Origin of the sequence: Enterobacter cloacae complex sp. 2022EL-00788 (genome assembly GCF_026627565.1) — a bacterium.
Lineage (GTDB): Bacteria > Pseudomonadota > Gammaproteobacteria > Enterobacterales > Enterobacteriaceae > Enterobacter > Enterobacter pasteurii.
Window position 1 is genome coordinate 114,686 of record NZ_JAPNMC010000006.1, and the last position, 54,795, is coordinate 169,480.

At 54.7% G+C, this 54,795-nt stretch carries 63 protein-coding genes (2 of these 63 only partly in view); 24 read left to right on the forward strand and 39 right to left on the reverse strand.

Features of this window, described 5'->3' with window-relative positions:
• Nucleotides 1-198: the beginning of a DNA helicase Rep gene (gene rep, locus OWK27_RS11215; RefSeq protein ID WP_267590395.1), read on the reverse strand. It extends 1,827 nt beyond the left edge of the window; only the first 198 of its 2,025 coding nucleotides appear in the window; it begins with the start codon at nucleotides 196-198; the stop codon falls past the left edge of the window.
• 85 nt (nucleotides 199-283) lie between these two features.
• Here rep and ppiC point away from each other — a divergent pair, with 85 nt between their 5' ends.
• Complete coding sequence (gene ppiC, locus OWK27_RS11220) at nucleotides 284-565, forward strand: peptidylprolyl isomerase PpiC (RefSeq protein ID WP_006812396.1); 282 nt, start codon at nucleotides 284-286, stop codon at nucleotides 563-565.
• 53 nt (nucleotides 566-618) lie between these two features.
• Here the strand turns inward: ppiC and cysE are convergent, their stop codons facing one another.
• The 5 genes from cysE to OWK27_RS11245 all read right to left on the reverse strand — a co-directional run bounded on the left by cysE (nucleotide 619) and on the right by OWK27_RS11245 (nucleotide 3,729).
• Nucleotides 619-1,440, reverse strand: coding sequence for a serine O-acetyltransferase (cysE, locus tag OWK27_RS11225; protein ID WP_022646641.1), 822 nt, complete (start codon nucleotides 1,438-1,440; stop codon nucleotides 619-621).
• A 75-nt stretch (nucleotides 1,441-1,515) separates the two neighbouring features.
• Nucleotides 1,516-2,535, reverse strand: a complete 1,020-nt coding sequence (gene gpsA / locus OWK27_RS11230; RefSeq protein ID WP_148421653.1) for an NAD(P)H-dependent glycerol-3-phosphate dehydrogenase — start codon at nucleotides 2,533-2,535, stop codon at nucleotides 1,516-1,518.
• Nucleotides 2,535-3,002 carry a protein-export chaperone SecB gene (secB, locus tag OWK27_RS11235; protein ID WP_003860835.1) on the reverse strand — a complete coding sequence of 156 codons (468 nt, stop codon included), beginning with the start codon at nucleotides 3,000-3,002 and terminating at the stop codon, nucleotides 2,535-2,537. The genes gpsA and secB overlap by 1 nt, the downstream gene beginning before the upstream one ends.
• Nucleotides 3,003-3,034: 32 nt before the next feature.
• Nucleotides 3,035-3,286 (reverse strand): glutaredoxin 3, encoded by a 252-nt coding sequence (gene grxC / locus OWK27_RS11240; RefSeq protein ID WP_148421654.1) that lies wholly within the window; start codon nucleotides 3,284-3,286, stop codon nucleotides 3,035-3,037.
• 11 nt (nucleotides 3,287-3,297) lie between these two features.
• Nucleotides 3,298-3,729, reverse strand: a complete 432-nt coding sequence (locus OWK27_RS11245; RefSeq protein WP_003860840.1) for a rhodanese-like domain-containing protein — start codon at nucleotides 3,727-3,729, stop codon at nucleotides 3,298-3,300.
• A 250-nt stretch (nucleotides 3,730-3,979) separates the two neighbouring features.
• Here OWK27_RS11245 and gpmM point away from each other — a divergent pair, with 250 nt between their 5' ends.
• Genes gpmM through OWK27_RS11260 form a run of 3 tightly spaced genes read left to right on the forward strand, consistent with a single transcriptional unit; the run spans nucleotide 3,980 to nucleotide 7,753 of the window.
• Nucleotides 3,980-5,524, forward strand: a complete 1,545-nt coding sequence (gene gpmM, locus OWK27_RS11250) for a 2,3-bisphosphoglycerate-independent phosphoglycerate mutase (protein WP_193355357.1) — start codon at nucleotides 3,980-3,982, stop codon at nucleotides 5,522-5,524.
• A 33-nt stretch (nucleotides 5,525-5,557) separates the two neighbouring features.
• Complete coding sequence (envC, locus tag OWK27_RS11255; RefSeq protein ID WP_252004852.1) at nucleotides 5,558-6,817, forward strand: murein hydrolase activator EnvC; 1,260 nt, start codon at nucleotides 5,558-5,560, stop codon at nucleotides 6,815-6,817.
• A 3-nt stretch (nucleotides 6,818-6,820) separates the two neighbouring features.
• A complete protein-coding gene (locus OWK27_RS11260; protein WP_148421657.1) occupies nucleotides 6,821-7,753 on the forward strand; it encodes a divergent polysaccharide deacetylase family protein in 933 nt (310 codons plus the stop codon).
• Here OWK27_RS11260 and OWK27_RS11265 read toward each other — a convergent pair whose 3' ends face one another.
• On the reverse strand, nucleotides 7,754-8,554 hold the full coding sequence (locus OWK27_RS11265) for a glycosyltransferase family 2 protein (RefSeq protein ID WP_267590396.1): 801 nt from the start codon (nucleotides 8,552-8,554) through the stop codon (nucleotides 7,754-7,756).
• Nucleotides 8,555-8,841: 287 nt separating this feature from the next.
• Here OWK27_RS11265 and OWK27_RS11270 point away from each other — a divergent pair, with 287 nt between their 5' ends.
• Nucleotides 8,842-9,939 (forward strand): glycosyltransferase family 9 protein, encoded by a 1,098-nt coding sequence (locus OWK27_RS11270; RefSeq protein WP_267590397.1) that lies wholly within the window; start codon nucleotides 8,842-8,844, stop codon nucleotides 9,937-9,939.
• Nucleotides 9,940-9,967: 28 nt separating this feature from the next.
• On the opposite strand, the gene tdh is transcribed toward OWK27_RS11270, so the two are convergent.
• Nucleotides 9,968-10,996 (reverse strand): L-threonine 3-dehydrogenase, encoded by a 1,029-nt coding sequence (gene tdh, locus OWK27_RS11275; protein ID WP_148421660.1) that lies wholly within the window; start codon nucleotides 10,994-10,996, stop codon nucleotides 9,968-9,970.
• Between the two features lie 9 nt (nucleotides 10,997-11,005).
• Nucleotides 11,006-12,202, reverse strand: coding sequence for a glycine C-acetyltransferase (kbl, locus tag OWK27_RS11280; RefSeq protein ID WP_242174418.1), 1,197 nt, complete (start codon nucleotides 12,200-12,202; stop codon nucleotides 11,006-11,008).
• Nucleotides 12,203-12,417: 215 nt separating this feature from the next.
• Between kbl and rfaD the strand changes: the two genes are divergently transcribed.
• The 6 genes from rfaD to OWK27_RS11310 are packed head-to-tail and all read left to right on the forward strand — an operon-like array spanning nucleotide 12,418 to nucleotide 18,539.
• Entirely contained in the window at nucleotides 12,418-13,350 is a 933-nt protein-coding gene (rfaD, locus tag OWK27_RS11285) for an ADP-glyceromanno-heptose 6-epimerase (protein WP_148421661.1), read from the forward strand.
• Between the two features lie 2 nt (nucleotides 13,351-13,352).
• Nucleotides 13,353-14,399: an ADP-heptose--LPS heptosyltransferase RfaF gene (rfaF, locus tag OWK27_RS11290; protein WP_252004824.1), complete on the forward strand. Its 1,047-nt coding sequence runs from the start codon at nucleotides 13,353-13,355 to the stop codon at nucleotides 14,397-14,399.
• A gap of 3 nt (nucleotides 14,400-14,402) precedes the next feature.
• A complete protein-coding gene (gene rfaC, locus OWK27_RS11295) occupies nucleotides 14,403-15,383 on the forward strand; it encodes a lipopolysaccharide heptosyltransferase RfaC (protein ID WP_267590398.1) in 981 nt (326 codons plus the stop codon).
• A gap of 3 nt (nucleotides 15,384-15,386) precedes the next feature.
• Nucleotides 15,387-16,475, forward strand: a complete 1,089-nt coding sequence (locus tag OWK27_RS11300) for a glycosyltransferase family 9 protein (protein WP_193355364.1) — start codon at nucleotides 15,387-15,389, stop codon at nucleotides 16,473-16,475.
• A gap of 8 nt (nucleotides 16,476-16,483) precedes the next feature.
• The gene (locus tag OWK27_RS11305; RefSeq protein WP_267590399.1) at nucleotides 16,484-17,389 is read left to right on the forward strand and encodes a sugar glycosyltransferase; all 906 of its coding nucleotides are present in this window, start codon (nucleotides 16,484-16,486) and stop codon (nucleotides 17,387-17,389) included.
• Complete coding sequence (locus OWK27_RS11310) at nucleotides 17,376-18,539, forward strand: O-antigen ligase family protein (RefSeq protein ID WP_242174415.1); 1,164 nt, start codon at nucleotides 17,376-17,378, stop codon at nucleotides 18,537-18,539. The genes OWK27_RS11305 and OWK27_RS11310 overlap by 14 nt, the downstream gene beginning before the upstream one ends.
• A gap of 2 nt (nucleotides 18,540-18,541) precedes the next feature.
• Here the strand turns inward: OWK27_RS11310 and OWK27_RS11315 are convergent, their stop codons facing one another.
• On the reverse strand, nucleotides 18,542-19,516 hold the full coding sequence (locus tag OWK27_RS11315) for a polysaccharide deacetylase family protein (protein ID WP_148421667.1): 975 nt from the start codon (nucleotides 19,514-19,516) through the stop codon (nucleotides 18,542-18,544).
• A gap of 150 nt (nucleotides 19,517-19,666) precedes the next feature.
• On the opposite strand from OWK27_RS11315, the gene rfaQ reads away from it, so the two are divergent.
• The 7 genes from rfaQ to coaD all read left to right on the forward strand — a co-directional run bounded on the left by rfaQ (nucleotide 19,667) and on the right by coaD (nucleotide 26,559).
• Nucleotides 19,667-20,734, forward strand: coding sequence for a putative lipopolysaccharide heptosyltransferase III (rfaQ, locus tag OWK27_RS11320; protein ID WP_242174414.1), 1,068 nt, complete (start codon nucleotides 19,667-19,669; stop codon nucleotides 20,732-20,734).
• On the forward strand, nucleotides 20,734-21,861 hold the full coding sequence (locus OWK27_RS11325; protein WP_267590482.1) for a glycosyltransferase family 4 protein: 1,128 nt from the start codon (nucleotides 20,734-20,736) through the stop codon (nucleotides 21,859-21,861). The genes rfaQ and OWK27_RS11325 overlap by 1 nt, the downstream gene beginning before the upstream one ends.
• Before the next feature lie 2 nt (nucleotides 21,862-21,863).
• Nucleotides 21,864-22,964: a glycosyltransferase gene (locus tag OWK27_RS11330; RefSeq protein ID WP_267590400.1), complete on the forward strand. Its 1,101-nt coding sequence runs from the start codon at nucleotides 21,864-21,866 to the stop codon at nucleotides 22,962-22,964.
• An 11-nt stretch (nucleotides 22,965-22,975) separates the two neighbouring features.
• Complete coding sequence (locus tag OWK27_RS11335; RefSeq protein WP_148421670.1) at nucleotides 22,976-23,965, forward strand: glycosyltransferase; 990 nt, start codon at nucleotides 22,976-22,978, stop codon at nucleotides 23,963-23,965.
• A 66-nt stretch (nucleotides 23,966-24,031) separates the two neighbouring features.
• Nucleotides 24,032-25,306 (forward strand): lipid IV(A) 3-deoxy-D-manno-octulosonic acid transferase, encoded by a 1,275-nt coding sequence (gene waaA, locus OWK27_RS11340; RefSeq protein WP_148421671.1) that lies wholly within the window; start codon nucleotides 24,032-24,034, stop codon nucleotides 25,304-25,306.
• Nucleotides 25,306-26,076 (forward strand): glycosyltransferase family 2 protein, encoded by a 771-nt coding sequence (locus tag OWK27_RS11345; protein WP_267590401.1) that lies wholly within the window; start codon nucleotides 25,306-25,308, stop codon nucleotides 26,074-26,076. Before waaA ends, OWK27_RS11345 begins: the two co-directional genes overlap by 1 nt.
• A 3-nt stretch (nucleotides 26,077-26,079) precedes the next feature.
• Complete coding sequence (gene coaD / locus OWK27_RS11350; RefSeq protein WP_148421673.1) at nucleotides 26,080-26,559, forward strand: pantetheine-phosphate adenylyltransferase; 480 nt, start codon at nucleotides 26,080-26,082, stop codon at nucleotides 26,557-26,559.
• Between the two features lie 2 nt (nucleotides 26,560-26,561).
• On the opposite strand, the gene mutM is transcribed toward coaD, so the two are convergent.
• The 4 genes from mutM to radC form a co-directional block, all read right to left on the reverse strand.
• On the reverse strand, nucleotides 26,562-27,371 hold the full coding sequence (gene mutM, locus OWK27_RS11355) for a bifunctional DNA-formamidopyrimidine glycosylase/DNA-(apurinic or apyrimidinic site) lyase (protein WP_267590402.1): 810 nt from the start codon (nucleotides 27,369-27,371) through the stop codon (nucleotides 26,562-26,564).
• 72 nt (nucleotides 27,372-27,443) lie between these two features.
• Nucleotides 27,444-27,611, reverse strand: coding sequence for a 50S ribosomal protein L33 (gene rpmG, locus OWK27_RS11360; RefSeq protein ID WP_003024094.1), 168 nt, complete (start codon nucleotides 27,609-27,611; stop codon nucleotides 27,444-27,446).
• Between the two features lie 22 nt (nucleotides 27,612-27,633).
• Nucleotides 27,634-27,870 carry a 50S ribosomal protein L28 gene (gene rpmB / locus OWK27_RS11365; protein WP_002436699.1) on the reverse strand — a complete coding sequence of 79 codons (237 nt, stop codon included), beginning with the start codon at nucleotides 27,868-27,870 and terminating at the stop codon, nucleotides 27,634-27,636.
• A gap of 217 nt (nucleotides 27,871-28,087) precedes the next feature.
• Nucleotides 28,088-28,753 carry a RadC family protein gene (gene radC / locus OWK27_RS11370; RefSeq protein WP_148421675.1) on the reverse strand — a complete coding sequence of 222 codons (666 nt, stop codon included), beginning with the start codon at nucleotides 28,751-28,753 and terminating at the stop codon, nucleotides 28,088-28,090.
• A gap of 173 nt (nucleotides 28,754-28,926) precedes the next feature.
• Between radC and coaBC the strand changes: the two genes are divergently transcribed.
• The 3 genes from coaBC (at nucleotide 28,927) to slmA (ending at nucleotide 31,291) form a co-directional block, all read left to right on the forward strand.
• Nucleotides 28,927-30,138 (forward strand): bifunctional phosphopantothenoylcysteine decarboxylase/phosphopantothenate--cysteine ligase CoaBC, encoded by a 1,212-nt coding sequence (gene coaBC / locus OWK27_RS11375; protein ID WP_267590483.1) that lies wholly within the window; start codon nucleotides 28,927-28,929, stop codon nucleotides 30,136-30,138.
• On the forward strand, nucleotides 30,116-30,574 hold the full coding sequence (dut, locus tag OWK27_RS11380; RefSeq protein WP_015570042.1) for a dUTP diphosphatase: 459 nt from the start codon (nucleotides 30,116-30,118) through the stop codon (nucleotides 30,572-30,574). The genes coaBC and dut overlap by 23 nt, the downstream gene beginning before the upstream one ends.
• A 120-nt stretch (nucleotides 30,575-30,694) precedes the next feature.
• Nucleotides 30,695-31,291, forward strand: coding sequence for a nucleoid occlusion factor SlmA (gene slmA, locus OWK27_RS11385; protein ID WP_063868771.1), 597 nt, complete (start codon nucleotides 30,695-30,697; stop codon nucleotides 31,289-31,291).
• Nucleotides 31,292-31,359: 68 nt separating this feature from the next.
• Here the strand turns inward: slmA and pyrE are convergent, their stop codons facing one another.
• On the reverse strand, nucleotides 31,360-32,001 hold the full coding sequence (pyrE, locus tag OWK27_RS11390; protein WP_148421676.1) for an orotate phosphoribosyltransferase: 642 nt from the start codon (nucleotides 31,999-32,001) through the stop codon (nucleotides 31,360-31,362).
• A 66-nt stretch (nucleotides 32,002-32,067) separates the two neighbouring features.
• Nucleotides 32,068-32,784, reverse strand: a complete 717-nt coding sequence (rph, locus tag OWK27_RS11395; RefSeq protein ID WP_148421677.1) for a ribonuclease PH — start codon at nucleotides 32,782-32,784, stop codon at nucleotides 32,068-32,070.
• A gap of 125 nt (nucleotides 32,785-32,909) precedes the next feature.
• On the opposite strand from rph, the gene OWK27_RS11400 reads away from it, so the two are divergent.
• Nucleotides 32,910-33,773, forward strand: coding sequence for a YicC/YloC family endoribonuclease (locus OWK27_RS11400; RefSeq protein ID WP_267590403.1), 864 nt, complete (start codon nucleotides 32,910-32,912; stop codon nucleotides 33,771-33,773).
• Between the two features lie 83 nt (nucleotides 33,774-33,856).
• Here the strand turns inward: OWK27_RS11400 and OWK27_RS11405 are convergent, their stop codons facing one another.
• The 12 genes from OWK27_RS11405 to OWK27_RS11460 form a co-directional block, all read right to left on the reverse strand.
• Entirely contained in the window at nucleotides 33,857-34,495 is a 639-nt protein-coding gene (locus OWK27_RS11405) for a hypothetical protein (protein WP_148420475.1), read from the reverse strand.
• On the reverse strand, nucleotides 34,488-35,537 hold the full coding sequence (gene parM, locus OWK27_RS11410) for a plasmid segregation protein ParM domain-containing protein (protein WP_267590404.1): 1,050 nt from the start codon (nucleotides 35,535-35,537) through the stop codon (nucleotides 34,488-34,490). The genes OWK27_RS11405 and parM overlap by 8 nt, the downstream gene beginning before the upstream one ends.
• A gap of 41 nt (nucleotides 35,538-35,578) precedes the next feature.
• A complete protein-coding gene (locus OWK27_RS11415) occupies nucleotides 35,579-36,274 on the reverse strand; it encodes a C40 family peptidase (protein ID WP_267590405.1) in 696 nt (231 codons plus the stop codon).
• 108 nt (nucleotides 36,275-36,382) lie between these two features.
• Nucleotides 36,383-37,312, reverse strand: a complete 930-nt coding sequence (lafU, locus tag OWK27_RS11420) for a putative lateral flagellar export/assembly protein LafU (RefSeq protein ID WP_267590406.1) — start codon at nucleotides 37,310-37,312, stop codon at nucleotides 36,383-36,385.
• Nucleotides 37,312-38,175: a flagellar motor stator protein MotA gene (gene motA / locus OWK27_RS11425; protein ID WP_148420472.1), complete on the reverse strand. Its 864-nt coding sequence runs from the start codon at nucleotides 38,173-38,175 to the stop codon at nucleotides 37,312-37,314. The genes lafU and motA overlap by 1 nt, the downstream gene beginning before the upstream one ends.
• Before the next feature lie 7 nt (nucleotides 38,176-38,182).
• Nucleotides 38,183-38,884, reverse strand: coding sequence for a FliA/WhiG family RNA polymerase sigma factor (locus OWK27_RS11430; RefSeq protein WP_148420471.1), 702 nt, complete (start codon nucleotides 38,882-38,884; stop codon nucleotides 38,183-38,185).
• 13 nt (nucleotides 38,885-38,897) lie between these two features.
• Nucleotides 38,898-39,368 carry a flagellar basal body-associated FliL family protein gene (locus OWK27_RS11435; RefSeq protein ID WP_176609042.1) on the reverse strand — a complete coding sequence of 157 codons (471 nt, stop codon included), beginning with the start codon at nucleotides 39,366-39,368 and terminating at the stop codon, nucleotides 38,898-38,900.
• 11 nt (nucleotides 39,369-39,379) lie between these two features.
• Entirely contained in the window at nucleotides 39,380-40,456 is a 1,077-nt protein-coding gene (locus tag OWK27_RS11440; RefSeq protein ID WP_267590407.1) for a flagellar hook-length control protein FliK, read from the reverse strand.
• Complete coding sequence (locus OWK27_RS11445) at nucleotides 40,456-40,755, reverse strand: hypothetical protein (RefSeq protein ID WP_227009605.1); 300 nt, start codon at nucleotides 40,753-40,755, stop codon at nucleotides 40,456-40,458. The genes OWK27_RS11440 and OWK27_RS11445 overlap by 1 nt, the downstream gene beginning before the upstream one ends.
• A 2-nt stretch (nucleotides 40,756-40,757) precedes the next feature.
• Nucleotides 40,758-41,150 carry a flagellar export chaperone FliS gene (gene fliS, locus OWK27_RS11450; RefSeq protein WP_176609044.1) on the reverse strand — a complete coding sequence of 131 codons (393 nt, stop codon included), beginning with the start codon at nucleotides 41,148-41,150 and terminating at the stop codon, nucleotides 40,758-40,760.
• Between the two features lie 21 nt (nucleotides 41,151-41,171).
• Entirely contained in the window at nucleotides 41,172-42,506 is a 1,335-nt protein-coding gene (gene fliD, locus OWK27_RS11455; protein ID WP_267590408.1) for a flagellar filament capping protein FliD, read from the reverse strand.
• 203 nt (nucleotides 42,507-42,709) lie between these two features.
• Nucleotides 42,710-43,603: a flagellin gene (locus tag OWK27_RS11460; protein ID WP_267590409.1), complete on the reverse strand. Its 894-nt coding sequence runs from the start codon at nucleotides 43,601-43,603 to the stop codon at nucleotides 42,710-42,712.
• A gap of 775 nt (nucleotides 43,604-44,378) precedes the next feature.
• On the opposite strand from OWK27_RS11460, the gene OWK27_RS11465 reads away from it, so the two are divergent.
• Entirely contained in the window at nucleotides 44,379-45,311 is a 933-nt protein-coding gene (locus OWK27_RS11465) for a winged helix-turn-helix domain-containing protein (protein ID WP_267590410.1), read from the forward strand.
• Nucleotides 45,283-45,750 (forward strand): hypothetical protein, encoded by a 468-nt coding sequence (locus tag OWK27_RS11470; protein ID WP_176609048.1) that lies wholly within the window; start codon nucleotides 45,283-45,285, stop codon nucleotides 45,748-45,750. The genes OWK27_RS11465 and OWK27_RS11470 overlap by 29 nt, the downstream gene beginning before the upstream one ends.
• Nucleotides 45,751-45,775: 25 nt before the next feature.
• Here the strand turns inward: OWK27_RS11470 and OWK27_RS11475 are convergent, their stop codons facing one another.
• The 11 genes in view from OWK27_RS11475 to flgC are tightly spaced (at most 34 nt apart) and all read right to left on the reverse strand, a layout consistent with a single transcriptional unit that may run on beyond the window.
• Nucleotides 45,776-46,786, reverse strand: coding sequence for a hypothetical protein (locus tag OWK27_RS11475; protein WP_267590411.1), 1,011 nt, complete (start codon nucleotides 46,784-46,786; stop codon nucleotides 45,776-45,778).
• Between the two features lie 6 nt (nucleotides 46,787-46,792).
• On the reverse strand, nucleotides 46,793-47,707 hold the full coding sequence (gene flgL / locus OWK27_RS11480) for a flagellar hook-associated protein FlgL (protein ID WP_242174392.1): 915 nt from the start codon (nucleotides 47,705-47,707) through the stop codon (nucleotides 46,793-46,795).
• Between the two features lie 22 nt (nucleotides 47,708-47,729).
• Complete coding sequence (gene flgK / locus OWK27_RS11485; RefSeq protein ID WP_267590412.1) at nucleotides 47,730-49,097, reverse strand: flagellar hook-associated protein FlgK; 1,368 nt, start codon at nucleotides 49,095-49,097, stop codon at nucleotides 47,730-47,732.
• Between the two features lie 3 nt (nucleotides 49,098-49,100).
• Nucleotides 49,101-49,490 (reverse strand): rod-binding protein, encoded by a 390-nt coding sequence (locus tag OWK27_RS11490; RefSeq protein WP_176609052.1) that lies wholly within the window; start codon nucleotides 49,488-49,490, stop codon nucleotides 49,101-49,103.
• Nucleotides 49,490-50,581 (reverse strand): flagellar basal body P-ring protein FlgI, encoded by a 1,092-nt coding sequence (locus OWK27_RS11495; RefSeq protein ID WP_176609053.1) that lies wholly within the window; start codon nucleotides 50,579-50,581, stop codon nucleotides 49,490-49,492. Before OWK27_RS11495 ends, OWK27_RS11490 begins: the two co-directional genes overlap by 1 nt.
• A gap of 11 nt (nucleotides 50,582-50,592) precedes the next feature.
• Complete coding sequence (gene flgH, locus OWK27_RS11500; RefSeq protein WP_267590413.1) at nucleotides 50,593-51,258, reverse strand: flagellar basal body L-ring protein FlgH; 666 nt, start codon at nucleotides 51,256-51,258, stop codon at nucleotides 50,593-50,595.
• 24 nt (nucleotides 51,259-51,282) lie between these two features.
• Nucleotides 51,283-52,068: a flagellar basal-body rod protein FlgG gene (gene flgG / locus OWK27_RS11505; RefSeq protein ID WP_148420467.1), complete on the reverse strand. Its 786-nt coding sequence runs from the start codon at nucleotides 52,066-52,068 to the stop codon at nucleotides 51,283-51,285.
• Nucleotides 52,069-52,089: 21 nt separating this feature from the next.
• Nucleotides 52,090-52,821 (reverse strand): flagellar basal body rod protein FlgF, encoded by a 732-nt coding sequence (locus tag OWK27_RS11510; RefSeq protein ID WP_267590414.1) that lies wholly within the window; start codon nucleotides 52,819-52,821, stop codon nucleotides 52,090-52,092.
• Nucleotides 52,822-52,824: 3 nt separating this feature from the next.
• Nucleotides 52,825-54,027, reverse strand: coding sequence for a flagellar hook protein FlgE (gene flgE, locus OWK27_RS11515; RefSeq protein ID WP_193355382.1), 1,203 nt, complete (start codon nucleotides 54,025-54,027; stop codon nucleotides 52,825-52,827).
• 34 nt (nucleotides 54,028-54,061) lie between these two features.
• Nucleotides 54,062-54,736 carry a flagellar hook assembly protein FlgD gene (gene flgD, locus OWK27_RS11520; RefSeq protein ID WP_148420487.1) on the reverse strand — a complete coding sequence of 225 codons (675 nt, stop codon included), beginning with the start codon at nucleotides 54,734-54,736 and terminating at the stop codon, nucleotides 54,062-54,064.
• 8 nt (nucleotides 54,737-54,744) lie between these two features.
• Nucleotides 54,745-54,795, reverse strand: partial view of a flagellar basal body rod protein FlgC gene (gene flgC, locus OWK27_RS11525; protein ID WP_059310347.1) — the final stretch only. Its footprint extends 375 nt past the window's final position; the window shows 51 of its 426 coding nt (coding positions 376-426); its start codon lies off the right edge, out of view; its stop codon occupies nucleotides 54,745-54,747.

Consider the following 54,795-nt stretch of genomic DNA (forward strand, 5'->3'; position numbering starts at 1 on the left):
GCGCTCTTTCATTTCGCGCGCCGCTTTGTTGGTAAAGGTGACCGCCGCGATATGGCGCGCCTGGTATCCGCAGCCGCGAATCAGGTGGGCGATTTTGTTGGTGATCACGCGTGTTTTACCGGATCCCGCCCCCGCCAGCACCAGGCATGGTCCGGTGACGAATTCGACAGCTTGTTGTTGTCCGGGGTTTAAACGCATAAACGATCGCTCAATGAAAGTAGGGAGAGGAGGAAAAACGCGTGGTAGTATACCGATCGTAAACTAGTCGACTCAAGGCACGATCATGGCAAAAACAGCAGCAGCACTGCATATCCTTGTTAAAGAAGAGAAACTGGCACAGGATCTTCTGGAGCAGATCAAAAACGGCGCCGACTTCGGCAAGCTGGCGAAGAAGCACTCCATTTGCCCGTCAGGCAAACGCGGTGGTGATTTAGGCGAGTTTCGCCAGGGCCAGATGGTTCCGGCGTTTGATAAAGTGGTCTTCTCCTGCCCGGTGCTGGAGCCAACCGGCCCGCTGCACACGCAGTTCGGATATCACATTATCAAAGTGTTATACCGCAACTAATCCAAAGCCCGGTGCATTCACTCACCGGGCTTTTTTTTCGGGCTTGCCGACGCTTAAATGCCGTCGCCGTATTCGAAGGTGTGGTGGATCCCGTTGAAGTGCTGATCCATATCCATCGACGGTTTATCGCTGTCTGGCTTACCGACGATGCGCGCCGGGACGCCCGCGGCAGTGGTATGCGGCGGTACCGGCTGTAGCACAACCGACCCCGCGCCAATCTTCGCTCCGCGTCCGACTTCGATATTGCCCAGGATTTTAGCGCCTGCGCCAATCATCACCCCTTCACGAATTTTCGGATGGCGATCGCCGCTGGTTTTACCGGTACCGCCCAGCGTAACGGATTGCAGGATCGACACGTCATCCTCAATCACCGCCGTTTCCCCGACGACAATGCCGGTGGCGTGATCGAGCATGATCCCGCGGCCAATCTTAGCCGCCGGGTGGATATCCACCTGGAAGGTCACCGAGACCTGGTTTTGCAGGAAGATAGCCAGCGCGCGGCGGCCCTCATTCCATAACCAGTGACCGATGCGGTACGCCTGTAAGGCGTGAAAGCCTTTGAGATACAGCAGCGGCGTGGAATATTTATCGACGGCCGGGTCACGCGTGCGCACGGCCTGGATATCACAGGCGGCAGAGGCGATCATCTCAGGATCTGCGGCGTAGGCCTCTTCCACCACTTCGCGGATAGCGATAGCAGGCATGATAGGGGAAGCCAGCTTATTGGCGAGCATATAGCTCAGGGCGCTGCCGAGATTTTCGTGCTTGAGTAGCGTCGCGTGATAGAAACTGGCCAGCATAGGCTCACAGTCTGCCAAAGCTCGCGCTTCGGCTTTAATATTGTTCCAGACGATATCCAGTTCTTCACACGGCATTGCTTGCTCCAGACGATAGTTAATGACCAGCCAGTTCTGCGCTGGCTGGGTCATTCAGGTGACGATATTTCCCGGCTAATTGCTGCTGCGCTCGTCCTTGCGCGCACGACCTAATAAGGTCAATGCTGCCTCGCGCGCATTTTTTCCGCAATACAATACCTGATAAATTTCCTCGGTTATTGGCATTTCGACACCAAAACGGTGCGCCAATTCGCGAACTTCTTTGGTATTGCGATAGCCTTCAACCACCTGACCAATCTTCTCCTGCGCGCTTTTAACATCGCTGCCCTGTCCGAGCATCATGCCAAAGCGGCGGTTACGCGACTGGTTGTCGGTGCAGGTCAGCACCAGGTCGCCCAGGCCCGCCATCCCCATAAAGGTGGCCGGATCGGCACCCAGCGCTTCGCCAAGGCGGGACATTTCGGTCAGCCCGCGGGTAATCAGCGCCGTACGCGCATTCGCGCCGAAACCGATGCCGTCGGACATCCCGGCGCCAATAGCAATGACGTTCTTCACCGCACCGCCCAGCTGCACGCCGATAAAATCGGGGTTACTGTACACGCGGAAACTCTTGCCGCAGTGCAGCAGTTGCTGGAGATCGTCGGAGAAGGCCTGGTCGGTGGATGCCAGCGAAATCGCTGTCGGCAGGCCAGCAGCCAGCTCTTTGGCAAAGGTCGGCCCGGAGATCACCGCCAGGGGGATCTCCGTACCCAGCGCTTCGCGGGCAACGTCCTGCAACAGACGTCCGGTTTCGGCTTCCAGCCCCTTCGTCGCCCACACAACGCGCGCATCCGCACGCATCAGCGGCTTAATCTGACGCAGCACTTCGCCAAACACATGGCTCGGCACCACAATCAGAATATTGCGGCTGGCGGCCAGCGCGGTCGCAAGGTCGCTTTCCAGATGCAGGGAATCAGGGAACGGAACGTCCGGGAGAAACGCCACGTTGCAGCGGTCGTGTTGCAACGTCGCGATATGTTTTGGATCGTGGCCCCACAGGACCACGTCGTGACCATTTCTTGCCAGCGTGATGGCAAGAGCGGTGCCGTAAGAGCCGGCACCGATCACAGTCATTGACGCATTAACAGTGCTCATCAGGCATCCTGATGTTGTTCGGCACCTTCGCCAGCCTGCTGTTGCAGGTAGTTCATGAACAGCGCATCAAAGTTCACTGGCGCAAGGTTCAGCTGTGGGAACGTACCGCGAGAAACCAGGCTGGTGATGCATTCACGTGCATACGGGAACAGGATGTTCGGGCAGTATGCACCCAGGCAATGCGCCATCTGGTTGCCTTCAATACCGCCGATGGAGAAGATGCCGCCCTGCTGTACTTCGCACAGGAATGCAGTTTCTTCGCCCAGAGAAGCGGTTACGGTTACACGCAGTACGACTTCATACACGTCATCCGCCAGCTGGGTGGATGCGGTATCCAGATCAAGTTTAACCTCTGGCTGCCAGTCTTTCTGGAAAACGTGCGGCGCATTTGGCGCTTCGAAAGAGACATCCTTGGTGTAGATGCGCTGGATCTGGAAAGTCATTTCGGTGTTGTTTTGTTCTGACATGGAAAAACCCTTTTTAATTGTCCTAAAGTCTCTTAGCGCAGCAGCGGATCGAGTCCACCACGCGCGTCGAGCGCATACAAGTCATCACAGCCGCCAATGTGCTGCGCATCAATAAAAATCTGTGGAACCGTCGTGCGGCCACTGCGTTGGATCATCTCTTCGCGTTTAATCGCGTCACCATCGATCGGCAGTTCCTTGAACGTTACGCCTTTGCTGGTCAGCAGCGCTTTCGCTCGGTGGCAGAACGGGCACGTTGCTTTGGTGTAGATCTCAATATTGGCCATCACTTAACTCCTTATTTGCCGCGCACTAAAGGAAGATTCTCCCCGCTCCAGCCGGAAATGCCTTCTTTCAGTACCGTTACGTTTTCAAAACCTGCTTTATGCAGTGCGTTGGCAGATTCCTGCGCCTGCATGCCGGTGCCGTCAACAACGATAATCGGCTGGGCTTTATGCTTCTCCAGCTCACCAATGTTGTTTGCTTTGATTTCCGCAGGCAGCAGGTTGATAGCACCTGCAATGTGGCCCTTACGGAAATCGTCGCGCTGACGCAGATCAACCACAACGGCGTCCTCTTTGTTGATCAGACGAGTCGCTTCACCGCGGGTGATCACCTTAATTTTAGACGTCAGTCCCTTAAATGTGGTGAACAGTACAGCGACCAGCAGGCCAATCCACGCGATGCTCAGGACCGGGTGGCGGCTAACGAATTGCATAATTTCTTGCATGGGGGGTAACTACTCCCGACGTAGTGATTAAAAAAAACCAGGACAGGAGTATACCTGTGCGTTGTGGCAAATACAGCCAGCGACATAAAGCTAATCTATTTTCTGCGGCATGCCACGTAAAAAAAAGCCTCAAAATGTCCTGAGAACAGCATTGCCTCCACGCTTTCTTTGATCTTCTGCGGCTATTTTATCGATTCAGCTGTAGTAAAATTACGCAAATTTTTTGTCTCTTGAGCATGAGGTTGTCGCAATGTCGGTGTCTAAAAAACCTATGGTACTGGTGATTCTGGATGGCTATGGCTACCGTGAAGATCAACAGGATAATGCCATTTTCAACGCCAAAACCCCGGTTATGGATGCGCTATGGGCAAAACGTCCCCACACGCTGATTGATGCGTCTGGCCTGGAAGTGGGTCTGCCAGATCGCCAGATGGGTAACTCTGAAGTGGGTCACGTTAACCTGGGCGCGGGCCGTATCGTTTATCAGGACCTGACGCGTCTGGACGTTGAAATCAAAGAACGTACCTTCTTTGCCAACCCAACGCTCACCGGGGCGGTTGATAAAGCCGTTGCCGCAGGTAAAGCCGTTCACATTATGGGCCTGCTCTCTGCGGGCGGCGTTCACAGCCACGAAGATCACATCATGGCGATGGTAGAGCTGGCCGCCGAGCGCGGTGCAGAAAAAATCTATCTGCACGCGTTCCTGGATGGCCGTGATACGCCTCCGCGCAGCGCTAAAGGTTCTCTGGAAGCGTTTGAAAACAAATTCGCCGCGCTGGGCAAAGGCCGCGTGGCGTCCATCATTGGTCGTTACTATGCCATGGACCGCGACAACCGCTGGGATCGCGTAGAGCAGGCCTATGACCTGCTGACCCTGGCAAAAGGCGAGTTCCAGTACGCGACCGCCGTTGAAGGCCTGGAAGCCGCTTACGCGCGCGATGAAAACGACGAGTTCGTGAAGGCGACCGTTATCCGCGCTGAAGGGCAGGCCGATGCCGCCATGGAAGATGGCGATGCGCTGATCTTCATGAACTTCCGTGCTGACCGCGCGCGTGAAATCACCCGTGCCTTCGTCAACGCCGATTTCGACGGTTTCGCCCGTAAGAAGGTGGTGAAGATCGATTTCATCCAGCTGACCGAGTACGCAGCGGATATCAAAGCCCCTTGCGCTTATCCGCCCGCGTCGCTGGAAAATACCTTCGGTGAGTGGATGGCGAAAAACGATAAAACCCAGCTGCGTATTTCTGAAACTGAAAAGTATGCACACGTGACCTTCTTCTTTAACGGTGGCGTGGAAGAGCCGTTCAAAGGCGAAGACCGCATTCTGATTAACTCGCCAAAAGTTGCGACGTACGATCTGCAGCCGGAGATGAGCTCCGCGGAGCTGACCGAAAAACTGGTGGCCGCGATCGAAAGCGGTAAATACGACACCATCATTTGTAACTACCCGAATGGCGATATGGTAGGCCACACCGGCGTGATGGAAGCCGCGGTGAAAGCGGTTGAAGCGCTGGATCGCTGCGTTGAGCAGGTTGCGAAAGCTGTCGAGTCCGTAGGTGGCCAGCTGCTGATCACCGCCGACCACGGCAACGCGGAACAGATGCGCGATCCGGCAACGGGACAGGCGCACACCGCACATACCAACCTGCCTGTTCCGCTGATTTATGTAGGTGATAAATCAGTTAAAGCAGTGGAAGGCGGCAAGCTTTCCGACATCGCGCCAACCATGTTGTCGCTGATGGGTATGGAAATCCCTAAAGAGATGACTGGCAAGCCGCTGTTCATCGTGGAATAATCGCTCCCCATGAGGGGAAAGGCGATTTTTTCAATCACATGGGTCGTGAAGCCGCTTAGGTTATCAGTCAGACCTCTGCTTTACGCCAGCGCACTCAGCGCTGGCGTATTGCTGTGCGCCGCATCCGCCCACGCGGATGACCGTGACCAGCTTAAATCCATTCAGGCTGATATCGCCGCTAAAGAGCGCGCCGTACGCCAGCAGCAGCAGCAGCGTTCAGCCCTGCTTGCCCAGCTTAAAAAGCAGGAAGAGGCCATCTCCGCCGCCGCGCGTAAGCTGCGTGAAACGCAAAACACCCTTGCTCAGCTCAATAAGCAAATCGATGAAATGAACGCGTCGATTGCGAAACTGGAGCGTCAGCGTGACGCACAGGAGCGCAACCTTGCTGCACAGCTTGATGCCGCCTTCCGCCAGGGTGAGCACACCGGCCTACAGCTGATCCTCAGCGGTGAAGAGAGCCAGCGCGGGCAGCGCCTGCAAGCCTACTTTGGCTACCTGAATCAGGCGCGTCAGGAGACTATCGCGCAGCTCAAACAGACGCGCGAAGAAGTCACCACGCAAAAAGCCGAGCTGGAAGAGAAGCAGAGCCAGCAGCAGACGCTGCTCTACGAACAGCAGGCCCAGCAGGCGAAGCTTGAGCAGGCGCGGAATGAACGTAAAAAGACGCTCGCCGGACTGGAGTCCTCTATTCAGGCAGGACAAAGCCAGCTGAGCGAAATGCGCGCCAACGAATCGAAGCTGCGTAACAGCATCGCCCGTGCGGAAGCCGCGGCCAAAGCGCGCGCTGAAAAAGAGGCGCGTGAAGCACAGGCCGTGCGTAATAAGCAGCAGGAAGCCTCCCGTAAAGGCACCACCTATAAGCCTACTGAAAATGAACGTTCCCTGATGTCGCGTACCGGCGGCCTCGGCTCACCTCGTGGCCAGGCCTACTGGCCCGTTCGCGGTACGATTCTGCATCGCTATGGCGAACAGTTGCAGGGTGAGCTACGTTGGAAGGGGATCGTTATCGGTGCGTCTGAAGGTAGCGAAGTGAAAGCCATCGCCGATGGTCGCGTTATTCTGGCCGACTGGCTGCAGGGTTACGGACTTGTGGTGGTGGTTGAACACGGTAAAGGCGACATGAGCCTTTACGGCTACAACCAGAGCGCGCTGGTCAGCGTCGGCACCCAGGTGCGCGCCGGCCAACCCATTGCCCTTGTGGGCAGCAGTGGCGGTCAGGGCCGCCCGTCACTCTATTTCGAAATTCGTCGCCAGGGTCAGGCGGTCAATCCACAGCCGTGGTTGGGAAGATAAGTTTTGCTTCAATTTCGTCGAATTATTCTCTCCGTCGTCAGCGCGCTGGCGCTGGCTGCACCGGTTTATGCAGGCAAACTCGCGATAGTGATCGATGACTTCGGTTATCGCCCGCACTACGAAAATCAGGTGCTGGCGATGCCGTCAGCCATCTCCGTCGCCGTTCTTCCTAACGCGCCACATGCCCGTGAAATGGCGACGAAAGCCCATAATAGCGGCCATCAGGTCCTCATCCATCTGCCGATGGCGCCCCTCAGCAAGCAGCCGCTGGAAAAAGATACTCTGCGCCCGGATATGAGCAGCGACGAGATCGATCGCATCATCCGCGACGCCTACAACAAAGTGCCGTATGCCGTGGGCCTGAATAACCATATGGGCAGCGCGATGACCTCCAGCCTGTACGGCATGCTGAAAGTGATGCAGGCGCTGGAGCGTTACAATCTCTATTTCCTCGACAGCATGACCATCGGCAACAGCCAGGCAATGCGTGCCGCTCAGGGGACGGGCGTGAAGGTCATCAAGCGCAAGGTCTTCCTGGACGACTCCCAGAACGAGGCGGATATCCGCGTGCAGTTCAACCGTGCGGTACAGCTGGCGCGCCGTAACGGGTCGGCGATTGCCATCGGCCATCCGCATCCGTCTACCGTACGCGTGTTGCAGCAAATGCTGCCGACCTTACCTGCCGATATTACGCTGGTGCGTCCGGGCGATCTGCTCAATGAACCTCAGGTGGATACGTCTCGTCCGGGTAGCGCGCAGCCACCAGCAACACAACCGCGTAATCCGTTCCGCGGCGTGAAGCACTGCACGCTGAAACAGCCGCCTGAACCGGTGCATGCAACCCGCTTCTTCACGGTGATCAGCGAAAGCGTGAGCCAGAGTACGCTGGTGCAGTATTTCCAGCATCAGTGGCAGGGCTGGGGGAAAAAGTCGTAACTATCTAATAAGATGTGAATCCGTATGCTTTCGGGCTGCGGATTCCCCTTCATCCTGATGGCGATACCAGGCTTTGAAATATTTTAAAAAACTGGACAAGGTTGCATAGAGTCCCGTAACCACCCCAACTTTTCCCTGTCTCCATGCACCGCTAAATAAATACCATTTAAAGAAGGCACCAATAGCACTGACGATACCGCGTACGATTGAAGGTCTGGGTGCCTGATACTTTACCACTCGCGATGTATACGTATTTAACTTATCAAACACTTCATGCAGGGAATAAAAGGTATCGTGTCGGACATGACCCGGTATTCGCATCACCTGCCCTGCACCAACGGCTTTATCATCTACTGGTCGATTGTTAAATGTGACATAACGACGATTGAATAACCTCAAGGGATAGTCTGGGGAAGAAACCGGGTAGATTGTTCGGGTGCGCTCGCCTAACACATACCAGTAACGAGACAGACTCCACCCCCAGTCTGCTGGAGGTTCCTCTCTGGATTTTAGCGCGATGATATATTCCAGGGTATCTTCATCCAGTATTTCATCACTGTCCATGCATAAAACCCAATCGTTACTTGACCGAGAAATGGCTATATTCATCTGTTCACCATGCATGGCATAGGGATGATAAATTGGTGAGATTCCATATTCTTCGAGAACAGATAACGTTTCATCATGGCTCCCGGAATCAACCACAACAATCTCATCCGCAATACGTATCAAAGGGGGTACAACCTGATGTAACAAACGAGCAGAGTTGTACGTCAAAAGGCATACGGTTAGCTTGAACATATTGTCCCCTGATCTTAATCAATTAGATCATGAGAGAATAGCTTCAGCCATTACCACTGTCATATCCGGGTCTGAACCATAATTTTTATTTACAAAACGGTGCTGGCATTAGCGAGTAGGGGTGACGCACGTCAGAAACGGGATAAACCAGAGAGCATATAATTTAAATACTTGTTAAATAACAATAAAATGATGCAAGCCACTCTCTGGCATTGCAATCATTCCTTTTGGCAGACGTTAAGATTATACTATCGTCAATATACTGCTTAAGTTGGTTTGGCGCGAACATGAAGAAAATTATTAGTTACCTGAAGGAAATTAACAGGCAACGAAACCATAAAACGAAAGAATTAAAAAGACGGTTAAAGCTACTTTCAGTAGCGCGCCAGCTCCATGATAAGCGGCAGGAAAAAATTGATGTTTCCCGTGTGAAGCGCATCCTTTTCCCTTTTGTAGACCTTGGAATTGGTGATGCTGTTTGCCACACCGGAACCTGGCATAGTTTAAAAGAGGCAGGGTATACGCTGCAGGTCATCGTCGAAGAACGAAATCGCGATTTATTCGAAAAAATGACGGATATTGATGAAGTTTATATTGTTGATATCAATAACATCGATGCAATGAACACCATCGAGACAGATTTAGTCATTAGCCATTACGCATGGATGAAAAGAAAAGAATTGTTCAATACGCTTCTCCTGCGTAAAGTGCATTATAAATATGCCGTTGGATTTGGCGGCTGGCTGGATAAGCCTTATAACTTAATGTTGCCAATTGATTCCGAGTTCCACATTACCCATCCTCAAAAAGAAATACTTAACATATTGAATGTTAAGCCTGAATTCCTTCGTTATTCGTTACCCGTTTTGCCGGAGCACGATGACTTTATTGACAGTTATCTGCAATCGCATTCTGGTAAAACGTGCGTTGTCCTCAATCCATTCGCAAGCGTTGCAGAGCGCAGCCTCTCGCCTTCACAGTTAGAAAAATTGGCGAATGAGATTACACAAAACCCAGATGTTCATGTGTTTATCATTGGTGAAGGTAAGAAACTTGCTAACCTCCACATTGAAAATAGCCAGGTCACCATTTGTCGTTTCAACTCGCTCTGGGATGCCATAACACTTATCAAAAAAGCCGATTTGATTGTCTCTGTAGATACAGCCATCGTACATATCGCCTGCGCCTTTGATAAAAAACTTATTGCTATCTATTTTTCCATGCTGCTGGATCATAATAAAAAATTCGAAGGCAATACTATTTTCGCGCCTGTTGGTAATAACTCAGAGCAGCTAATATTCGATAAACACCACAACAAACTTGATATCCAGTCTATTGCTGCAAAAGTACTCATCAAGCTTGGTTGCGAAAGAACTGCTGCATAAGTAAAAGGGGCCCTCGGCCCCTTTCTCATTATTTACCCCAGCTCAGAATCACTTTCCCGGACTGGCCAGAACGCATAGCGTCAAAGCCCTGCTGGAACTCATCGACAGAGAATCGATGGGTAATAATCGGGGACAGATCCAGGCCAGACTGAATTAATGCCGCCATCTTGTACCAGGTTTCGAACATTTCACGGCCATAGATGCCTTTAATGAACAGCCCCTTGAAGATCACTTTATTCCAGTCGATAGACATATCTGACGGCGGAATACCCAGCATCGCGATACGCCCGCCGTGGTTCATGGTGTCAAGCATGGTGCGGAACGCCGGTGGCGCACCGGACATCTCCAGACCCACGTCGAAGCCTTCAGTCATGCCCAGTTCTTCCATCACGTCGGTCAGGCTCTCCTTAGAGACGTCCACCGCGCGGGTAACGCCCATTTTACGTGCCAGCGACAGACGGTATTCGTTGACGTCGGTGATCACGACGTTACGCGCACCCACGTGCTTCGCCACCGCTGCCGCCATAATACCGATTGGGCCCGCACCGGAGACCAGCACGTCTTCACCCACCAGGTCGAAGGAGAGCGCGGTATGCACCGCGTTGCCGAACGGGTCAAAGATGGAGGCCAAATCGTCAGAGATATTGTCCGGAATTTTGAACGCGTTGAACGCCGGGATCACCAGATATTCAGCGAAGCAGCCCGGACGGTTTACGCCCACGCCGACGGTGTTGCGGCACAGGTGCGTACGACCACCGCGGCAGTTACGGCAGTGACCGCAGGTAATATGGCCTTCACCGGAGACGCGATCGCCGATGTTGAACCCTTTTACTTCCTGGCCGATGCCAACTACTTCACCCACATATTCATGGCCGACCACCATCGGGACAGGAATGGTTTTCTGTGACCACTGGTCCCAGTTGTAGATGTGAACGTCAGTACCGCAGATGGCGGTTTTACGAATTTTGATCAGCAGATCGTTATGACCGACTTCCGGCTCCGGCACGTCGGTCATCCAAATCCCTTCTTCCGCTTTCAGTTTGGATAACGCTTTCATCACACGTCCTCAGGCAATTACGCCCAGCTGTTTGCCGATGCGGGTAAAGGCTTCCACCGCACGTTCAATTTGTTCAGGCGAGTGCGCCGCAGACATCTGGGTGCGGATACGCGCCTGACCTTTTGGTACCACCGGGAAGAAGAACCCGGTCACGTAAATCCCTTCTTTCTGCAGCTCGCGAGCAAATTTCTGCGCGACGACCGCATCGCCCAGCATCACCGGAATGATCGCGTGGTCAGCACCGGCCAGGGTAAACCCTGCGGCGCTCATTTTTTCACGGAACAGACGGGCGTTGGACCACAGGCGGTCGCGCAGCTCAGCACCGGATTCCACCATCTCCAGCACTTTAATGGAGGCGGCCACGATCGCTGGCGCCAGGGAGTTGGAGAACAGATACGGGCGGGAGCGCTGACGCAGCCACTCAACCACCTCTTTACGCGCGGCGGTATAGCCGCCGGAAGCACCGCCAAGCGCTTTGCCCAGCGTACCGGTGATGATGTCCACGCGGCCCATCACGTCACAGTATTCGTGGGAGCCACGGCCATTTTCGCCCACAAAACCAACCGCGTGCGAGTCGTCTACCATCACCAGCGCGTCGTATTTGTCGGCCAGATCGCACACGCCCTTCAGGTTAGCGATCACGCCGTCCATAGAGAACACGCCATCGGTGGCGATGAGCACATGACGCGCGCCGGCTTCGCGGGCCTCTTTCAGGCGGGCTTCCAGCTCAACCATGTCGTTGTTGGCGTAGCGGAAACGCTTCGCTTTACACAGGCGGACGCCGTCGATAATAGAGGCGTGGTTCAGGGCGTCGGAGATAATTGCGTCTTCTGCGCCCAGCAGCGTCTCAAACAGACCGCCGTTGGCGTCGAAGCAGGAGGAGTAGAGGATCGCGTCTTCCATTCCAAGGAAGTTCGCCAGCTTTTGTTCAAGCTGCTTGTGGCTGTCCTGGGTGCCGCAGATAAAGCGCACGGAGGCCATGCCGAAGCCGTGGGTATCCATGCCGTTTTTCGCTGCGGCAATCAGCTCAGGGTGATTCGCAAGACCCAGGTAGTTGTTCGCACAAAAGTTGATCACATGGCTGCCGTCGGCAACGGTGATGTCCGCCTGCTGAGCAGACGTGATAATACGCTCTTCCTTGAACAACCCTTCCGCACGGGCGGTATCAAGGTCGCTGTTTAACTGTTTGTAAAAATCACCACGCATTGCAATTCTCCAGACTCGGCAAATTTCGGCACATATTACCCAAACCTATAGTTCATGACGAGATGACGCAGTATCTCTTCTCGTTTTTGCAGCATAAATCACGTGTACCCCTGCTGCATATCGGTGAATGGCTGAAGACCGGGCATTGTGATGATATGATAAAGACATTAGCGTCCGGGATTGTCCCCGGACTCAACACTTCAAAGGTTACAGTTATGATCATCGTTACCGGCGGCGCGGGCTTTATCGGCAGCAATATTGTTAAAGCTCTCAATGACAAAGGCATCACCGACATTCTGGTGGTGGATAACCTGAAAGACGGCACCAAGTTCGTCAACCTGGTGGATCTGAACATCGCTGATTATATGGATAAAGAGGACTTCCTTATCCAGATTATGGCAGGCGAAGAGTTCGGCGAGATCGAAGCCATCTTCCACGAAGGTGCATGCTCATCCACCACCGAGTGGGACGGCAAGTACATGATGGACAACAACTATCAGTACTCCAAAGAGATCCTGCACTACTGTCTGGAGCGTGAAATTCCGTTCCTGTACGCCTCCTCTGCGGCAACCTACGGCGGCCGCACCTCTGATTTCATCGAGTCCCGCGAATATGAGCAGCCGCTGAACGTTTACGGCTATTCCAAGTTCCTGTTTGATGAGTACGTGCGCCAGATCCTGCCTGAAGCGAACTCCCAGATTGTTGGCTTCCGCTACTTCAACGTTTACGGTCCGCGCGAAGGCCACAAAGGCAGCATGGCGAGCGTGGCGTTCCACCTGAACACCCAGCTGAATAATGGCGAAAGCCCGAAACTGTTTGAAGGCAGCGACGGCTTCAAGCGTGACTTCGTCTACGTAGGCGACGTGGCGGCCGTCAACCTGTGGTTCCTGGAAAATGGCGTATCCGGTATTTTCAACCTTGGCACAGGCCGCGCGGAATCCTTCCAGGCCGTGGCTGACGCAACGCTGGCATACCATAAAAAAGGCAGCATTGAGTATATTCCTTTCCCGGATAAGCTGAAGGGCCGCTACCAGGCGTTCACGCAGGCTGACCTGACCAACCTGCGTGCCGCAGGCTACGACAAGCCGTTCAAGACCGTTGCCGAAGGCGTAACGGAATACATGGCCTGGCTGAACCGCGACGCATAAGTATGAAAATTCTGGTGATCGGCCCGTCATGGGTGGGCGACATGATGATGTCGCAAAGTCTCTATCGCACGCTCAAGGCGCGTTATCCCCAGGCGATAATCGACGTGATGGCACCCGCGTGGTGCCGTCCGCTGTTATCGCGTATGCCAGAAGTGAACGAGGCGATCCCAATGCCGCTCGGCCACGGGGCGCTGGAAATTGGCGAGCGTCGCAGACTCGGCCATAGCCTGCGCGAAAAACGCTATGACCGTGCCTATGTGCTGCCTAACTCCTTCAAATCTGCCCTTGTGCCCTTCTTTGCTGGCGTGCCGCACCGTACCGGCTGGCGAGGCGAAATGCGCTACGGTTTGCTGAACGACGCCCGGGTGCTGGATAAAGAGGCGTGGCCGCTGATGGTTGAGCGCTATGTGGCGCTGGCCTATGACAAAGGCGTAATGCGCAGCGCGAAAGACCTGCCGCAGCCGCTGCTGTGGCCGCAGCTTCAGGTCAACGATGGGGAGAAATCCCATACCTGCAACGCGTTTGGCATTTCGTCCGAGCGTCCGATGATTGGTTTTTGCCCTGGTGCGGAATTTGGTCCGGCAAAACGCTGGCCGCACTATCACTACGCCGAACTGGCGAAACAGCTGATCGACGAAGGCTATCAGATTGTGCTGTTTGGCTCAGCGAAAGACCACGAGGCGGGCAATGAAATTCTCGCCGCGCTGAGCATCGATCAGCAGGCCTGGTGCCGGAACCTTGCGGGAGAAACGCAGCTTGAGCAGGCCGTAATTTTGATTGCCGCCTGTAAAGCCGTGGTCACTAACGATTCCGGTCTAATGCACGTCGCCGCCGCGCTGGACCGCCCGCTGGTCGCGCTGTATGGCCCCAGCAGCCCGGACTTCACGCCGCCTCTGTCACACAAAGCGCGCGTTATCCGGCTAATCACCGGCTACCATAAGGTTCGCAAAGGCGATGCCGCAGAGGGCTATCATCAGAGTCTGATCGACATCACGCCGCAGCGCGTTCTCGAAGAACTCAACGAACTGCTGTTGAGCGAAGAAGGATAACGGATGCGGGTATTGATCGTTAAAACCTCCTCGATGGGTGATGTTCTGCATACGCTGCCGTCGCTGACGGACGCCATGCGGGCCATTCCCGGCATCCGTTTTGACTGGGTGGTGGAAGAAGGCTTCGCGCAAATCCCCACCTGGCATGAGGCGGTCGATCGCGCGATCCCGGTGGCGATTCGCCGCTGGCGCAAAGCGTGGTTCTCCGCACCGATTAAAGCCGAACGTAAAGCCTTCCGCGAAGCGGTGCAGGCGCAGCGTTACGACGCGATCGTCGACGCCCAGGGGCTGGTCAAAAGCGCGGCGCTGGTGACGCGTCTGGCACACGGCCTAAAGCACGGTATGGGCTGGCAAACCGCACGCGAACCGCTGGCGAGCCTTTTCTATAACCGTCGCCACCATATTGCGAAGCAGCAGCACGCCGTGGAGCGCACCCGCGAGCTGTTCGCGAAAAGCCTGGGCTATGCAAAACCTGAAGCCCAGGGTGACTACGCTATTGCACAGCATTTTTTGCGCGAGACGGAGCATGCCGAGCCGTATCTGGTGTTCCTGCATGCCACAACGCGCGACGATAAGCACTGGCCGGAAACGCACTGGCGAAGGCTGATTGAACTAATGCAACCTTGCGGTATCCATATTAAACTCCCGTGGGGCGCTGAACATGAGCGTCAGCGTGCGGAGCGTCTGGCCGCAGGCTTTACCCACGTCGAGGTTTTACCCAAACTTACGCTGGCGCAGGTTGCCGCGCAGCTGGCGGGCGCGAATGCCGTCGTTTCCGTGGATACGGGGCTAAGCCATCTAACCGCCGCACTGGATCGTCCTAATATCACGATTTTCGGCCCGACAGACCCCGGGCTGATCGGGGGTTACGGTAAAAACCAGCATCAGATGGTCAGCCCGACGCAACAAACGAAGGATATCAGCGCAGATGCTATTTTTTCATTTTTACAGGGCAGCCAGCTGCTTTCCAACAGGGATATTTAACCCATGAGTTACGTATTTCTGCTGATTTTACTCTTTCCGGTGAAGCTCTTCCGGAAGCTGTTTCGAAAAGACACGGGCAGGAACCTTGTCATTCAGACGGCCAAAATCGGTGACTTTATCAATGCGACGCCCCTCCTGGCACATCTGCAAAAAAGCGATGTGTTGATCAGCCGCAGCGTCGGCGCGCTGGCGAAGCATGACGAGAACATCGAGCAGATCTACTTCATCGAACAGCATAAGCGCAACCTGTGGCGTAAGCTCTGCTTCGCCTGCAGGATCATGAACCGTTACGATAATGTCTATCTGCTACAGCCGAATAGCGTGAATCTCTTTTTTGCCGCCGTCTGTAATGCAAAAAACAAACAATTTTTAAGCATTTACACCCGCAGATGGTATCACGGGATATTTTATCTCACCGCCGACGGTATCGTTGAGCACGGCAAAAAAACGCTATCAGTAACCAACTACCTGAAGCTGGCCGACCGTTCACTCACGTGGCAGGACTCTCCCAAACATGCCACAAAGCCGCTGTTTAAACCGGCGACCTATCCGGCCATTCTCGACAAACCTGACGTTATCCGCATCGGTATCAGTATTGCGGCAGGCAATAAAGCTAAAACGGTGCCGCCGGTTATCTGGAAGCGAATTGTCGATCGCCTAGCCGGCTTACCCTGCGAGTTTTATGTTTTCGGCGCCCCAAATGAACAGTCGTGGATGGACGATATCACCCGCCTTTACGGTGAGATCCCGAATTTTATCAATCTCATTGGTAAAATTTCGCTCGAAGAGCTTCCCTGGGCCATTTCGAAGATGGACTGCTATATCGCGTCTGATTCGGGGAATATTTACATTGCAGATGCTGTGGGCGTGCCGGTAATCATGTTATTTGGCCCATGCTGTCATTACGAGCAGCGTCCTCTCGGCGAGGTTCTGTTGATTGGTAACGATGAAAATATTAACTCTTACGTTTTTGAAACGCGTTACTACTTCAGCCAACCGAAAGAAGAGTTGTTTGCAGTAAGCGACGCGGATTTGGATAACATTGTGAGTTTATTAACGACCGTGAATAAAAATAAAAAAATAATTTCCTGAGGCGTAAAATGAACTCGTTGACCAAGCAACTGTATCGGTATACGCATAAGCGCAATATGCGACATAATGAAAATTTATGGCCCTTCGTTAAAATATCGCGTGCTGAAACCGGTGAAATATCAGAATTAAAGTATAAGGGACGCAGTATCGATCTGATCCCGCTCTCCTCACTTCACCATCGGTTCGATGGCGATATACTTATTGCGGCGACTGGCCCTTCAATCAAAGCTATCGATTTCAAGACTCTACCATCGACGGTAATCACGGCGGGCGTGAACGGTGCCTGGCACCTTCACCACGCGCTAAGTTTTTCTCTCTATTTCGTCGTTGATATGACGTTTATCGATCGTCAGACTGCATTATTGAAGCGTATTGTAAGCTGTAAAGATGTCATTCTCTTTACTACGGTTATGGGCATCGTTAAACTTATAGAGCGTTTTTCATACGACAAAATCCAGTGTGAATTATGCATCATTGAAGATATTTGTTATGAAACCTATAAACCCTCTATTAAGCAAGCTGATTTACGCGAGGTTCTAGCGGGCACGCCAGGTATCATATTTTCAGAGACACATCCTAATACAGCCTTTAGTTGTGATGTTCGTCACGGGGTCGTAGATGCCGGAACCGTGATGTATTGGGCTCTCCAGGTACTCTATTTTCTGGGCTTTAAAAAAATATATATTGCGGGGCTCGATATGAATAATTTCAATCAACCTCGCTTTTATGAAACCAATAGTACAATGTTACCAACTTTCCTTGATAAAAAGGTGAATAATATTGTCATTCCGGCGTTGATGCTGGCAAGTACTGTTTTCAAAAAAAATGAGATCACTGTCATCAATCTGTCTCCTCAAAGCGCAATACCTGACTCTGTTTTCCCCAGAAAGGATTTTACTGATGTCTTCAACTAATATTCAACGTTTTATATTCTATCCTTTTATGCTCTTTATCTTTTTGAGCATGATTTTTTGTGGCGTTTCAAAAGTAAATATTTTCTTTCACATTGCCCTTGCACTGTTTATCATCGCTATGATGATAAATCATGAGGTAAGAACGCGTTTTATTAGCGATCGTGACTTTCTACCCGCACTGGGCTTTACTGGTGCATTTTTATTATATTTCTCATTAACTAATTTTTGGGCTGATTCGTCCCACCTCAGGTCTGCGCTAACCCATTCATTTTATTTGTTTATTTTTATCTGCCTGTATCGTCAATGTGAACTACAGGACAGAAAAAAATATATCATAGGTGCAGCATATTTCGGCATTGTGGCTTTAACGATATTAACGCTAATTTATGTCAATAAAGAGCACATATTTCAAAACAGGCTATCGCGAGCTTTTCCTTTCTCTCCGGATAACGTAATTGATCTTGGAGGATACATGGCGCTGGGTATTTTATTGAGCGCCATACTGGTTCGTGAAACGCGTAACTTCTGGTTTTATATTCCAGTTCCTCTGCTTTTGGTCTGCTTGATTCTGACCCAAAGTCGAGGGCCACTCCTTTCACTTGTTGTCGCCGCGGTTGTCGCTTTCCTCTGTAAACCGAAATGGGATATTAAGCTGCTGACAGGTTCACTTATTCTACTGGCGATCATCGGTGCAAGCCTCTATTTTAGTGGCTCGCTCGATATGTTCTTCAAACGCGTAGAAGATTCTTCACGAGCAGGATCCGTCCGTTTCGGTATTTGGCAGCATGCTTTTGAAGTGGCAAAACAGAAAGCACTCTTCGGATGGGGTTTCAATAAAGAACTTCAGTTCATTAATGGTTTTGGTCAGCATGTTACCACGACGCATAGCCTCTATTTAGCAACCTTTCTAAAGGGAGGTGCGGTAGGACTGCTGCTGCTTTTAGGCATGATTTTATTTGCCGCCAGACAAAGCCTTCGCCACCTTGCAGCTAATCATAAAGCTGAAATCGCGGTTATCGTATTTGCGCTGATGTTCTACGTGACGCAGGGCATGTTTGTTATCAGCAACCCACGAGAATATTGGGTGTTGTTCTGGCTTCCTTTTGCCATTATTTTTAGTGCGCCGATAAAAACGGCGCTGCAAAAATAACGTTAAGGCGCCGATGTTTCGGCGCCTTTTTTATAAGAATAAAACTCCGCCAGCGTCATTCCCACCGTCTTATCTGATAACCAGCTAAACAGCTGCTCAAGATCCTGATACAGCCCTTCAATCGCGGCGTCATCTTTAAACGCAGGGCTTCCGCCAGGCATAAATTCCGACGAATGAAGCATAAACTCCACATAATCATTTCCCTGAGACAGGCATTGCTGCGCTACCTTAATCATCTCCTGGGCGTTACCGCCGGACGGGCGTAACCAGTTAACTGAAGGAGAGCGGTATTTACCGCGAAGACGATCGTAACCCTGCTTAAGCGAATTCAGCCATGCCGGATGTTTGTACTGGATGCTCATCGGCACTTCGAGTAAAGGGCTGTTTCCCGGACGGGAAATATCATCTGCATCTAAGAAGTAAGCGCGATCGGGGAAATGCTGGTAATTCGTTCCGCCACTTCCCTGAGGGGCGCCTTTCGCGTTACGCCAGTTCACGCGCGGCGTGACGGAGCAGTCGACCTGATAACCCAGTTCAATCAGCAGCCTGGCGTAACGGCTATCAAACGCCCAGCGCCCGGCGCGATGACTAAGCATTTTAGTCTGGAAGGTCTCTTCCAGTAAGCGGGTCATAAATACCACTTTCTCACGCATGACCTCGTCTGGAAACTCAATCAGATAAGGCTGCCAGCGCCAGTCATCACCGGTCAGATCGTGCTCAGGAGGGCTGTTCCAGGCATGGAGATGCATTCCCACCTCGCCCTGGCCCCGGGCGATTACATCTTTAGCGAACTCAATGAACACCGGCTCAACCGCCATCTCGTAGTTGGTCAGCCAGACGGGCTTGAAGCCGAAACGCTCACAAAGCGTCTGGAACCGTGCCAGATAGCGCGCATTTTTCGTTTTGATCACCCGGTGGTTTTGCCAGAGATTATCCCCTTCGGTATCGATCGTGATGATAAACGCCGGTTTTTTCATAATGAGCCCGCAAGACAAAATAGTTAGCGCTATGTTACGCACTCCCGAAAGCAGGAGTAAACCCTTCCAGGGAAATTCCTGACATTATGGAGAAAGAGTGCAAGTCGCTACCAGGTCTATTAGAATTGCCATTAGTACAACGCCGATAAGATGATGATGAATAACTTACCCGACACGCCTGATTTGCGCATTTTACTGATCAAACTTCGCCATCATGGCGACATGTTACTCACCACTCCCGTCATCAATTCGCTACGCCAAAAATGGCCAGAAGCCCAAATCGACGTGCTCCTGTATGAAGAGACGCGAGACATGCTCGCCGCGCATCCGGCAATCAATACGATTTATGGCATCGACCGTAAGTGGAAGCAACTGGGCACGCTGAAGCACCTGCAAAAAGAGTGGCAGTTGCTGCGTACGCTGCGCGCGCAGCATTACCATCTGGTGATTAATCTTGCCGATCAGTGGCGCAGCGCGATTGTCACCCGCCTCACGGGTGCCCCCGTTCGGCTCGGGTTTGCCTTTAACAAGCGCAACAATGCGTTCTGGCGTTTTTGTCATAGCGAACTGGTTTCTGTCGCCAGCCATCAGTCACTGCACACCGTTGAACAAAACCTTTCGATACTGGCACCGTTACCGGTTGTCGCCAAATCCGACGTCACCATGGCTTACCGCGCGGATGACTGGCACCATGCACAGCAAAAGCTAACGCAACAGGGTGTGGGAGAGCGCTACATCGTTATCCAGCCCACCTCACGCTGGTTCTTTAAGTGCTGGGATGAAGGGAAAATGGCGCAAACTATCGCCGCGCTGCAGCAGGACGGCCACACTGTCGTCCTGACGGCGGGACCGGATAAGAAAGAGCTGGCGATGGTAGACCGCATCCTTGCCGCCTCCCCGAAAACGGGTGTTGTTTCGCTGGCAGGACAGTTAACCCTGCGCCAGCTGGCCTCGCTCATCGACCACGCCAGCCTGTTCATTGGCGTTGACTCTGTTCCTATGCACATGGCCGCCGCCCTGCAGACGCCCTGCGTGGCGCTATTTGGCCCATCAAAATTGACGTTCTGGTCGCCATGGCAGGTAAACGGCGAGGTTATCTGGGCCGGGAATTACGGCCCGCTTCCCAACCCTGACGCCATTGATACGAAAACCACCGAACGCTATCTCGACGCCATTCCCGTTGATGCTGTCGTCTCTGCCGCAAGGAGATACCTGTGATGAAGCCTCATCGCCTGGCCATTGTGCGTCAAAAATATCGCCCGGATGGCGGAGCAGAACGTTTTGTCTCCAGGGCACTCGCTGCGCTGAGCAATCAGAACCTTGAGCTGAACGTCATCACCCGCGAGTGGCAAGGCGAAAAACAGGACGACTGGCATATTCATATCTGCGATCCCCGGAAATGGGGTCGCATCAGCCGCGAGCGCGGCTTTGCGCAAGCCGCGCGAGCCCTGTGGCAACAGCAGCAGTTTGATATTGTACAGAGCCACGAGCGTATCCCGGGCTGCGATATTTACCGTGCCGGCGACGGAGTGCATCGCCGCTGGCTGCTACAGCGTACGCGTATACTTCCCGCCTGGCGCGCGAAGCTGCTTATGCACGATCGCTATCACCGCTACGTGATGAACGCGGAACGTGAAATGTACCAGGCTCCCGAGCTAAAGGCGGTTATCTGTAATGCGGAGATGATCAAGCGCGAAATCGTCGAAGACTTTGATATTGACGCAAAAAAGATACATGTGATTTATAATTCAATAGATTCCAGCCGCTTCGTTCCGGCAGAAGAGAGACAGCGCGCCGTACTGCGTCAGCAATTTGGGCTACCCGCCGATGCCGTCATTTTCTGCTTCGTGGGGTCAGGGTTTGAACGCAAGGGGCTGGCGAGCGCTATCCAGGCTATTGCAGGGACATCGGCATGGCTGATTGTGGTCGGTCAGGATAAAGCGGAAAGCCGCTATCGCGACCTCGCCCGTTCATTAGGCTGTGAGGGGCAAATCCGTTTCCTGGGGATGCAAAAAGAGACGCTGCCGTTTTATCAGCTTTCCGATGGTTTACTGCTGCCGACGCTGTATGATCCTTTCCCTAACGTCATACTTGAAGCAATGGCCTGTGGATTACCCGTCATTACGTCAGAGAGCTGCGGTGGGTCAGAATTTATTGAGCAAGGCCAGAACGGGTTTTACTGTGATGCACTTGATATTCGCACCCTGAAGGAGGCCGTCGTGTCCATTCCTTCTCTGGAAAAGAATAACAATATGGGGCTTGCGGCGCGCGAACGCGTCAGAGAAGCAACGCCAGAAAAACTGTCAAGTCAGCTTATTTCGCTTTATCAAAAATTACTGGATTAATAATGCGCATCCTAATGATTATTGATGGTTTACCCGGTGGAGGAGCCGAAAAAACGGTTCTCACCCTCTCCAGCGGACTGACGGAACTGGGACATCAGGTTACCCTTTTCTCCCTGCGGAAGGTGTGCGACTACGCCATTCCGGAAGGCATCAATTTTCAGGTTGTGCAGGATACGTGTAAAAAACCCTGGCGCAAGCTGACAGAGATCCCGCGGCGCGCCCGCTTACTGGATCGCGCTATTGAGCGGGCTGAGCGCAGCGGTAAATTTGACGTGGTCTTCTCGCACCTCCATAAAACCGATCGTATCGTGGCGCACAGCCGGGTGCTGGATCGGGACAAGGTGTGGTTCTGCGTACACGGGATGTTCTCGTTCTCCTATTTACGCCATCGCAGCGGCCTTTCCCGCTGGTTTAAACATTCTAAAATTCGACATACCTACGAAAACCGCAACGTTGTCGCGGTATCCGGAGCCGTACTGCACGATCTCTCAGAGACGCTCGCTATCCCCCTGCGACGCAAAGCGGTGATCCATAACCCCTTTGATATTCCTGAAATTCAGCGTCTGGCAGAAGCGCCTTTTGAGATGCAGGGGCAGAATTACATTATCCACGTTGGCCGTTTTCATGAGCACAAACGTCACGACCGCCTGCTGCGGGCGTTCGCGCTAAGCAAGATCGACACAACCCTGGTGATGATGGGCAACGGCTCCGCAACGAAAATAGACCAGCTCAGGCAGCTTGCCGCCGGGCTTGGCATTGAAAACAAGATCATTTTCCGCCCGTTCGAAGCCAATCCCTACCCGTGGATCAAAGGAGCACGCCTTTTAGTGTTAAGTTCCGACTGCGAAGGTTTTGGTAATGTACTCGTGGAGTCAATTATCTGTCAGACTCCACCGGTCAGTACAAACTGCCCTGGCGGCCCTGCTGAGATCCTCACCGGCCCCCTGGCCCGCGGTCTGACGGCGTTAACAGACGAATCACTGGCGAAAACGCTGGCAGAACTGTATGCCTCTCCGCCGGTGGTTGATCGCGACACGATTGCCTCGTTCGGTATCAACGCCATTTGCCGGCAATACATTGCTTTGGTCGACACCCAAAAATAATCAGGTTTCATATGCAAAATTCAGCGCCATTATTAAGCGTGGTGGTTGCCGTTTATAACGGTGAAGCTTTTCTTGATCAGTTCTTTACCTGCCTTGTAAATCAAAACATCGACAGTATGGAAGTCATCATCGTCAATGACGGCTCCACCGACCGTTCGATGCAGATCGTCGATAACTGGCGCGAAAAGCTGCCGGATATGCAGGTCATTGAACAGCCTAATCAGGGCGTTTCCATCGCGCGTAATACCGGCCTGGCCGTTGCGACCGGCCGCTATCTCTCCTTCCCGGATATTGATGATGTTTTCAGACCCGGCATGTATCAGCGCCTGCTGGATATGGCCGTCACGCAGAATCTGGACGTCGCCACCTGCAACGGCAACTACGTCTGGGAAAATAACAAGAAACCGTCTCGCCCCATCTTCCCGGAAGACAAGCTCGCCTCAACGGGCGTTATGAATGGCGCGGCATGGCTAAAAAAGGCGCTGGACTCGCGTAAGTTCCTGCACGTTACCTGGCTGAATATCTATCGCCACGATTTCATTCGCCAGAACGGCTTCCGCTTCGAGCCCGGCCTGCGCCATCAGGATATTCCGTGGACTACCGAGGTGCTGCTTGCTGCGGAACGCGTTCAGTACACCAGCGAACGCTTTTATGACTACTACATTCACTCCGCTTCGGTATCGCACACTCCGGATAACGACGACACGCTTATCCGCTCAGCGCGCCATTACATGAAGATCCTGAAGATGCTCGATGCCATTAACCAGCGCTATCCGGATAAAGTGAAAAATATCCCTGCCTGCCACTGGCAAATCGCTAAAGAGGGGCTGGGGATTATTCATACCTTCGATAACATGAAGGATGAGGCGAAGAAAGCAATGATAATCAAAGAGTTCTTCGACACCGGGATCTGGAAGCTTATCTGGAAAAGTGCCAAAAGCCCGCGTTTGCGCTGGCGCCTGGGCCGACGCTACTTCCGTTTAAAACGGTATCTGGCATAAGAGATAGCTTTAGCACGCTTAAATGCTTAGAATTTCCCGGCCGAAACTAAAAAAACGGATAATCGCTTGGAATTGTTGTATACCGCCCTGCTCTACATCATTCAGCCACTGGTGTGGCTGCGACTGTTGCTTCGTAGCCGTAAAGCGCCTGCGTACCGTAAACGCTGGGCCGAACGCTATGGCTTCTGCCGCAATAAAGTCGCGCCGGACGGTATTCTGCTGCATTCCGTATCCGTCGGGGAAACGCTGGCGGCCATTCCGCTGGTGCGCGCCCTGCGCCACCGTTATCCGTCACTGCCGATCACCGTCACCACCATGACGCCGACGGGCTCAGAACGTGTGATGTCCGCATTCGGTAAAGATGTCCATCACGTCTACCTCCCGTACGATCTCCCCTGCGCCATGAACCGTTTCCTGAACACCGTTCGCCCCAAACTGGTGATCGTGATGGAAACCGAGCTGTGGCCGAACATGATTTCCGCCCTGCATGCCCGTAAAATTCCTTTAGTTATCGCGAACGCGCGTCTGTCAGAGCGTTCGGCGAAAGGCTACGGCAAGCTGGGTAAATTTATGCGTCGCCTGCTCAGCAAAATCACGCTGATCGCCGCGCAAAATGAAGAAGATGCCGCGCGCTTTATCGCCCTGGGCCTGAAACGCAACCAGCTTGCGGTAACGGGTAGCCTGAAATTCGATATTTCCGTCACGCCTGAACTCGCCGCCCGTGCGGTGACGCTTCGTCGACAGTGGGCGCCGCGCCGTCAGGTCTGGATTGCCACCAGCACCCACGACGGTGAAGAAGAGATTATTTTGCAGGCTCACCGCAAGCTGCTGGAAACCTTCCCGGACCTGCTCCTGATTCTGGTTCCTCGCCATCCGGAGCGTTTTAAAGATGCCCGCGAAATGGTGCAAAAAGGCGGTTTCAGCTTTACCCTGCGCAGCAGCGGCGAAATCCCCTCTGGCAGCACGCAGGTCGTCATTGGCGATACGATGGGTGAACTGATGCTGCTGTACGGCATTGCGGATCTCGCCTTTGTCGGCGGCAGCCTGGTAGAGCGCGGCGGCCATAACCCGCTCGAGCCGGCCGCGCACGCCATTCCGGTGCTGATGGGGCCACACACGTTTAACTTCAAGGACATCTGCGCGAAATTACAGCAGGCCGATGGCTTAATCACCGTCACCGACGCAGATTCGGTGGTCAAAGAGGTCTCCACCCTCCTGACCGACGAAGATTACCGCCTGTGGTACGGTCGTCATGCCGTTGAGGTTCTGCACCAGAACCAGGGCGCGCTGACCCGTCTGCTGCAGCTTCTGCAACCCTATCTGCCTCAGCGGAGCCACTAATGTCAACGCGTCTGTCGGTGGTGATGATCGCCAAAAACGCCGCCGACCTGCTTCCGGATTGCCTGGCGTCTGTAGACTGGGCTGACGAGATAATCCTTCTTGACTCCGGCAGTACGGACAACACGCCAGACGTGGCCCGTGCAGCGGGGGTAAACGTCTATACCGACACCGACTGGCAGGGTTACGGCATTCAGCGTCAGCGCGCGCAGGGTTACGCCACGGGCGATTACGTGCTGATGATCGACACCGACGAGCGCGTTACCCCGGAACTCCGACAGGCCATTCAGACGGTACTTGCCGCTCCCCAGCCTGGCGCGGTCTACAGCATCGCGCGTCGTAACTATTTTCTTGGGCGCTTTATGCGCCACAGCGGCTGGTATCCAGACCGCGTGATGCGTCTCTACGAGCGCGAACGCTACCAGTACAACGACAGCCTGGTTCATGAGTCTCTGGCCTGTGACAACGCCAGGGTCATTCCCCTGACGGGCGATCTGCTTCACCTGACCTGCCGGGATTTCGCCAGCTTCCAGCGTAAACAGCTGAACTATGCCACCGCCTGGGCACAGGAGCGGCATGCGCGCGGCAAGAAAGCCTCGCTTACCGGGATCCTCACCCACACGCTGGGCGCGTTTCTGAAAACGCTGCTGCTGCGCGGCGGCGTGCTGGACGGCAAGCAGGGCTGGCTACTGGCGGTGGTGAATGCCCAGTATACTTTCAACAAATACACCGAGCTGTGGGCGCTGAACCGCGGCTACTCAGAGAAAACGTGAGCCATGAGCACAAAAGCGATTTATCCGGGTACCTTCGATCCGATCACCAACGGTCATCTTGATATCATCACCCGTGCGGCGTGTATGTTCGACAAGGTCATTCTGGCTATTGCCGCCAGCCCGAGCAAAAAGCCAATGTTCGATCTGAACGAACGCGTGGCGCTGGCATCCGGGGCGATTGCGCACCTGCCGAACGTTGAGGTCGTCGGGTTCAGCGATTTGATGGCAAATTTTGCCCGCACCCAGCAGGCCAATATACTCATCCGCGGCTTACGTGCCGTGGCGGACTTCGAATATGAGATGCAGCTGGCGCACATGAACCGCCACCTGATGCCGGAGCTGGAGAGCGTGTTCCTGATGCCCTCCAAGGAGTGGTCTTTTATCTCTTCTTCACTGGTGAAAGAGGTCGCGCGCCATCACGGGGACGTTACCCACTTCCTGCCGGATAACGTCCACCAGGCGCTGATGGAAAAATTAAAGTAACGTTACTTCTGGCACTGACGGCAGTAAAACGTGGCGCGCTGGGCGTGCTTCGTGGCAATTATCGGCGTTCCGCAGGCTCTGCACGGTTCACCTTTACGGCCGTAGACCTGCAGCTCCTGCGCAAAATAGCCCGGCTTCCCGTCGCTTTGCAGGAAATCCTTCAGCGTCGTCCCGCCCTGCTCAATCGACCGCAGCAGCACCGCTTTAATGACGCTAACCAGCAGTTCGCACTCCTGCGCCGACAGCGAAGAGGCCAGCCGATCGGGATGGATCCCGGCGGCAAACAGCGATTCGCTGGCGTAAATATTCCCTACGCCCACCACCAGCCTGTTATCCATAAGCCAGGGTTTAATCGGGGTTTTCTTCCTGGCGCATTTCTCTTTGAGGTATTCCGCGTTAAACGCCTCTGAGAGCGGCTCTGGCCCGAGATGCGCCAGCACGTTGTGCCCTTCAAGCTCTTTGGCCCACAGCCATGCGCCAAAACGCCGTGGATCGGTATAACGCAGCACTTTGCCGTTGCTCATCACCAGATCGACGTGGTCGTGTTTTTTCGCAGGCAGGTCCTCTGTGAGGATACGCAGGCTTCCCGACATGCCCAGATGGATGATGATCCAGCCGTCAGGCAGTTCCAGCAACAGGTATTTAGCGCGGCGCTGGACGCTCAGGACGGGTTTGTCGCTTAACGCATGGATCTCATCGGAAACCGGCCAGCGCAGACGCCCGTTGCGAACGACAGCATGCAGAATAGTCGCGCCGACCAGATGCGGCTCAATACCGCGGCGGCTGGTCTCTACCTCAGGTAATTCAGGCATGGTTCCTCCGTTGAGATGCAGAATGCAAAAAACCCCGCAGATGCGGGGTTTTTCAATACAAGGAGACTAAAATTATTTGATTTTAGCTTCTTTGTACAGTACGTGCTGGCGTACAACTGGATCGAATTTTTTCAGTTCCAGTTTTTCCGGCTTAGTACGTTTGTTCTTCGTGGTGGTGTAGAAGTGACCTGTACCAGCAGAAGAAACCAGCTTGATTTTCTCGCGAATACCTTTAGCCATGATTTATTTCCTCTTTAAGTACTTAGTACTTTTCGCCACGGGCACGCAGTTCGGACAGAACTGTATCGATGCCTTTCTTATCGATTACACGCATACCTTTAGCAGATACGCGCAGGGTGACAAAACGCTTCTCGCTCTCAACCCAGAAACGGTGAGAGTGCAGGTTCGGCAGGAAACGGCGTTTAGTCGCGTTCAGTGCGTGGGAACGGTTGTTACCGGTCACCGGACGCTTGCCAGTAACTTGGCAGACTCGGGACATGTCTATTCTCCAAAAATCAAATTAGCTCGAGCTTCGTATGGGGTATCGGCGCCTCGTCAGGCTTTACAGCCCGGTCATCGCATAGTTCTATTGAACTCTCGATTGCCAGGCCCAAATGCCAAACCCGAGATTCTCAAAGGTGGCGTAGTATACGCTGACTCGGCGGTGTGCTCAAGTCCCGAACAGACAAAGATCCCGATGGATCGCGAGAAAAGGCCTAAATCCAGCCGCGTTCGGCAAAAGATATGTACTCTCCGCGGCCAATTATCAGATGGTCCAGCACACGAATGTCCATGAATTGACAGCATTTGATAATACGTTCGGTAATAGCTTTGTCAGCTCTGCTTGGTTCTGCACAGCCAGAGGGGTGATTATGCGCGAGGATCACGCCGGCTGCATTCACTTTTATCGCTTCCCGCACAATTTCACGCGGATGCACCTCAACGTGGCTTAACGTCCCCGAAAAAAGGCGGGTATGTTTAATCACCCGATTTTTGTTGTCGAGAAAGATCACCATAAAGATCTCCCGCTCCAGATCGGACAGCTGGCTTTGCAGAAATTCGCGGGTCATGTCAGGAGTAAGAATGGGGTCTTCCTCCTCCATACGCACGTTATAAAATCGTCGGGCAAGTTCTGCAATTCCCCGCAGCTGGGCATATTTCGCCACGCCGATGCCCTCTACGTGCGTAAATTCCGCCAGGTCCGCGGTCAGCAAACCATACAGTGAACCAAAATGGTCTATTAAATCCTTCGCCAGGGTAAAAACCGTTTTTCCCGGCGTGCCCGTGCGTAAAAAGAGCGCCAGCAGCTCGTCGTCTTTTAATAACGTGACGCCATGGCGCAGCATTTTTTCGCGCGGTAGCAGCAGTTCAGTCTCTTCCATGCCCGCCCTCCTTCTGTTTGCCACTATGCTGCCACAGGCACCTCCCGGGCTCGACGCTCGCGTTTCGTTCTTGCGTAACGCCTCGCAAAGTGAATAACGGACTTCATCACCCCGTTTTTGGGATTGTGATAAAATGCCCGCTCTCTGGTGAAACCCAACAGGAAAGAATCATGATGAGCCTGGCCGGTAAAAAAATCGTTCTTGGCGTAAGCGGCGGTATTGCTGCCTATAAAACGCCGGACCTGGTGCGCCGTTTGCGCGAGCGCGGGGCCGATGTGCGGGTCGCGATCACCGAAGGCGGCAAAGCCTTTATCACTCCGCTGAGCCTGCAGGCCGTATCGGGATACCCGGTATCCGACAGCCTTCTTGATCCGGCGACCGAAGCCGCAATGGGCCACATTGAGCTGGGTAAATGGGCCGATCTGGTTATTCTTGCCCCCGCCACGGCGGATTTAATTGCCCGCGTGGCGGCAGGTATGGCGAACGATCTGGTTTCAACCATTTGCCTCGCCACCCCGGCGCCCGTCGCGGTCGTGCCCGCCATGAACCAGCAGATGTACCGCAACGCCGCTACCCGGCATAATCTGGAAACGCTGGCCTCGCGCGGCCTGCTGATCTGGGGCCCCGACAGCGGCAGCCAGGCCTGCGGCGACGTGGGTCCGGGCCGAATGCTCGACCCGCTAACGATTGTTGATATGGCCGCGGCCCATTTCTCGCCTGTCAACGATCTGCAACATCTCAACATCATGATTACCGCGGGTCCAACGCGCGAGCCGCTGGATCCGGTGCGTTACATTACTAACCATAGCTCCGGCAAAATGGGCTATGCAATTGCTGCCGCGGCGGCCAGGCGCGGTGCGAACGTCACGCTGGTGAGCGGCCCGGTGTCGCTTACCGCGCCTGCGTCGGTGCAGCGTATTGATGTCACCACCGCACTGGAAATGGAAGCCGCCGTACAGGCGCATGCACAACAGCAGCATATTTTTATTGGCTGTGCTGCCGTGGCGGATTACCGGGCAGAAACCATTGCTGACGCCAAAATTAAAAAGCAAGGCGATGAATTAACGATAAAAATGGTCAAAAACCCGGATATCGTTGCCGGTGTGGCCGCGCTAAAAACGCATCGTCCTTACGTTGTTGGGTTTGCCGCCGAAACGAATAATGTGGAAGAATATGCCCGGCAAAAACGTACCCGCAAAAACCTCGATTTGATTTGCGCGAACGACGTATCGCTGTCCACGCAAGGATTTAACAGCGACAGCAACGCATTGCACCTTTTCTGGCAGGATGGAGATAAAGTCTTACCGCTTGAGCGCAAAGAACTCCTGGGCCAACAATTACTGGACGAGATCGTTACCCGTTATGATGAAAAAAATCGACGTTAAGATTCTGGACCCGCGCGTTGGCGAGCAATTTCCGCTGCCAACGTATGCCACCTCCGGCTCTGCCGGTCTTGACCTGCGCGCCTGTCTCGATGACGCCGTAGAACTGGCCCCGGGTGCAACTACCCTGATCCCGACCGGACTGGCGATCCACATTGCTGACCCGTCGCTGGCGGCGGTGATCCTGCCGCGCTCTGGCCTGGGCCATAAGCATGGCGTCGTGCTGGGTAACCTGGTTGGCCTGATTGACTCTGACTATCAGGGTCAGCTGATGGTATCCGTCTGGAACCGTGGCCAGGACAGCTTCACCATTGAACCGGGCGAGCGTATCGCGCAGATGGTATTTGTCCCGGTGGTGCAGGCAGAATTTAACCTGGTGGCAGACTTTGATGCTACCGACCGTGGCGAAGGCGGCTTCGGCCATTCCGGGCGCAAATAACCGCCCGACAGACACGCATTTCACAGCGCCATAATGCAATAACAAACCGCAAACGCCAGTTTGCGGTCGCTGTGTGGATGACGGCCTGACAAGTGCTTATTTTCAGGGGTATTTTGTAACATGGCAGAAAAACAAACCGCGAAAAGGAATCGTCGCGAAGAAATACTTCAATCTCTGGCTCTGATGCTTGAATCCAGCGACGGCAGTCAACGCATCACCACCGCAAAACTGGCGGCCTCTGTAGGCGTGTCAGAAGCGGCGCTGTATCGACATTTTCCGAGCAAAACCCGGATGTTCGACAGCCTGATCGAGTTTATCGAAGATAGCCTGATTACGCGCATCAACCTGATTCTGAAGGACGAAAAAGACACCAGCGCGCGTCTGCGTCTGATTGTGCTGCTGATTCTGGGCTTTGGTGAACGTAATCCGGGTTTGACCCGTATTCTGACCGGCCACGCGCTGATGTTCGAACAGGATCGCCTGCAGGGCCGTATAAACCAGCTTTTTGAGCGTATTGAAGCCCAGCTGCGCCAGGTACTGCGCGAGAAGAAAATGCGTGAAGGCGAAGGTTACACCACGGATGAGACATTGCTGGCAAGCCAGATCCTGGCGTTTTGCGAAGGGATGCTCTCTCGTTTTGTGCGCAGCGAGTTTAAATACCGCCCAACGGACGATTTTGACGCCCGCTGGCCGTTAGTGGCTGCTCAGTTGCAGTAACCCCGCTGCCGGTTATCCGGTCTACAGAGTGCATTGCCCGATAAGCCTGACGCCATCGGGCAATGCAGTTACACCCCGTACGCTTCCCGGTATGCCCGTACCGCCGCCAGATGATCCGCCATCTCAGGCTTCTCTTCCAGATACGCAATCAGGTCCTTCAGGGTGATAATCGACGTTACCCTGCAGCCGTAATCGCGTTCCACTTCCTGAATAGCGGAGATTTCGCCGCGCCCGCGCTCCTGACGATCGAGCGAAATCAGCACGCCCGCAAGCGTTGCGCCATTTGCCTGGATAATTTCCATTGATTCACGAATCGCGGTGCCCGCGGTGATCACGTCATCCACCAGCATCACGCGGCCCTGCAGCGCGCTGCCGACCAGATTGCCGCCCTCGCCGTGAGTTTTGGCCTCTTTACGGTTAAAGCAGTACGGCACGTCGCGGTCATGGTGCTCCGCCAGCGCCACTGCGGTGGTCGTCGCAATCGGAATGCCTTTGTACGCAGGGCCAAACAGCAGGTCGAAATCAATCCCGGCATCCACCAGCGCTTCGGCATAGAAGCGGCCTAACAGTGCCAGATCGCGCCCGGTATTAAACAGCCCGGCGTTGAAGAAATAGGGGCTTTTACGCCCGGATTTCAGCGTAAACTCGCCAAACTTGAGTACCTGTTTGTTAAGCGCAAACTCAATAAACTGGCGCTGATACGATTTCATGGATTTGCTCCTTTGTCTTTTCTGTCTTACGGGCAAAAAAAAGGCGACTCATCGGTCGCCTTAAAATCAATTTTCTAACGCCGCTTTCTGCGTCGCTACAATAGATTCGATTCCCCCTCGGGCCAGCGCCAGCAGGGTAAGAAGCTCTTCATGGGTGAATGGCTCGCCTTCTGCAGTGCCCTGCACCTCAATGATGCGGCCATCTTCGGTCATCACCACGTTCATGTCGGTTTCTGCGGCAGAATCTTCAACGTACTCCAGATCGCAAAGCGCTTCGCCGTTAACGATACCGACGGAAACCGCGGCAACCATCCCTTTCATCGGGTTGGTTTTCAGCTTACCGGCGGCCACCAGCTTGTTCAGCGCGTCTGCCAGCGCCACGCAGGCTCCGGTAATGGAGGCTGTACGCGTGCCGCCATCGGCCTGGATCACGTCGCAGTCCAGCGTGATGGTGAACTCACCCAGCGTTTTCAGATCAACCGCGGCGCGGAGCGCACGCGCGATCAGGCGCTGGATCTCCATAGTGCGACCGCCCTGCTTACCCTTCGCCGCTTCACGGGCATTACGGGTATGGGTTGCGCGCGGCAACATGCCGTATTCGGCGGTGATCCAACCCTGGCCCTGACCTTTCAGGAAGCGAGGCACGCCCTCTTCGATAGACGCGGTGCAAAGCACTTTGGTGTCACCAAACTCAACCAGCACGGAGCCTTCAGCGTGTTTTGTATAGTTACGGGTCAGGATGACGGGACGCACCTGATTGGCGCTACGACCTGATGGACGCATGATGGATTCTCCGGCTTGAAACGAATGTGGCTGCGCATTATACGGATAAAGGACGCTTATTCCTATCCTGAGAAGCCCCCGAAAGCTATAATCCCCCCATCTCTCCTTTAAAAACGGGAATGTCTATGATCCGCAGTATGACCGCCTACGCCCGGCGTGAAATCAAGGGTAGCTGGGGTAGCGCTACCTGGGAAATGCGCTCGGTAAACCAGCGCTATCTGGAAACATATTTCCGTATGCCGGAACAGTTCCGCAGCCTTGAGCCTGTGGTGCGTGAGCGTATCCGTACGCGTCTGACCCGCGGAAAGGTGGAATGTAACCTGCGCTTTGAGCCCGATGCCAGCGCGCAGGGCGAGCTGATCCTCAACGAAAAGCTGGCGAAACAGCTCGTGAATGCGGCGAACTGGGTCAAAACGCAAAGCGATGAAGGCGAGATCAACCCGGTTGATATTCTGCGCTGGCCTGGCGTAATGGCCGCAGGAGAGCAGGATCTGGACGCGATCGCCGCTGAAATCCTGGCGGCGCTCGACGGCACGCTGGATGACTTTATCGTGGCCCGCGAAACCGAAGGCCAGGCGCTGAAGGCGATGATTGAGCAGCGCCTTGAAGGCGTGAGCGCCGAAGTGGCGAAAGTTCGCGCCCATATGCCAGAAGTGCTGCAGTGGCAGCGCGAGCGCCTTGTCGCTAAGCTTGAAGAGGCCGAAGTCCAGCTCGAAAACAACCGGCTGGAGCAGGAGCTGGTGCTGATGGCACAGCGCGTGGACGTGGCTGAAGAGCTGGATCGCCTGGAAGCGCACGTTAAAGAGACCTACAACATTCTGAAGAAGAAAGAAGCCGTAGGCCGCCGCCTCGACTTTATGATGCAGGAGTTCAACCGCGAGTCGAACACGCTGGCGTCTAAGTCTATCAATGCCGAGGTGACCAATTCAGCGATTGAGCTGAAGGTCCTGATTGAGCAGATGCGCGAGCAGATCCAGAATATCGAGTAACGTTCCGCGTATACTCGTTTATAAAAAAGACCATTGTAATTTATGGTCTTTTTTTTAGCGCATCGTCCGTCGCTCCCCCGCCCCTAAAAAATGCCCTTCTTGCGGATTTGCTTCATTTTTTCCGTTGGCGCATTCAGGGCATTCACGTCCAGCGTTTCCGTTAACCCTTTTTTAGCCGTTTCGGCCTCGGCGGCACGACCGGACATCCGTAGCTGTTGTAGCAGCACGTTTTGCTGGTCGAGCAGGGCCTTAAGCTGCGCCACTTCGCTATGTAACTGCTCCAGCGCCTGGCGTGAGGCTTCATCCGGCGCGCTCTGTCGCTGTAGTGCGTCCGACATCAGCGCGCGCATCTGTCGCAACTGTTGCTTGCTAAACTCACCGCTCGACGCGGGCGTTTCTGGCGCGGACGCCGTAGCGGCTGGCAGGAGTTCGCCGCTTGCCAGCTCGCTGCACAGCGCCTCCAGAGTTAACGCTTCGCGCCCCAGCGACTCGGCAATATGGCTGCACAGCGGCGGGCTCAGCAGCTGTAGCTGTAGACCGGCAAGGTAAACGTTGCGATGGAAACGACGCATTTCCATGCTGATATCACCCGGGTTACTGCCCGCCTGGCTAAGCGCCTGATGCCACTTTTTCAGCTGTAGCATCGCGCGCAGGTCCGCGCGCGATTGCTCTGGCGACAAATGCAGCGATAGATCAACGCGGCGAATGCGCCTGTTACTCATCTTCGCCCACCTCGGCCATGCGCGGCGCGGCTATCGTCTCCACGCCGCTCTCGGCGTGATAGAGGCATATCTCGCGGGAAAGCGCGCTCTGCGGGTTATCAATCGCAATCACCCGGTCGCCGAGCGTCGCATAGGCCTCGCGAACGGCGGATTCCACCAGGTGCGCACCGCCCCCGACCAGATAAACCCGGTTAGGGTTTTTGGCGAATTTCTTCGCTTCATAAGCCACCTGGTCACCCAGCTCCTGGATCTTAATTTCCACCCGCTCCAGGATCTCTTCAATACGCGACTCATCGTTGATGACGCTTTTGACAAAATCCATATCGTGGCGGCGTTTAATCAGCTCATTCGCCACCAGATAGCTGGAGTCGCTGTCGGCCGCCGCCAGCAGCTTGCGGGTAGCATCGGTCACCATCGCTACGCCAATCTCGTTGTTCCCGTAAATCGCGGAGACATCGTCGAACTCGCCGACAATAACCCCCATATCCAGCGTGGTGCCGCCGCAGTCAATGACCAGCGAGCGGGTGAATTCGGTAACGCTGGAGTTCAGAAGATGCGAAAGCGCGGCGGGCAGGCTTTCCGGCATCACCTGAACATCAACGATACGGAACAGCTCACCTTTATTAAGAGAGATATCCCGCATGAGGTTACGGCGCTTAGCCTCGATGCGGCTTTCGTTGCGCTGGCAGTCATCCGGGTTGTAGAACTGGGTAATCGGCAACGTGACGATCACCTCCACGTCACACGGCGCGATGCCGGTCAGCAGCAGCGCATGGTGTACCGCCAGCAGGTTAAGATCGTCATATTGATAGTCAATATGGGTGGTGGATAACGCCTTATCGGAGGTTGCATCATAGGTATATTTGGTGGTGCCGATGGTGTAGTTGTAGACCGACTGACCGCGCAGCAGTGCCGCACTTTTCCAGTCCTTGCGGAAGGAGTTCGGTGATACCACCGTCTTCAGCGTGCCGTTCTCAATCCAGCTAATTTTTACGTTTGTAGATCCATCATCAATGGCGAATTTCATACGGGTTACGGTCATGATTTTCTCAGTCCAAAAGGGAGTTTAGAGGTCAGGCCAGGCTACAGTACGCGCCGGGCACCCAAATAACGGGATTGCCAGAAATTGTCAGAAAGCTGGCTGATACGGATCTTCAGTCCGGTACGTGGCGCTTCAATAAAACGGCCATCACCGAGATACACACCAACGTGATCCGCGCCGGGTCGCTGGTTAATGTTGAAAAAGACGAGATCGCCACGCCGCAGCTTTTGCTGCTTGACGGGCTTCAGGGCGTTGTCCTGAAACATGCCGTTGGCGGTGCGCGGCAGCTTGCGATCCAGTACATGATTAAAGGCGTAGAAGACCAGCCCGCTACAGTCGAAGCCGTCGCTCGGGCTGTCGCCGCCCCACAGATAGGGTTTACCAAGCTGGCTCTCCAGGCGATGTATCACCGTTCGCAGCTTGATGAGCGTCTTTTGCGGGGAGCGCGTCGTCACTGCGCCATCCTGCACCTCATCCCAGAGCGCCTCGGAGCCGCCCAGGTTGCCAGGAGCCCAGCGGGCGTGCATCGCCAGCATCTCCCGATTTCGGGCGCGCTCGGCCTGCTGCCGCGCAATCTCAAGACGCTTCTGCTCTGGCGTCGGCGGCACCACGGCGACACGCTTTTTCGCTTTTGCCATCAGCCGCAGACGATTTTGCTTGCGCTTTTGCGCGTCACTGTGAGCGCTGGACTCCGGAATTTTTGCCTGTAAAGGGGTTGCGCTGGCGTGCCCCGTCAACAACAGCAGCAGCAAAAAAAAGTAAAAAAAACGTACCTGGTGGGAGGCAGTCCGCCCAGGTACAAATGCAGTGGTAAGGAGGAAAAGGTTCACAGCACAACAATCGGGTTAATGGTCTTGAGCGAGTTTTTCGGTCAGTGGCTTAATGACTTTTTCACCGTGCTGACCGAAAAATTGATACAGCGAATCACTGGCCGAGTGTGTCAACACCATGATTTCAATACGCCGGTTAGCCGAACTCAGCGGATGCTCGGGATCGAGCAGCATCTGGTCAGCCATGCCGCTGACCTGCAAAACCTTATTGGGATCCAGCCCGCTGCGGGTCAGCACCGAGCGCGCCTGCATGGCGCGCTCGCCGGAGAGATTCCAGTTGTTATAAAGCACCTGATCGCGAAAGCGCGTGGCATCGGTATGTCCCGTGATGATGATTTTGTTATTAATTTTGTTCAGTTCGGGCGCAAACTCGGTGAGCAAGCGCTTAAAGAATGGCGTCAGGATGGCGCTGCTGCGCTGGAACATCTCGCGTTTGCGATCGTCGGTGATGAGGATGCGCAGCCCCTGCGGCACAATCTCCATCTTCAGGTTGGCCTGTGCATCATAGGCTGAGGTGATCTTCATAATGATGCGCGCCAGATCCTCAATCTCGCTTTTAGACCGCGCGTTAACCTCTTCCAGGCTCTCCGTCTTCTCACTCTGAACCGCTGGCGTGACTTCTTTCTTCGCCTGCGTTTCAGGCCGATCTTTTTTTCTGGCGTGACGCGTGTCAAACAGCGAAATTTCGCCGCCGTTCCCCTCTTTTTGGGTGACAGGAGTTAACGTATTACCTTCAAAAATAGACTCGCCGTTCAGAAGCGAGACAATCTCTTTACGTTCCTCTTCCGTCACCGCGCCCATAATCCAAAGCACCATAAACAGCGCCATCATCGCCAGCGTAAAATCGGCGAAGGCAACCTTCCACGCGCCGCCGTGAAAAGCGTCATGGCTTTTGCGCGAGGAGCGTTTGATGATGGTGGTATGTCCTTTTTTGCTGTTACGCATCAGGATCCACCCGTCATCTGTTCCACCCAACCGTCAAGGGTGGCAAACGTAGGCTTGGAATCCATTGGCAGCATTTTGCGGCCCGCATCCACCGCCAGTAGCGTCGGCTTACCGGCCACGTGATTAACCAGCACCGTACGCACGCACTCCAGTACCGCGAGCTGTTTTTTTGTGCGCTGCTCCATCGCGTTCGCAACAGGATCCATTAAGCAATAGCAGAAGAAGACGCCGAGAAACGTCCCCACCAGCGCAGCGGCCACTTTCACCCCAATCACCGCAATGGAACCGTCGATGGACTGCATGGTAATGATGATGCCCAACACCGCGGCGCAGATACCGAAGCCCGGCATCGCTTCAGCGGTACGCTGCAGGGAACGGGACGGCTGGAGAAGGTTCTCTTCCATGGCAACCAGCTCCTGCTCAAGAATGCCTTCCAGCTCGTGTTCGTTAATCTTGCCCATTGCCATCAGGCGGAAGTTATCCGAGATAAACGTCACCAGTGCCTTATCGTGCAGCATGAGCGGGTATCGCTGGAACAGCTCGCTGTTTTCTGGCGCCTCGATGTGCTCATCCAGCACCTTCAGGCCGCCGTCCTGCACCAGCTCCAGCAGCTCATATAACAGCATCAGCAGCTGGCGCTGATATTCACTGGTGTATTCGTTTTTGCGCATAATGCCGCGAAACTGGCGGTACATTTCCGACAGAACGGCGCGAGGGTTGGCAAGCACCATGGCGCCTAAGCCCGCGCCAAGAATGATGATAATTTCACCGGGCTGCCAGAAAGAGGCGAGATGGCCGCCGGACATGAGAAAGCCGCCAACCACGCAGCCCAGGATAATTACGATACCGAAGAATTTCTGCATACACCTTTCACTTCTGGAAAAAAGACTGAATTTTTTGGGCGATTTTTTTATTGAGCTGACACACTCTGGCTTCCGTTAAATCAAGAACCAGAGCGATTTCTTTCAGGCTCATCTCATGCTGGTAATAGAGCGTCATGATCAGCTGTTCACGCTCGTCCAGCGCTGCCAGCGCGCTGCGCAGCGTCCGGCTGGTGACGATTTCGTCTTCCAGCTTCCGGCTATCCAGCGCACCCGTCAGGGCGTCATTGCCTAACAGTTCATCCAGGCTCTCTATCGTTTTGGCGCAGTCCAGCAATAAATATTCCTGATACTCCTCCGCGGAGATGGACAGATGGCGGCTAATATCTTCAAACGTGGGCGTCCGCCCAAGCTGGCGCGCAATATCGCGGATACTGTCGTTTAGCTTGTGCGTTTTTTGCCGCAGACGACGGGGGCGCCAGTCCAGCAGACGCAGTTCGTCCAGTACCGCCCCGCGAATGCGCTGTACGGCGTAGGCGGCAAACTGGGCATCCGGATGCCCGTAGCGGCGCAGCGAGGTCAACAGCCCCATCAGGGCAATCTGCTCCATATCTTCCCGATCGATCACGCTGCTGGTCTGATACGAGAGCTGTTTGACCACTTTGTTGACCAGCGGCAAATACGCGCTGACATAGCGCGCTTCATCTGCCGCCGTCAGGGTGTCGCTGGCGATAAAGTCCATCATTTCCATTACGGCTTAACCGTCACTGGAAGACCATTTTGCTGATGATGACGTCCTCAAAGGGGACATCCATCTTCAGGCTTTTGAACCGTTCGACGTAGGCTGCCTGCAGCTTATCGTGCAGCTGGTTAACGCTCATTGCGCGCACGTCGTCGTAGTCGAGATCGGAAAGCAGGCTCACCGTGGCGCCACGCACCGCGGGGATCATGTCTCTCGCTTTACTCGCGTCTTCCGTACTGCTGGTCGCCAGGTTCAGCTCCAGCAACAGATAGCGTTCCGTGTCCCCGTTTCCTTTCAGGGTGATAACGACGTTTTTAATCTCCACAAACTCCACGGTCTCTTTGTCAGAACTGGTGAATATCCCGGATAAGAAACTGCTGCCTGTTGCTTCATCCATGCGCAGCAGATGAGTACCCACTACCGTCATTCCCGCCGCCAGCATGGCGGTGAAGAGCGCGATAACGAGGCCGAAAGAGAGTGTTTTTACGTTCATATAGTCTTGTCTTAAACCGTCAGTAGTACCGAGTCATCGCTGCGGAGATCCTGCGACTCCGTCGTGTGGGTCGCGATTTCCGCTCCCGCCAGGATGGCGTTATGCTGCCCGGTGAAGGATTGTCCTCTGCCCTGCTGCTGTCCCCCGGACTGGGATGACACCTGCACGTTGACCTGGACAAAATGTTGCTCCGTCAGGCTCTGACGAAGGTCGTTGCTCGTTTGCTGCAGGGCGCGATAGACCTCAGCATGGCTGGCGTTGATCTGCACCTGCACGCGTCCGCTTTCGACCTGCATAGAAATATCGATTTTGCCCATATCCGGCGGATCGAGGCGGATGGTGGCATGCTGGAGCTGCTGCTTTACCTGGACCTGCAAACGCTCGCCCAGCGCACGCTGTAGCTGTTCACCCCAGCGCGAAGGCTCCGGATCCATTTTCAGAGTGGTGGTGGTCGTTGCCGGTGCGGCCGCCGGCGTGGCGGTAATATCGCTTGCCGGCAGCGGCGCAAAGGTGTTCGTCTGCGCCGCCGGAACCATCGCCGTTATTAGCGCTGGAGCGACGCTATGAAGAACGGGCTGCGGGCTCGCCGCGGAATCGGTGGGACTCACCGGTGACGGCACTGGATACTGATGCGAAAGCGAGGCAGAGATGCCCATCGGCACTCCCTTCGCCGCTCCCTGCGTCACCCCCTGCGGCTGCAGGTTTTTCAGCATGACATCATCGACGGGCTGCGCTTTACCGGGAAAGCCAGCAGAAGCGTGCACCGGAATCTGGCTGGTCATCAGCAGCGCTTCCAGCAGCTGCTGCGGCGCATCAGCCCTGAGCAGTGAATCTCCCGGCACCGGCTCGTTAGCGGTTTCCTCGTCATCGTCACTGCCTTGCGGGAGCGGCACCGCGCTTACGGCAATATCGCGTGTCGCCTTCCCCTGTCCGATCATGAGTGAATCAATCACGTTCAGCAGCGCGTCGTTAAACGCCGCCGGGGTTTGTGTGGTATGCGTTACCGCTTTCGGGCCTGCAATGGGTTCGGCCTGCATCGACAGGCCAGAACCGTTAACCAGGCCCTGCGCCAGGTTGAGGATATCCATCAGCGCATTCCTTCATCGTCAGCAAACTGGGCATACGCGGCCGCCCCTTCACGATTGCGCATCGTCAGGTTAAGCTTGACGGCCAGCCTGTCGCTCTCTACCTGGCAGTAATCACGCGCCTGAAGGTGGATCTTTTTCAGGTTATCCAGCGCCTGTCGCTCGTCCACCTCCAGCGTTTTCCCCTGAATCGCGGTCAGTAGCTCGGCGATTTTGGCGTCAACGTTCATGACGGCGGACCAGTTATGATCCTCCGTCGCCTGGCGTAAACCCCGCGTCAGGGCCTGAATGACGTGCAGCATCCTCATGCCCCCTGGCCCATTCGCTGCCAGCCGTCCTGGATGTTGCCAAGGATCGTTTCCACTTCGTCAATGATGTCGACCGAGAGCTTATGGCTGGCGTCATACAGGCGATAAACGCAGTAGTCGTATAGGTTCGCCAGGCTCAGCGCCAGTTCGCCGCCCTTTTCAAAATCCAGCGCGCTGGTTAGCGCGTTGAGAATGTCGATGCACTTATTGATGCTCTGGGCCTTACGCTCGTAGCGACGGGCAACAATATGGCTTTTGGCACGAACAAGCTCATCCATCAGGCCGTTAAACAGCATCAGCACCAGCTGATGCGGATTCGCCGCCGAGGCCTGAATAGCCAGATCGGATTGTTGATACAGGCCGTAGCCTTCCTGATCATTTCCGTACATTGAAAGTCGGTTCCCTTAGAATTAAACAAACATGCTCATGGTGTTGTTCATCTGCGTCATGACTTTTTGCAGCTGCGTAAACTGCTTGTAGTAGCGGTTGTAAGAGGCGTCATAACGCGTATTCATTTTTTCGGTTTTGGTATCGATATCAGATTTTTGTCGGTCCAGGATCTCCTGGCGTCCCTTCAGCATGCCGCTGCTGGTGCTGAGGTATTTATCCAGCGATTTATCCATCGCCTTGAGCATGCCGTCGTTGCCGTTGAAGAATTGCGCGACGGTCTGCGGATCGTTTTTGAGCTGCTTCTCCAGCACGTCAGCATCGAGCGTGAGCTTGCCGTCTTTATCGGCGGAGATGCCGAACTTACTCATGTTCTGGTCACCAAAGGTGCCGCGCAGCAGATTGCCAATATCGGTACCGAGCGAGGACATCGTGGCATCACCGGCAAACGCGCCGCGCTTTTCCGAGCTGCTGCCGCTTTTCGTCATGCCGGTGAGGGTATCGCGCAGGGTGTTGTAGGCATCGAGAAACGCCTGGATCTGGTTTTTCGTTTCGGTGTTATCGGTATCGATCGAAATCACCAGCGGCTTGTTCTTTTCGGTAGTGCCGGTCAGCTTAATAGAGACGCCATCGACCAGATCGTCCAGGGTGTTGGAACTGCTGGCATACTGTCTGGTGGAATCGCCGAGCGTGAAGAGCGCGTCTTTTCCGTCAGTAATCGTTTGTTGGTCTGCAAAAATATCCTGGCCGGCAGACATGCCGCTGGTATCCATCTCGATTTTGTACTTCGCGCCACTCTGGTCACTGCTCAGCATGAGCGAGACTTTGCCGTCAATTCGCATCAGTGAAGCGGTAACTCCGTTCTGCCCGCTGGCCGCCGTGGTGGAAGTGGGATCCGACGCGCTCGGGAAGTCAGTTTTATTAATCGCATCGGCAAAATCAGCAAGGCTGTCCAGACCATCCATATCAATCTCCATGCTCTCGCCATTGAGATTGATCTTCAGGGTTCCGCTCGCATTTTTAATCGCGTCATCGTCCAGCTTGTCGAAACTGATCTGCTGAGCGGTCGCCAGCTGGGTGACGTTCAGGCTGTAGGTACCTTTACGCGCGCTGGCACTGGCGTTGATCGTCGCAATCCCCTCCTGGTTCATGGTGGCGATATTTTTCAGGACGCTGGCGCTGGTGGAATTCAGGGCATTAATTGACGTGCGGAACGTCGTTAGCGCGGTACGCAGCGACGAAAGGGCTGACGACTGGGCTTCATAGGTTTTTGTCTGGGTGGCGATCGCGTTTTGCAGTGCAAGGACGTCGTAGGTCGCCAGTGTTGTCGCCATCTGTTTTGGATCGAAATCAGACATTATTGGTTCTCCTGGCACGCAAATGTAGTTCGGTATGCTTCAGACATAGCAACTATCGTGCCAATTTTTTATTTGTGGTTTTTCAGGTAGTTATGCACAAGCTGGAAGGAGGACTTCCGCTTTTTCCGCCCGGGGGAAAGGCGAAGCCGGATACAAAAACACCGCCATACAGCGGTGTTTTTTCAGCTTTTATCCAGAGTGGATTAGCCCAGCAGAGACATAACCATGCCGGACATGCTGTTGGACTGCTTCAGCATGGACATACTGGTTTGCGCCAGCATCTGGTTACGGGTCATGCTTGACGCTTCGGAGGCCATGTCAGCATCGCGGATATTGCTCAGCGCCAGATCGGTGTTGTCTTTCATGTTCGCCAGGTTCGCCGCCGTGTGGCTCAGACGGTTAATGCTCGCACCCATTTTGGAACGAACGGCACCGACTTGATCCAGAGTCGTTTCCAGCGAGCTCATCAGAGCTTTTGCACTTTCGGCGTCCGTCAGTTCAAGCTTACCGCTGGCGTTTACTGCACTAGCCGTGCCCTGAATAGTTGAGAACAGACCACCAGAGGTAGTCAGCGCGCCTGCGCCGCTAGCGCCGAGTTCAGCAGACAGGTTAATCTTCATGGTTTCATCAGTAGAAGAACCGATCTGGAAATTCAGCTCTTTAGAGAACTTACCGGATGCGCCGAACAGTTTGTCACCCGCGTAAGAGGTGTTGTTCATGATGTTGCCCAGCTCAGCGTTCAGGTCGTTCAGCTCGGAGTTGATCGCGTCACGGTCTTTCTGAGTGTTGGTGTCGTTCGCTGCCTGCGTTGCGAGGTCTTTCATGCGGTACATGATGTTGCTCACTTCATCGAACGCCCCTTCAGAGGTTTGCAGCAGCGCGGTCGCATCGGCGATGTTACGCTTTGCAACGTCCATACCGTTGGTCTGGCCCTGCAGACGGGTCGCGATCTGCAGACCTGCCGCATCGTCAGCAGCGGAGTTAATGCGTTTACCGGTACCCAGGCGCTCCATTGCGGTGGACAGCATGTTGTTGGCTTTATTCATCGCATTGGTGGATGACATGGAGGAAGAGCTGGTAAAGATAGAGAATGACATAAGGATTCCTTTTTCGTCCTGGTGATACAGATGGTGTATTCAGTAAAGACGACACGGCAGGCGCGAAGATTAAATCAACGATTACCGAATGCTTATTTTTTACGCAGGCATAGAAATAGCAGCTTGATTTCTAAGGATTAAAAATTGCTAAAAGGCTCACGCCACCGATCTTTTTTCATCGCGACTTTTCACCGGCAGGACAGGGGCATTTTGGCACCTTTATTAATAATATTTAATATAAAAAGTAACGTTCTTATTTATCCGGTTTCATTCGGAAACAAATATAAAAGCTTTATTAAAGCGGCCAAAAATTCAATAAATTAAATGGGAATTATTATTTTTTTAAGTTCGCCACAGAAACAATGATCATTATCAAACAGATCACACCAATAACACAACACCTTCACTTTTTAATCATCTAAATAACATAAGTTTTATTTAATGATTCTTGTTAACCATAAAACAAACTGCTTCATTTCTTCCTGCTCGCTGAGTTAAAAATGGTGTTGCGCATCACATTTTAATCGCGTAAAAAGAGGGCAGGAAACGATCATTCCTTCCCTTATGGGCGTAAAATAGATGAAAACCTTCCCGCTGTAGCATAAAATCGAGCAACAACAGGGAAGACTACGTCCTCTTTTAATCTCCGCAGGCATGCGGCATTCATTAAGAATTCTAAATGGAGTTAACAACTCAATCGGATAACCTCTGATCCCTCCGGGTGTTCAACAGGTTATCGCCATAATAATGGGGTGGTTGAATCCATAACATATAAATGAATAAACGTTATTGCTCCGTAAATAATTGGCTGGTTGACGTCGCTTCAGGCTCTATTCTCCATTTAACCACAGGGGAACGTAAGCGCCTGGGTGAATATCAGCTCAAGCTGCTGGATATTCTGGTTCAGGATGCGGGTAAAATATTTACCCGCGAAGAGTTAACGACCCTGGTCTGGGAACGCCGGGTCATCGGCAATAATAGCTTGCCAAATGCCATTCACGCATTGCGCACCGCATTAGAGGATGATGGTAAAAACCAGCGCATCATCAAGACTATTCCGCGCAAGGGCTATCTGATTGAGCCCGAGTATTGTCGTCAGATCGAAACCGATGAGCCTTGCGATGGGGAAGATGCAGAGGCTGACGTTCCGCCTGTCGAGGCGTCGCTTAACGCTGAGCCTCTGGCTGAACCGGAGCAGCCTGAAGGGAACGACGATCCTGCACCGGTAATGGAGCCCGTCCCGGTGCCGAAGCCGGAAAGTCGTCGTCATGGCATCGTTAGCTTTTTACTGGTGATGGCCGCCACGGCCCTCTTTACGACAGCCGCCTGCTGGTACCTGCTGGGCGGCTACAGCGAACATCTGGTTTCACGGGAGATCCAGCCGGGCGTTTACAGCAATATCCACATTTATGCCGTCGAAACGGCAGGCGATCCGCCCTATATCTCCGTGAACCTGTACGGCAAGTTAAAAGACTCGCTGTATGCCATCAACCAGCAGATCCAGATGCAGTCCGCCACGATGCAGATCTTCTTTCACAGCACCAATTCGTCGCTGAACTACAGCTTCACGCTGTCCAATAAATGCGACAATAAACAGCTGGCGATGTCCATTTACCACTGGCGTACCGATACGGACCAACTCAACAACCTGATCCTGCGAGAAACCCGAAGGAAGCTTCATGAACTGGCTACGTGCAAAACGCCTTAACGTGGCGATCGTCATCGCCGTTCTGGCGACGCTCGTCGTTCTGGCGTTTAAGTATTTCACCACGACCTCAACGCTACAGTACGGCAATGTGGAAGATGACTTCCAGATGGGCTTTTACGACCTGATGTCACAGCAAAAAGAGATTTACGATGTGAGCCTGAAAACCACGCGCGGCGTACTGATGGCCAATATCACCAGCCCGGACGACAACCGCTTTGTCCTGAAGGGAAAGTTTACGCCGACGCAGAAAAAACACGGGCGAATCTACTTTACGCTCACCCCAATTTACTACAGCACCGAGCAGAAGGGGCTAATGATAGATGGCCTTGTCGACCAGCTCATGTACTCCAACTACTGGATGGAGCCGCTCTCTTTTAATCACAAGTCGCTGGTGGTGGGACAAAACGGCGCGATATTCCTCTACCCGGCGTCCCGATGACGTGGCTGTCCGGCATTAATGGCCCTTAGCCCAGCAGGTTTTTAACCGTTGCCAGCCGGACGTTGGCCTGAGCACCCAGCGCCTGCGACAGCTGGCTAAAACTGTCGGCGCTGCGAGCCAGCCCCTCACCCAGGCTGCGTGAAGCGTGCAGCGCCTGCTGTGAGCTGTACACCGTCGCCATATCGTTTATACGGGCGCTGACGCGGTCCTGCTGCTGGCGCAGTTTGCTGCGCTGGCTGGTGATGTGATTAAGGGTATCCTGCAACTTCATTTGCCCCTCTCGCTCCCGCCGCGCGGAGAGCGCCATCATCTCATCGCTGTTCGCGCTTTCCGCCTGCGGGGCCAGCAGGGTGAAGGCATCGGCTGGATAGAGTTTACCTTCGCCGCGCACCGAAAAGTGCTGCTTCACCTGCTCCCACCTGCTCTCATCAACGCTGAACAGCAGCTGGCCGCTGTCCGTCTGGCTGGCATGGATCCCTAAGCGCCCCAGACCAACATTCAGCTTTGTCAGCGTCTGTCGCGGCGTCGCCTCTTCCGGCAGCGCAACGGCAGCCATCTCCCGTCGGGTGCCTCCAAGCGCGAAGATCAGCGTTTCCCCGGCCGGGAACTGCACTAATTTTTCGCTGCCCGGCAGGGTGAAATTAACCGCGTTCTTCTTCTCCAGCGAGGCGTTGAGATGGCGATCGATCGTACCGCCGGAAAGCTGCATACGGCGTGAAAGGTGCTTTTGCAGCACAGCAGCCTGCACGCTGGCATCCCCGCTACGACCGGAAGTCTGGCGCAGCTGGAGCAGCTGCGTTTCGGTTTTCGCCAGATAGCTATCCGCCTGCTGCACGGCGGTCAGCTGCTGATTGAGCTGGACGTTATAGCGCATCGGCCGGCGCGACAGCAGTGCGGATTCAGGAAATGAATGACGGGTAAATTCAGCGTCGGGCAAATGTACCCGCCCGACGGTCTGCGGTGCATCGATATTCCCGCGCCCGGCGGGTGCCGGTGCGCTGGAGAGCGGTGAGGATGTTTTTAAACCGACTTGCATATCATTTTACAACATACTGAAAAGATTGAGATTGCTGACCATGCTGTAGGCCTTATACGAGATCTGGACCGAGGTATTGTACAGCTGGAGTTTCGTGTAAGACTCCGCCGTCGGAGCCTCATTAAGGTCAGTTTCTAGCTGGCCGTTCGACAGGCTGACGTCGGTATGCGCATCGTTAATCAGCGTCAGGCGGTTCTGACGGCCACCGAGATCGGTAAACAGCGCCCCCAGGCTATCGCTGGTCGTCTGGGTCATATCGATCATCGCCGTCAGGTCGTCCTGGTAATCCGTCAGGCTGGCGTTCGGATCCTGCATTTTCTCACTCAGCGCTTTGAGCTTGTTCAGCATATCCAGATCGTTGCCCGAGCTGGAAAACGCGTGGGAAATATTGGTGTTTTCGGTAATGCTGACGCCGTTTGCCACCGTGGTTTCACGGGACTTCTCGTTGCCGCCAAAAACGTACTGGCCGTTGGCGTCCAGCGTTACGGTTTTGCTGTCGGTCATGGTGCCGGAGAACAGGTAGCTCCCGTTTTCGTTTTTACTGTTCATCGTCGCCACCAGCGAGTCCAGCATAGATCCCAGCTCCGCACCGTAGCTCGCCAGATCTTTCTGACTCAGCGAACCGTTATTGGCCAGCTTAAGCTTATCGCTCACGGACAGCACCTGGTTGCTGAGGGCGGTAATATGGGATTCCTGCACCGACAGCGCGCCGCTCAGGCTGGTGATGTTACTTTGATACTGCTTAATCGCCGACTGCTCGCGGCTAAGCTGTACCAGACGGCTGGCAATAACCGGATCGTCTGACGGCACGTTAACGCGCTTTTGTGTCATCAGCTGTTCCTGCAACTTGCCCATCTGGGTGCCATTGATACCCATCTGCGACATCATGGCGTTATAGAGATAAAGGCTGCTTACTCGCATATATCAGATTCCGTGGTTGCGCTTAAAACATGCTTAGCAGATCGCTAAACACCTGGTTGCCGGTGGAAATCACCTTCATGCTCGCCTGATACGCCTGCATGTAGGCCTGCAGGTTCATCGCCTCCTGATCCTGATTCACGCCACTCAGTTTATCGCGCTGCGTTTGCGCATCATCCCTTACCGCGACGGCCGCATCCATTTCGGTTTTACTCTGCTTGCTGGCGATACCGATGGTCGAGATAATGGCCGCCGCCCCTTCGCTCAGGCTCATGTTGCCCAGGCCCGGGATATCGGTTTTCTGGTTTTTCAGCTCAAGCAGGGCGTTAAGGTTGTCGCCATTGCCCGGCTCTTTCGGATCGCCGGAGAGCGCCAGCTCGTCGGGAGACAAATCGTTCACCTGCAGGATACCCGCCGGGTTCGTTGCGTCGAACGTAAACAGCGGTTTCCCCTGCTGGCCGTTCAGGTCGTAACCCTTCTCCAGCTGCGTATTGAACATGTCTGCCATCGCTTTCGCCATGCCCTGTACGGCGTCGCTCATCTGCCCCAGCGTACCGGTTTCATAGTCGTAGAGGGCGCCCAGCTGGCCGCCGGTTGACGGGTTCAGGGAAAACTCGCTGTTCGAAAATTTCAGCGTCAACGTGGTATTGCCGTTGCTGTCCTTACCGGTGCTCAGCGTGCCCGCCGTCTTGCCGCTCACCAGCGGCTGACCGTTGCTTAACGAGACGGTATAGCCGCTGCTGTCGTCGGTCACTTTGACGTCCGCCATCGAGCTCAGCGTCTTCACCAGCTCGTCACGCTGATCGCGCAGTACGCTGCTGTTACCGCCCGTGGAATCCATCGCAGCAATCTTCTTGTTGTACTCGGCAATGTTGCCGCTCAGGGTGTTGATTTGATCAACCATCGCCCCACGCTGCGTGTTGATGGACTCTTTCTGGCTGGAGATAAAATTGTTCATGCTGTTGAAGCGGGTAGAGAACGTTTTTGCCTGGTTCAACAGCTGCTGGCGCAGCGCCTGAGATTCCGGCTGCTGCGTCAGGGCGCTCAGGGCGCTGACAAAATCATCCAGACCCGTTCCGAGGCTCGTCGAGTCGGTACCGATAACCTTCTCCAGAGAGCTGATGTACTCATTACCCATACTGTAGTAGCTGGCTTTGGTGTTGGTCTGCCAGACCTGGTTCACCAGGTACTGGCTGGAGATGCGGCGGATGCTGTCAACCTGTACGCCATTGCCCGGCGAGAGCCCGGCCTCGCCCATCGGGCCGATGGCGCTCTGAACAATTCCCTGACGGGTATAGCCTGCCGTCAGCACATTATTCGCGTTCATCGACGAGACGAGCATCCCCATGTTAGCCGCCTGCAGTCCGCTATAGGCGATATCGAACATACTCATGGCTTACTCCTGTCCTTCGGTTATCTGGAACGACTGCAAATGGCGTTCCTGCGGTTGTCCCTGTAAAGCGGCCGCTTCCACCTGATTCTTAAGCGGGGCCGTCACCTGCGGGGAAAGCTGGTTAATAATCATCTGAGCAATGCCGGTGCTGCGCTGGGAGGCCAGCTCTGACGCCATTTTGTCATCATAGAAATCGCGCATCATGCGCTGCTGTTTGCTGTTGAAGGGGTTATCTTCCCCCAGCACGTCGGAGGCCTTACGCATTTGCGATAGCATTGAGCGCAGCATCAGCGCCTCAAACTGCCCGGCGGCCTGTTCGAGCGTTTGCGGCTTTACCTGGCCGGTAATATCACCCGGCAGAATAGCGGTTTGTCGGTTAATCGCATTCAGCATTACATCACCACCAGTTCAGCATCCAGGGCGCCCGCCTCGTGCAGCGCCTGCAGAATCGCCATCGTGTCGTCCGGGGCGGCGCCCAGGCTGTTAAGGGTATTAACGATGCTGCGCAGGCTGGTTCCGGCTGAGATGGTCACCATCTGCCCACGTCCGCGATTAACGTCAACGTCGCTCTGCGGGGTCACCACCGTCTGTCCACGGCCAAAGGCATTGGGCTGGCTGACGTTTGCGGATTCGCGAATGGTGACCGTCAGATTGCCGTGAGAAACCGCCGCGGCGCGGACGATCACCCCATCGCCGATCACCACCGTGCCGGTCCGGGCGTTAAACACCACCCGCGGCGGCTGCTTGCCGGCGTTGATCTGGACATCTTCAAGCGACGACATAAAAGCCACCCGCTCGCCCGCCCCCATTGGGGCACGCACGGAGACATTGGTGGCGCTCTGGGCCGTCGCCGTTCCTGCCCCAAACGCGTTATTCAGCGCTACCGCTACCGCGTTGGCGGTTTTAAAGCTCGGCCGCTTGAGGTTCAGCATCACCGTCGGCTCCTGCTGGAAATCGCTCGGGATTTCACGTTCCACCGAACCGCCGTTCGGTACGCGGCCTACCGTTGGCGTATTGATGGTAACGCTGGAGCCGCTATTGCCTTCCGCCTTCACGCCGCCCACGACCACATTACCCTGCGCCAGGGCATACACCTCACCGTCGGCACCGCGAAGCTGAGTCAGGAGCAGCGTTCCACCGCGCAGGCTTTTGGCATCGCCGATGGAAGAGACGGTGACGTCAATGGTTTGACCGAGCGAGTAGCCCGGCGGCAGCGTGGCGCTAATGGCGACGGCCGCGACGTTTTTCACCTTCGGGTCAATTTTGGCCGGCAGCTGGACACCAAACTGGCGCAGCATATTGGTGACCGACTGGCTGGTGAACTTCACCTGGTTTTTATCCCCGGTTCCGTCCAGACCCACTACCAGGCTATAGCCGATCAGCTGGTTACCACGTACCCCCTGAATGTCCACCACATCGCGCAAAGGCTGGGCAGCAACGCCAAGGCTGTACAGGCACAGGAGCAGTAAAATTCGTCTAAACACGCTCGACTCCGTCAGATAGGGAACAGGGGATGGTTAAAGAAGCGCACCAGCCAGCCGGCCGCGTTTGCATCACTCAGCGCGCCGCGTCCGGCGTAGGAGATACGCGCGTTGGCGATACGCTGTGAGGAGACGGAGTTATCGCGCTCAATATCGTCGGCTCTTACGAGGCCGGTTACCCGCATGTACTCATCTCCCTGATTGAGGGTGAGCCATTTTTCGCCGCGGATTGCCAGCACGCCGTTGGGCAAGACTTTATAAACCGCCACGGTGATCGCCCCGCGCAGGCTGTTTTGCTGCTGCGACGTGGCGCTACCGTTGAAGTTACGGTTACCATCTACCGACCCGGACAGCTTATCCACCGAGTGGCCAAAGGCCTCCGGGATGCCGAGCGAGACGTCATTCTTCTTGCCAAAGTTCGTTCGCGCCTGCTTGCTCGCCTGGGTGGATTCGTCCAGCTTAACGGTCAGGATATCGCCAACGCGATAGGCGCGGCGATCCTGAATAAGCGACCAGTTATAGCCGCTGTTATAGACCCCACCGCCGCGAACATGCGTATCCGGCATGGCGAAGTCTTCCGGTGGCGCATACGCCGCATCGTCTTTGTGTACCAACAGCGCCGGACTTTCACAGCCCAGCAGCATGAATGCCAGTAAACCTATCGCTACCTGCTTTTTCATCTCTTTCACTTTACCGCTCTGCCGTTACATCGACTGCGTGACAAACTTCAGCATGTCGTCAGCGGCAGAAACCATTTTGGCGTTCATTTCATAGGCGCGCTGGACGGTGATCATATCGACCATCTCCTCAACAACCTGCACGTTGGAGCCTTCCAGCGAACCCTGTTCCAGCTGGCCAAACGCCTCTTCACCGGGAACGCCTTCCACCGCTTCACCGCTGGCGGCCGTTTCACGATAGAGGTTGCCGCCGACAGCCTCGAGACCGGCCGGATTGACAAAATTCACCAGCGTCAGCTGCCCCAGTTCAATCGGATCGGTTTCACCCGCGACCGTCGCGGTGATGGTGCCGTCTTTGCCGATCTGAATATCCTTCACGTTATCCGGCAGTTCGATTTGCGGGATCAGCGGCAGCCCCTGCGCGTTCGTCAGCACGCCTTCAGGCGATTTTTGCAGGTTACCGGCGCGGGTATAGGCGATATCACCGTTGGCCGTTTCCACCTGGAAAAAGCCCTGCCCGGTAATCGCCACGTCCAGGCTCTGCCCGGTGTTCTGGATGTTGCCGACGGTGAACTCTTTCTGGGTACCGACAATCTTGACGCCGGTACCGAACTGGATGCCCGTCGGTGAGATAGTGTCCTGATCGAGCTGGCCGCCCGGGGTGCGCTGATTCTGGTAGAACAGATCGGCGAACATGGCGCGGTCACGTTTAAAACTGGTGGTATTGACGTTCGCCAGGTTGTTGGAGATGGCGGTCATTTTGGCGTCCTGCGCCGCTAGCCCAGTTTTACTGATCCATAAAGCGGGATTCATCTGTATTCCTCAAATGTGTTGTCAGGTGCCGCGAATCAGCCGGTTACCGGCGTTTGCGAGATCTTCAGCGGCTTTCATCATCTTGATCTGCGCTTCAAACTGGCGATTGAGCGCAATGCTGGAGACCATTTCGTTGATGGCCGACACGTTGGCGGATTCAAGATGTCCGGCGGCCACCTTCACCTCTTCGTCACGCGGATTAAACGCCGCGCTGGTGATCAAGAAACCGGCTTCGTTTTTGCTGAGCTCGCTGGCGGGGATATTCACCAGCTTCACGCGGTCAATATCCATCGGGGCGGCGATGTCGCCGTCCTCCGGCACGATGGTGATTACCCCATCCTCGCCGATTGAGATGGAGGAGTAAGGCGGCAGCACGATCGGGCCGTTATCGCCCTCCAGCGGCAGGCCGCTGACTGACAGCTCGCCATCAGCGTTGATGTCGATTTGGCCGTTACGCGTATAGACCTCACGAGTGCCGCTGCGCAGCGTAATCAGGCCGTCGCCCTTCACGGCAATATCCAGGTCACGCCCGGTTTCGCGCATGGCTCCCGGCGTCATATCGACGCCGCCCTGCGTGGGCTGCGCCAGATAACGCGAGGCATAACCCTCGCCGCCGATCTGCTGCGTGAGCGCTTTGTCGAGATCGCTACGAAACCCCTGAGTATTAACGTTCGCCAGGTTATTCGCGTGGATTTCCTGCTGCGTCAGGCTTCGCGAGGCGCCGCTGACGGCGGTGAACAGTAGGCGATCCATCGATTACACCGCCTGGAAGAGCGAGGTCATCATGCTGTCGTTGGTGCTGATCACCTTGGTATTCGCCTGATAGTTTCGCTGGGCGGTCATCAGCCCGACCAGTTCGGCGGTCAGATCGACGTTTGACGACTCCAGCGCCCCGGAAACAACAGAACCCAGCAGGCCGGTACCCGGCGTGCCGGTCAGCGGCGCGCCAGAGCTGGCGGTTTGTGACCAGGTTGTACCGTCCTGCGCGGACAGGCCGTTCGGATTAGCGAAGTTCGCCAGCACCAGCTGCCCCTGCAGCAAACGCTCGCCGTTAGAGAAGGTGGCATAAACGCAGCCGTCCTGATCGATTGCCTGGCCCGTGCGTTCGCCGGAGGCATAGCCGTCGCCTTTGTTTTTGCTGACGGAAAAATCAGAACCATACTGGCTGGTGCCGCCGTAGGTCATGTCTAGCGTAATGGGATTAGCGCCCGCAACATCCGCGGTCAGCGTGACTGCTCCGCTCGGATCGGTAAGCACGCCCTGGCTGTTAAAGGTCAGCTTCTGTACCTGCTCCGTACCGCCGCTGGTCACCGGCGTATCGTCCATGTAGTAGTGCACTTCCCAGGCGTTTTCGCCGGTTTTCACGAAGTACTGATTCAGGGTGTGCTCACGGCCCAGGGAGTCATAAACCTGAGTGGTGTAGGAGTTGTTATAGGAGGTGTTGTCTTTAGGATTGAATGGCGTTGTGGCCGGAACGTCCGCGCGCGCGTCCATGTTGGCGGTAAAAGCGATACTTTCCGTCGCTTTTGCCGGAATCGAACCGCTGCTGATCGTCAGGTTGCCGATAGTACCCACCTGGAGCGTACCGCTGGCATCGACAGGATAACCCTGAAGATACATCCCTTTGTTGTTGACAAGATGACCGTTGCTGTCGGTGCCGAAGTAGCCCGCGCGGGTATAGGCGGTAGTACCTGCGCTATCGCGAACCATAAAAAAGCCATTACCGTTGATGGCCAGATCCAGCGCGGTACCGGTGGAAGTAATACTTCCCCCTTTGGTAATGCTCTGGGTAACGGCAGTTACGCCCACGCCCAGCGGCTGGCTTTCGGCGTACAGCGCGGAAAACTCCGCGCGCCCGGATTTAAACCCCACGGTACCGGAGTTGGCAATATTGTTAGAGATAGCACTCAGCTGCTCGGTAATCGCATTCAGACCGGACGTTGCAATACTAAAGCTCATAATCGTTCCTGTTTAATTAATATCCTGATTCACTTCAGGCTTTGTTCCTGGAGGCAGTGCCAAACTGGCTGATGTTGTTGTAGGCGACTTCGCCAAGACCGTCGATATTGAGTACCGTCGGGCTACCGTCGAGAGGAATGCGCACGTTGTTTACCACCCCGCCCATTTCGAGCGGCACTTTCTCTTCACCGGTATCGGTCACCACACTCAGGGTGTATTTGCCTTCGCTCAGCCCCAGCGCTTCCGGGTCGAAGGTGAAATCCACCTGCCCCGCTTCCTGCTTGCCCAGCTCAATTTTGTGTTCAATGCCGGCGGCATCTTTGGCAATCACCGTCACCACGCCGGCGGCGTGCTCCAGCGTCAGACGTCCGTCAAGCACGCTCTCGCCATCGCTGTTCACCGAATCGGTCTGCACCATCACGTGCTGTCCCACCAGATTGCCGGTAGTCAGCGTTTGCAGGTTGTCCATCAGCACGGAATTGTTCGCCATCAGCTGCGACATGGTTTCCATTGATTGCACCTGGGTAAGCTGGGCCAGCTGGCTCACGTACTCGGTACCGTCGGTAGGGTTGAGCGGATCCTGGTTCTGGATCTGCGCGACCAGAAGCTGCATAAACATGGTGTTCATGCCGGAGGCGGACTGGTTGCTGGCAATGCCGTCCGTTGTACTGCCGGAACGGCTTTTGGCGTAGGCGCCGTCTACGTTCATATCCATGCTTATGCTTCTCCAAGTCGCAGCAGGCTTTGCTGCATGCTTTTCACACTGTT

Bases quoted from the DNA above. Each gene is read 5' to 3' on its own strand.
- ppiC (WP_006812396.1), top strand. From the start codon at position 284: ATGGCAAAAACAGCAGCAGCACTGCATATCCTTGTTAAAGAAGAGAAA.
- cysE (WP_022646641.1), bottom strand. From the start codon at position 1,440: ATGCCGTGTGAAGAACTGGATATCGTCTGGAACAATATTAAAGCCGAA.
- gpsA (WP_148421653.1), bottom strand. From the start codon at position 2,535: ATGAGCACTGTTAATGCGTCAATGACTGTGATCGGTGCCGGCTCTTAC.
- secB (WP_003860835.1), bottom strand. From the start codon at position 3,002: ATGTCAGAACAAAACAACACCGAAATGACTTTCCAGATCCAGCGCATC.
- grxC (WP_148421654.1), bottom strand. From the start codon at position 3,286: ATGGCCAATATTGAGATCTACACCAAAGCAACGTGCCCGTTCTGCCAC.
- OWK27_RS11245 (WP_003860840.1), bottom strand. From the start codon at position 3,729: ATGCAAGAAATTATGCAATTCGTTAGCCGCCACCCGGTCCTGAGCATC.
- gpmM (WP_193355357.1), top strand. From the start codon at position 3,980: ATGTCGGTGTCTAAAAAACCTATGGTACTGGTGATTCTGGATGGCTAT.
- OWK27_RS11265 (WP_267590396.1), bottom strand. From the start codon at position 8,554: ATGTTCAAGCTAACCGTATGCCTTTTGACGTACAACTCTGCTCGTTTG.
- OWK27_RS11270 (WP_267590397.1), top strand. From the start codon at position 8,842: ATGAAGAAAATTATTAGTTACCTGAAGGAAATTAACAGGCAACGAAAC.
- tdh (WP_148421660.1), bottom strand. From the start codon at position 10,996: ATGAAAGCGTTATCCAAACTGAAAGCGGAAGAAGGGATTTGGATGACC.
- kbl (WP_242174418.1), bottom strand. From the start codon at position 12,202: ATGCGTGGTGATTTTTACAAACAGTTAAACAGCGACCTTGATACCGCC.
- rfaD (WP_148421661.1), top strand. From the start codon at position 12,418: ATGATCATCGTTACCGGCGGCGCGGGCTTTATCGGCAGCAATATTGTT.
- rfaF (WP_252004824.1), top strand. From the start codon at position 13,353: ATGAAAATTCTGGTGATCGGCCCGTCATGGGTGGGCGACATGATGATG.
- rfaC (WP_267590398.1), top strand. From the start codon at position 14,403: ATGCGGGTATTGATCGTTAAAACCTCCTCGATGGGTGATGTTCTGCAT.
- OWK27_RS11300 (WP_193355364.1), top strand. From the start codon at position 15,387: ATGAGTTACGTATTTCTGCTGATTTTACTCTTTCCGGTGAAGCTCTTC.
- OWK27_RS11305 (WP_267590399.1), top strand. From the start codon at position 16,484: ATGAACTCGTTGACCAAGCAACTGTATCGGTATACGCATAAGCGCAAT.
- OWK27_RS11310 (WP_242174415.1), top strand. From the start codon at position 17,376: ATGTCTTCAACTAATATTCAACGTTTTATATTCTATCCTTTTATGCTC.
- OWK27_RS11315 (WP_148421667.1), bottom strand. From the start codon at position 19,516: ATGAAAAAACCGGCGTTTATCATCACGATCGATACCGAAGGGGATAAT.
- rfaQ (WP_242174414.1), top strand. From the start codon at position 19,667: ATGATGATGAATAACTTACCCGACACGCCTGATTTGCGCATTTTACTG.
- OWK27_RS11325 (WP_267590482.1), top strand. From the start codon at position 20,734: ATGAAGCCTCATCGCCTGGCCATTGTGCGTCAAAAATATCGCCCGGAT.
- OWK27_RS11330 (WP_267590400.1), top strand. From the start codon at position 21,864: ATGCGCATCCTAATGATTATTGATGGTTTACCCGGTGGAGGAGCCGAA.
- OWK27_RS11335 (WP_148421670.1), top strand. From the start codon at position 22,976: ATGCAAAATTCAGCGCCATTATTAAGCGTGGTGGTTGCCGTTTATAAC.
- OWK27_RS11345 (WP_267590401.1), top strand. From the start codon at position 25,306: ATGTCAACGCGTCTGTCGGTGGTGATGATCGCCAAAAACGCCGCCGAC.
- coaD (WP_148421673.1), top strand. From the start codon at position 26,080: ATGAGCACAAAAGCGATTTATCCGGGTACCTTCGATCCGATCACCAAC.
- mutM (WP_267590402.1), bottom strand. From the start codon at position 27,371: ATGCCTGAATTACCTGAGGTAGAGACCAGCCGCCGCGGTATTGAGCCG.
- rpmG (WP_003024094.1), bottom strand. From the start codon at position 27,611: ATGGCTAAAGGTATTCGCGAGAAAATCAAGCTGGTTTCTTCTGCTGGT.
- rpmB (WP_002436699.1), bottom strand. From the start codon at position 27,870: ATGTCCCGAGTCTGCCAAGTTACTGGCAAGCGTCCGGTGACCGGTAAC.
- radC (WP_148421675.1), bottom strand. From the start codon at position 28,753: ATGGAAGAGACTGAACTGCTGCTACCGCGCGAAAAAATGCTGCGCCAT.
- coaBC (WP_267590483.1), top strand. From the start codon at position 28,927: ATGAGCCTGGCCGGTAAAAAAATCGTTCTTGGCGTAAGCGGCGGTATT.
- dut (WP_015570042.1), top strand. From the start codon at position 30,116: ATGATGAAAAAAATCGACGTTAAGATTCTGGACCCGCGCGTTGGCGAG.
- slmA (WP_063868771.1), top strand. From the start codon at position 30,695: ATGGCAGAAAAACAAACCGCGAAAAGGAATCGTCGCGAAGAAATACTT.
- pyrE (WP_148421676.1), bottom strand. From the start codon at position 32,001: ATGAAATCGTATCAGCGCCAGTTTATTGAGTTTGCGCTTAACAAACAG.
- rph (WP_148421677.1), bottom strand. From the start codon at position 32,784: ATGCGTCCATCAGGTCGTAGCGCCAATCAGGTGCGTCCCGTCATCCTG.
- OWK27_RS11400 (WP_267590403.1), top strand. From the start codon at position 32,910: ATGATCCGCAGTATGACCGCCTACGCCCGGCGTGAAATCAAGGGTAGC.
- OWK27_RS11405 (WP_148420475.1), bottom strand. From the start codon at position 34,495: ATGAGTAACAGGCGCATTCGCCGCGTTGATCTATCGCTGCATTTGTCG.
- parM (WP_267590404.1), bottom strand. From the start codon at position 35,537: ATGACCGTAACCCGTATGAAATTCGCCATTGATGATGGATCTACAAAC.
- lafU (WP_267590406.1), bottom strand. From the start codon at position 37,312: ATGCGTAACAGCAAAAAAGGACATACCACCATCATCAAACGCTCCTCG.
- motA (WP_148420472.1), bottom strand. From the start codon at position 38,175: ATGCAGAAATTCTTCGGTATCGTAATTATCCTGGGCTGCGTGGTTGGC.
- OWK27_RS11430 (WP_148420471.1), bottom strand. From the start codon at position 38,884: ATGGAAATGATGGACTTTATCGCCAGCGACACCCTGACGGCGGCAGAT.
- OWK27_RS11435 (WP_176609042.1), bottom strand. From the start codon at position 39,368: ATGAACGTAAAAACACTCTCTTTCGGCCTCGTTATCGCGCTCTTCACC.
- OWK27_RS11440 (WP_267590407.1), bottom strand. From the start codon at position 40,456: ATGGATATCCTCAACCTGGCGCAGGGCCTGGTTAACGGTTCTGGCCTG.
- OWK27_RS11445 (WP_227009605.1), bottom strand. From the start codon at position 40,755: ATGCTGCACGTCATTCAGGCCCTGACGCGGGGTTTACGCCAGGCGACG.
- fliS (WP_176609044.1), bottom strand. From the start codon at position 41,150: ATGTACGGAAATGATCAGGAAGGCTACGGCCTGTATCAACAATCCGAT.
- fliD (WP_267590408.1), bottom strand. From the start codon at position 42,506: ATGTCTGATTTCGATCCAAAACAGATGGCGACAACACTGGCGACCTAC.
- OWK27_RS11460 (WP_267590409.1), bottom strand. From the start codon at position 43,603: ATGTCATTCTCTATCTTTACCAGCTCTTCCTCCATGTCATCCACCAAT.
- OWK27_RS11465 (WP_267590410.1), top strand. From the start codon at position 44,379: ATGAATAAACGTTATTGCTCCGTAAATAATTGGCTGGTTGACGTCGCT.
- OWK27_RS11470 (WP_176609048.1), top strand. From the start codon at position 45,283: ATGAACTGGCTACGTGCAAAACGCCTTAACGTGGCGATCGTCATCGCC.
- OWK27_RS11475 (WP_267590411.1), bottom strand. From the start codon at position 46,786: ATGCAAGTCGGTTTAAAAACATCCTCACCGCTCTCCAGCGCACCGGCA.
- flgL (WP_242174392.1), bottom strand. From the start codon at position 47,707: ATGCGAGTAAGCAGCCTTTATCTCTATAACGCCATGATGTCGCAGATG.
- flgK (WP_267590412.1), bottom strand. From the start codon at position 49,097: ATGAGTATGTTCGATATCGCCTATAGCGGACTGCAGGCGGCTAACATG.
- OWK27_RS11490 (WP_176609052.1), bottom strand. From the start codon at position 49,490: ATGCTGAATGCGATTAACCGACAAACCGCTATTCTGCCGGGTGATATT.
- flgH (WP_267590413.1), bottom strand. From the start codon at position 51,258: ATGAAAAAGCAGGTAGCGATAGGTTTACTGGCATTCATGCTGCTGGGC.
- flgG (WP_148420467.1), bottom strand. From the start codon at position 52,068: ATGAATCCCGCTTTATGGATCAGTAAAACTGGGCTAGCGGCGCAGGAC.
- OWK27_RS11510 (WP_267590414.1), bottom strand. From the start codon at position 52,821: ATGGATCGCCTACTGTTCACCGCCGTCAGCGGCGCCTCGCGAAGCCTG.
- flgE (WP_193355382.1), bottom strand. From the start codon at position 54,027: ATGAGCTTTAGTATTGCAACGTCCGGTCTGAATGCGATTACCGAGCAG.
- flgD (WP_148420487.1), bottom strand. From the start codon at position 54,736: ATGAACGTAGACGGCGCCTACGCCAAAAGCCGTTCCGGCAGTACAACG.